The sequence below is a fragment of the Rhodococcus sp. K11/5 genome, from assembly GCF_055193735.1.
This window is the reverse complement of sequence record NZ_CM143721.1, coordinates 2,179,202-2,236,872: the sequence shown is the minus strand read 5'-3', so window position 1 is coordinate 2,236,872 and position 57,671 is coordinate 2,179,202. Positions and strand designations below refer to the sequence as shown.

51 protein-coding genes, 1 tRNA gene and 1 riboswitch (2 of these 53 running past the window's edge) are annotated in these 57,671 nt (G+C 68.0%); of the genes, 24 read left to right on the top strand and 28 right to left on the bottom strand.

The window, feature by feature from the left end:
• On the top strand, positions 1 to 860 hold the 3' portion of the coding sequence (locus tag ACY466_RS10660; protein ID WP_463245383.1) for an ATP-binding cassette domain-containing protein. 1,513 nt of this gene lie to the left of the window's left edge; the window shows 860 of its 2,373 coding nt (coding positions 1,514-2,373); its start codon lies off the left edge, out of view; its stop codon occupies positions 858 to 860.
• Positions 861 to 873: 13 nt separating this feature from the next.
• Here the strand turns inward: ACY466_RS10660 and ACY466_RS10655 are convergent, their stop codons facing one another.
• A complete protein-coding gene (locus tag ACY466_RS10655) occupies positions 874 to 1,044 on the bottom strand; it encodes a hypothetical protein (protein ID WP_463245382.1) in 171 nt (56 codons plus the stop codon).
• A gap of 11 nt (positions 1,045 to 1,055) precedes the next feature.
• A complete protein-coding gene (locus ACY466_RS10650; protein ID WP_463245381.1) occupies positions 1,056 to 1,751 on the bottom strand; it encodes a GAP family protein in 696 nt (231 codons plus the stop codon).
• Between the two features lie 111 nt (positions 1,752 to 1,862).
• Here ACY466_RS10650 and ACY466_RS10645 point away from each other — a divergent pair, with 111 nt between their 5' ends.
• Positions 1,863 to 3,092, top strand: a complete 1,230-nt coding sequence (locus ACY466_RS10645; RefSeq protein ID WP_463245380.1) for a sensor histidine kinase — start codon at positions 1,863 to 1,865, stop codon at positions 3,090 to 3,092.
• Positions 3,089 to 3,739, top strand: a complete 651-nt coding sequence (locus tag ACY466_RS10640) for a response regulator (RefSeq protein ID WP_463245379.1) — start codon at positions 3,089 to 3,091, stop codon at positions 3,737 to 3,739. Before ACY466_RS10645 ends, ACY466_RS10640 begins: the two co-directional genes overlap by 4 nt.
• A gap of 10 nt (positions 3,740 to 3,749) precedes the next feature.
• On the opposite strand, the gene ACY466_RS10635 is transcribed toward ACY466_RS10640, so the two are convergent.
• Positions 3,750 to 4,742 carry an ABC transporter substrate-binding protein gene (locus tag ACY466_RS10635; protein ID WP_463245378.1) on the bottom strand — a complete coding sequence of 331 codons (993 nt, stop codon included), beginning with the start codon at positions 4,740 to 4,742 and terminating at the stop codon, positions 3,750 to 3,752.
• 99 nt (positions 4,743 to 4,841) lie between these two features.
• Positions 4,842 to 5,312, bottom strand: a complete 471-nt coding sequence (locus ACY466_RS10630; protein WP_463245377.1) for an SRPBCC family protein — start codon at positions 5,310 to 5,312, stop codon at positions 4,842 to 4,844.
• 164 nt (positions 5,313 to 5,476) lie between these two features.
• Here ACY466_RS10630 and ACY466_RS10625 point away from each other — a divergent pair, with 164 nt between their 5' ends.
• Positions 5,477 to 6,301: an SDR family NAD(P)-dependent oxidoreductase gene (locus ACY466_RS10625; RefSeq protein WP_463245376.1), complete on the top strand. Its 825-nt coding sequence runs from the start codon at positions 5,477 to 5,479 to the stop codon at positions 6,299 to 6,301.
• Between the two features lie 16 nt (positions 6,302 to 6,317).
• Here ACY466_RS10625 and ACY466_RS10620 read toward each other — a convergent pair whose 3' ends face one another.
• Positions 6,318 to 7,835 (bottom strand): flavin-containing monooxygenase, encoded by a 1,518-nt coding sequence (locus ACY466_RS10620; RefSeq protein ID WP_463245375.1) that lies wholly within the window; start codon positions 7,833 to 7,835, stop codon positions 6,318 to 6,320.
• Between the two features lie 70 nt (positions 7,836 to 7,905).
• Here ACY466_RS10620 and ACY466_RS10615 point away from each other — a divergent pair, with 70 nt between their 5' ends.
• A complete protein-coding gene (locus ACY466_RS10615) occupies positions 7,906 to 8,931 on the top strand; it encodes an AraC family transcriptional regulator (protein WP_463245374.1) in 1,026 nt (341 codons plus the stop codon).
• On the opposite strand, the gene ACY466_RS10610 is transcribed toward ACY466_RS10615, so the two are convergent.
• Positions 8,917 to 9,594, bottom strand: a complete 678-nt coding sequence (locus ACY466_RS10610; RefSeq protein ID WP_463245373.1) for an SDR family NAD(P)-dependent oxidoreductase — start codon at positions 9,592 to 9,594, stop codon at positions 8,917 to 8,919. The genes ACY466_RS10615 and ACY466_RS10610 overlap by 15 nt on opposite strands.
• Positions 9,594 to 10,463 (bottom strand): LLM class F420-dependent oxidoreductase, encoded by an 870-nt coding sequence (locus ACY466_RS10605; RefSeq protein ID WP_463245372.1) that lies wholly within the window; start codon positions 10,461 to 10,463, stop codon positions 9,594 to 9,596. The genes ACY466_RS10610 and ACY466_RS10605 overlap by 1 nt, the downstream gene beginning before the upstream one ends.
• Positions 10,464 to 10,679: 216 nt before the next feature.
• Here ACY466_RS10605 and ACY466_RS10600 point away from each other — a divergent pair, with 216 nt between their 5' ends.
• Complete coding sequence (locus ACY466_RS10600; RefSeq protein ID WP_463245371.1) at positions 10,680 to 12,239, top strand: NAD(P)/FAD-dependent oxidoreductase; 1,560 nt, start codon at positions 10,680 to 10,682, stop codon at positions 12,237 to 12,239.
• Positions 12,240 to 12,340: 101 nt separating this feature from the next.
• Here ACY466_RS10600 and ACY466_RS10595 read toward each other — a convergent pair whose 3' ends face one another.
• Together ACY466_RS10595 and ACY466_RS10590 are read right to left on the bottom strand one after the other, a co-directional pair.
• A complete protein-coding gene (locus tag ACY466_RS10595; RefSeq protein ID WP_463252221.1) occupies positions 12,341 to 12,751 on the bottom strand; it encodes a PaaI family thioesterase in 411 nt (136 codons plus the stop codon).
• Between the two features lie 176 nt (positions 12,752 to 12,927).
• Entirely contained in the window at positions 12,928 to 13,680 is a 753-nt protein-coding gene (locus ACY466_RS10590; protein ID WP_463245370.1) for a hypothetical protein, read from the bottom strand.
• A 360-nt stretch (positions 13,681 to 14,040) separates the two neighbouring features.
• On the opposite strand from ACY466_RS10590, the gene ACY466_RS10585 reads away from it, so the two are divergent.
• Genes ACY466_RS10585 through ACY466_RS10575 form a run of 3 tightly spaced genes read left to right on the top strand, consistent with a single transcriptional unit; the run spans position 14,041 to position 17,461 of the window.
• Positions 14,041 to 15,474: a FecCD family ABC transporter permease gene (locus ACY466_RS10585; RefSeq protein ID WP_463252220.1), complete on the top strand. Its 1,434-nt coding sequence runs from the start codon at positions 14,041 to 14,043 to the stop codon at positions 15,472 to 15,474.
• Positions 15,474 to 16,583: a FecCD family ABC transporter permease gene (locus tag ACY466_RS10580; protein ID WP_463245369.1), complete on the top strand. Its 1,110-nt coding sequence runs from the start codon at positions 15,474 to 15,476 to the stop codon at positions 16,581 to 16,583. The genes ACY466_RS10585 and ACY466_RS10580 overlap by 1 nt, the downstream gene beginning before the upstream one ends.
• Positions 16,580 to 17,461 carry an ABC transporter ATP-binding protein gene (locus ACY466_RS10575; RefSeq protein WP_463245368.1) on the top strand — a complete coding sequence of 294 codons (882 nt, stop codon included), beginning with the start codon at positions 16,580 to 16,582 and terminating at the stop codon, positions 17,459 to 17,461. Before ACY466_RS10580 ends, ACY466_RS10575 begins: the two co-directional genes overlap by 4 nt.
• Here the strand turns inward: ACY466_RS10575 and ACY466_RS10570 are convergent.
• Both ACY466_RS10570 and ACY466_RS10565 read right to left on the bottom strand, forming a co-directional pair.
• Entirely contained in the window at positions 17,439 to 20,078 is a 2,640-nt protein-coding gene (locus ACY466_RS10570) for a phosphatidylglycerol lysyltransferase domain-containing protein (RefSeq protein WP_463245367.1), read from the bottom strand. The genes ACY466_RS10575 and ACY466_RS10570 overlap by 23 nt on opposite strands.
• Entirely contained in the window at positions 20,075 to 21,373 is a 1,299-nt protein-coding gene (locus ACY466_RS10565; RefSeq protein WP_463245366.1) for an alpha/beta hydrolase, read from the bottom strand. Before ACY466_RS10565 ends, ACY466_RS10570 begins: the two co-directional genes overlap by 4 nt.
• A gap of 108 nt (positions 21,374 to 21,481) precedes the next feature.
• Between ACY466_RS10565 and ACY466_RS10560 the strand changes: the two genes are divergently transcribed.
• The 9 genes from ACY466_RS10560 (at position 21,482) to ACY466_RS10520 (ending at position 34,097) form a co-directional block, all read left to right on the top strand.
• Positions 21,482 to 21,883 carry a BlaI/MecI/CopY family transcriptional regulator gene (locus tag ACY466_RS10560; RefSeq protein ID WP_463245365.1) on the top strand — a complete coding sequence of 134 codons (402 nt, stop codon included), beginning with the start codon at positions 21,482 to 21,484 and terminating at the stop codon, positions 21,881 to 21,883.
• Between the two features lie 24 nt (positions 21,884 to 21,907).
• On the top strand, positions 21,908 to 22,861 hold the full coding sequence (locus ACY466_RS10555) for a M56 family metallopeptidase (protein WP_463245364.1): 954 nt from the start codon (positions 21,908 to 21,910) through the stop codon (positions 22,859 to 22,861).
• Between the two features lie 314 nt (positions 22,862 to 23,175).
• Positions 23,176 to 24,750, top strand: coding sequence for a DEAD/DEAH box helicase (locus tag ACY466_RS10550; RefSeq protein WP_463245363.1), 1,575 nt, complete (start codon positions 23,176 to 23,178; stop codon positions 24,748 to 24,750).
• A gap of 134 nt (positions 24,751 to 24,884) precedes the next feature.
• On the top strand, positions 24,885 to 26,333 hold the full coding sequence (gene gndA / locus ACY466_RS10545) for an NADP-dependent phosphogluconate dehydrogenase (RefSeq protein WP_463245362.1): 1,449 nt from the start codon (positions 24,885 to 24,887) through the stop codon (positions 26,331 to 26,333).
• A 95-nt stretch (positions 26,334 to 26,428) separates the two neighbouring features.
• Positions 26,429 to 27,877 (top strand): GuaB1 family IMP dehydrogenase-related protein, encoded by a 1,449-nt coding sequence (locus tag ACY466_RS10540; protein ID WP_463245361.1) that lies wholly within the window; start codon positions 26,429 to 26,431, stop codon positions 27,875 to 27,877.
• Positions 27,874 to 28,776: a 3-methyladenine DNA glycosylase gene (locus tag ACY466_RS10535; RefSeq protein ID WP_463245360.1), complete on the top strand. Its 903-nt coding sequence runs from the start codon at positions 27,874 to 27,876 to the stop codon at positions 28,774 to 28,776. Before ACY466_RS10540 ends, ACY466_RS10535 begins: the two co-directional genes overlap by 4 nt.
• Positions 28,777 to 28,887: 111 nt before the next feature.
• The gene (locus ACY466_RS10530) at positions 28,888 to 31,062 is read left to right on the top strand and encodes a malate synthase G (RefSeq protein ID WP_463245359.1); all 2,175 of its coding nucleotides are present in this window, start codon (positions 28,888 to 28,890) and stop codon (positions 31,060 to 31,062) included.
• Positions 31,063 to 31,254: 192 nt separating this feature from the next.
• The gene (locus ACY466_RS10525; protein WP_463245358.1) at positions 31,255 to 32,961 is read left to right on the top strand and encodes a VWA domain-containing protein; all 1,707 of its coding nucleotides are present in this window, start codon (positions 31,255 to 31,257) and stop codon (positions 32,959 to 32,961) included.
• Positions 32,958 to 34,097: a metallophosphoesterase gene (locus ACY466_RS10520; RefSeq protein WP_463245357.1), complete on the top strand. Its 1,140-nt coding sequence runs from the start codon at positions 32,958 to 32,960 to the stop codon at positions 34,095 to 34,097. The genes ACY466_RS10525 and ACY466_RS10520 overlap by 4 nt, the downstream gene beginning before the upstream one ends.
• A gap of 42 nt (positions 34,098 to 34,139) precedes the next feature.
• Here ACY466_RS10520 and gcvP read toward each other — a convergent pair whose 3' ends face one another.
• The 8 genes from gcvP to ACY466_RS10480 form a co-directional block, all read right to left on the bottom strand.
• Positions 34,140 to 36,986: an aminomethyl-transferring glycine dehydrogenase gene (gene gcvP, locus ACY466_RS10515; protein ID WP_463245356.1), complete on the bottom strand. Its 2,847-nt coding sequence runs from the start codon at positions 36,984 to 36,986 to the stop codon at positions 34,140 to 34,142.
• A 165-nt stretch (positions 36,987 to 37,151) separates the two neighbouring features.
• Positions 37,152 to 37,260, bottom strand: a riboswitch (glycine riboswitch).
• Positions 37,261 to 37,289: 29 nt separating this feature from the next.
• Positions 37,290 to 37,862, bottom strand: coding sequence for a MerR family transcriptional regulator (locus tag ACY466_RS10510; protein WP_463252219.1), 573 nt, complete (start codon positions 37,860 to 37,862; stop codon positions 37,290 to 37,292).
• A 256-nt stretch (positions 37,863 to 38,118) separates the two neighbouring features.
• Positions 38,119 to 38,592, bottom strand: coding sequence for a bifunctional nuclease family protein (locus ACY466_RS10505; protein WP_463245355.1), 474 nt, complete (start codon positions 38,590 to 38,592; stop codon positions 38,119 to 38,121).
• A gap of 129 nt (positions 38,593 to 38,721) precedes the next feature.
• Entirely contained in the window at positions 38,722 to 39,462 is a 741-nt protein-coding gene (ftsR, locus tag ACY466_RS10500) for a transcriptional regulator FtsR (RefSeq protein ID WP_463245354.1), read from the bottom strand.
• Positions 39,459 to 39,956, bottom strand: coding sequence for an oxoglutarate dehydrogenase inhibitor Odhl (gene odhI / locus ACY466_RS10495; protein ID WP_463245353.1), 498 nt, complete (start codon positions 39,954 to 39,956; stop codon positions 39,459 to 39,461). Before odhI ends, ftsR begins: the two co-directional genes overlap by 4 nt.
• 242 nt (positions 39,957 to 40,198) lie before the next feature.
• Positions 40,199 to 40,603, bottom strand: coding sequence for a glycine cleavage system protein GcvH (gcvH, locus tag ACY466_RS10490; protein ID WP_463245352.1), 405 nt, complete (start codon positions 40,601 to 40,603; stop codon positions 40,199 to 40,201).
• A gap of 115 nt (positions 40,604 to 40,718) precedes the next feature.
• A complete protein-coding gene (locus ACY466_RS10485; protein ID WP_463245351.1) occupies positions 40,719 to 41,351 on the bottom strand; it encodes a CDP-alcohol phosphatidyltransferase family protein in 633 nt (210 codons plus the stop codon).
• 25 nt (positions 41,352 to 41,376) lie between these two features.
• Positions 41,377 to 41,982 (bottom strand): NUDIX hydrolase, encoded by a 606-nt coding sequence (locus ACY466_RS10480; protein ID WP_463245350.1) that lies wholly within the window; start codon positions 41,980 to 41,982, stop codon positions 41,377 to 41,379.
• A gap of 93 nt (positions 41,983 to 42,075) precedes the next feature.
• Here ACY466_RS10480 and ACY466_RS10475 point away from each other — a divergent pair, with 93 nt between their 5' ends.
• Together ACY466_RS10475 and ACY466_RS10470 are read left to right on the top strand one after the other, a co-directional pair.
• Entirely contained in the window at positions 42,076 to 43,737 is a 1,662-nt protein-coding gene (locus ACY466_RS10475; RefSeq protein ID WP_463245349.1) for a sigma-54-dependent Fis family transcriptional regulator, read from the top strand.
• Positions 43,738 to 43,925: 188 nt separating this feature from the next.
• Positions 43,926 to 45,038: an NDMA-dependent alcohol dehydrogenase gene (locus tag ACY466_RS10470; protein ID WP_463245348.1), complete on the top strand. Its 1,113-nt coding sequence runs from the start codon at positions 43,926 to 43,928 to the stop codon at positions 45,036 to 45,038.
• 45 nt (positions 45,039 to 45,083) lie between these two features.
• Here ACY466_RS10470 and ACY466_RS10465 read toward each other — a convergent pair whose 3' ends face one another.
• Together ACY466_RS10465 and ACY466_RS10460 are read right to left on the bottom strand one after the other, a co-directional pair.
• Complete coding sequence (locus ACY466_RS10465; RefSeq protein ID WP_463245347.1) at positions 45,084 to 46,397, bottom strand: GAF domain-containing protein; 1,314 nt, start codon at positions 46,395 to 46,397, stop codon at positions 45,084 to 45,086.
• Positions 46,398 to 46,434: 37 nt separating this feature from the next.
• Entirely contained in the window at positions 46,435 to 47,481 is a 1,047-nt protein-coding gene (locus ACY466_RS10460) for a 2,3-butanediol dehydrogenase (RefSeq protein ID WP_463245346.1), read from the bottom strand.
• 185 nt (positions 47,482 to 47,666) lie between these two features.
• On the opposite strand from ACY466_RS10460, the gene ACY466_RS10455 reads away from it, so the two are divergent.
• Positions 47,667 to 49,517 carry an NAD(P)-binding domain-containing protein gene (locus tag ACY466_RS10455; RefSeq protein ID WP_463245345.1) on the top strand — a complete coding sequence of 617 codons (1,851 nt, stop codon included), beginning with the start codon at positions 47,667 to 47,669 and terminating at the stop codon, positions 49,515 to 49,517.
• A gap of 10 nt (positions 49,518 to 49,527) precedes the next feature.
• Here ACY466_RS10455 and ACY466_RS10450 read toward each other — a convergent pair whose 3' ends face one another.
• Positions 49,528 to 50,901 (bottom strand): NAD(P)/FAD-dependent oxidoreductase, encoded by a 1,374-nt coding sequence (locus tag ACY466_RS10450; RefSeq protein ID WP_463245344.1) that lies wholly within the window; start codon positions 50,899 to 50,901, stop codon positions 49,528 to 49,530.
• Between the two features lie 43 nt (positions 50,902 to 50,944).
• On the bottom strand, positions 50,945 to 51,241 hold the full coding sequence (locus ACY466_RS10445; protein WP_463245343.1) for a DUF3263 domain-containing protein: 297 nt from the start codon (positions 51,239 to 51,241) through the stop codon (positions 50,945 to 50,947).
• A gap of 273 nt (positions 51,242 to 51,514) precedes the next feature.
• Between ACY466_RS10445 and ACY466_RS10440 the strand changes: the two genes are divergently transcribed.
• Positions 51,515 to 52,111, top strand: coding sequence for a serine hydrolase (locus tag ACY466_RS10440; RefSeq protein WP_463245342.1), 597 nt, complete (start codon positions 51,515 to 51,517; stop codon positions 52,109 to 52,111).
• Between the two features lie 254 nt (positions 52,112 to 52,365).
• Positions 52,366 to 53,718, top strand: a complete 1,353-nt coding sequence (locus ACY466_RS10435) for an APC family permease (RefSeq protein WP_463245341.1) — start codon at positions 52,366 to 52,368, stop codon at positions 53,716 to 53,718.
• 7 nt (positions 53,719 to 53,725) lie between these two features.
• Here ACY466_RS10435 and thiD read toward each other — a convergent pair whose 3' ends face one another.
• On the bottom strand, positions 53,726 to 54,517 hold the full coding sequence (gene thiD, locus ACY466_RS10430) for a bifunctional hydroxymethylpyrimidine kinase/phosphomethylpyrimidine kinase (protein WP_463245340.1): 792 nt from the start codon (positions 54,515 to 54,517) through the stop codon (positions 53,726 to 53,728).
• 193 nt (positions 54,518 to 54,710) lie between these two features.
• Between thiD and ACY466_RS10425 the strand changes: the two genes are divergently transcribed.
• Positions 54,711 to 55,256: an Rv2253 family sensor-like surface protein gene (locus tag ACY466_RS10425; RefSeq protein WP_463245339.1), complete on the top strand. Its 546-nt coding sequence runs from the start codon at positions 54,711 to 54,713 to the stop codon at positions 55,254 to 55,256.
• Between the two features lie 69 nt (positions 55,257 to 55,325).
• Here the strand turns inward: ACY466_RS10425 and ACY466_RS10420 are convergent.
• From ACY466_RS10420 to ACY466_RS10405, 4 genes are all read right to left on the bottom strand, one after another.
• Positions 55,326 to 55,399 (bottom strand) — tRNA-Pro (locus ACY466_RS10420).
• An 88-nt stretch (positions 55,400 to 55,487) separates the two neighbouring features.
• Positions 55,488 to 56,942 carry a ribosome biogenesis GTPase Der gene (der, locus tag ACY466_RS10415; protein ID WP_463245338.1) on the bottom strand — a complete coding sequence of 485 codons (1,455 nt, stop codon included), beginning with the start codon at positions 56,940 to 56,942 and terminating at the stop codon, positions 55,488 to 55,490.
• Positions 56,939 to 57,601: a (d)CMP kinase gene (cmk, locus tag ACY466_RS10410; protein WP_463252218.1), complete on the bottom strand. Its 663-nt coding sequence runs from the start codon at positions 57,599 to 57,601 to the stop codon at positions 56,939 to 56,941. Before cmk ends, der begins: the two co-directional genes overlap by 4 nt.
• Before the next feature lie 53 nt (positions 57,602 to 57,654).
• Positions 57,655 to 57,671, bottom strand: the 3' portion of a protein-coding gene (locus ACY466_RS10405) for a pseudouridine synthase (RefSeq protein ID WP_463245337.1). It continues 1,102 nt past the right edge of the window; only the last 17 of its 1,119 coding nucleotides appear in the window; its start codon lies beyond the right edge, outside the window; it ends in the stop codon at positions 57,655 to 57,657.

The window sequence follows — 57,671 nt, the reverse complement described above, 5'->3', positions numbered from 1 at the left end:
ATGTCGACGTGCCGCTGGGAGTACTCGTGGTGGTCACCGGCGTCGCCGGATCGGGCAAGAGTTCCCTGATCCACGGATCGCTGTCCGGCCAGGACGGCGTGATCACCGTCGACCAGAGTGCGATCCGTGGGTCTCGCCGGAGCAACCCGGCCACGTACACCGGACTGTTGGAGCCGATCCGCAAAGCGTTCGCCAAGGCCAACGGAGTCAAGCCGGCCTTGTTCAGCGCGAACTCCGAGGGCGCATGCCCCGTGTGCAACGGAAACGGTGTCATCTACTCCGACCTCGCGATCATGGCCGGAGTGGCGACGGTGTGCGAGGAGTGCGGTGGTAAGCGGTTCCAGGCATCCGTGCTGGAGTACCGACTGGGCGGACGAAACATCGCCGAGGTTCTCTCGATGTCGGTCGCGGAGGCCGAATCGTTCTTCCGTGAGGGAGACGCGAAGATCGCAGCAGCGCACACCATTCTGGTTCGTCTGGTCGATGTCGGCCTGGGCTATCTCACACTCGGGCAGCCCTTGACCACGCTGTCCGGCGGGGAACGGCAGCGCGTCAAGCTGGCCACGCAGATGGCCGGAAAGGGTGGGATCTACGTTCTCGACGAACCCACTTCCGGACTGCACCTCGCCGACGTCGACCAGTTGCTCGGCCTACTCGACCGTCTCGTCGAATCGGGCAAGTCCGTCGTGGTGATCGAGCACCATCAGGCGGTGATGGCGCATGCGGACTGGATCATCGATCTCGGTCCGGGAGCCGGGCACGACGGCGGCAGCGTGGTCTTCGAGGGCACCCCGTCGGACCTGATCGCCGACGGCTCCACGCTCACCGGCCGCCATCTCGCCGCGTACGTCGGAGGTTGACCGAACCCCGTCGCTACCGGTCCCGGCCGCCGCGAGACTTCACGACGAGGCCCAGCACGCCGACCACGACGCCCGCGATCAACAGCGGCGTTCCCGACGCGTCGGTGAGAATACGGATCAGGAATCCGGCCAGCATCAGTACGACGGCAGTGATGAACAGGAGTCGGTCGCGGGTCGTCGTCACAGTGGGTGAGACTAGCCGAACAGCTGGTGCGCGGCGCCTGCCCCGATGAAGAAGCCCGCGATGCCCAGCGCCCAGCCCACGGCGCTGTCGGCCCAGCGACCGATGACCGAATCCACCCGTCGCAGGACCGAGTCCATCCCGTTCCCCACCACCAGTCGCGCACCCAGCAAGAGCAGGGCCGGCAGGACCATGATCAGGCAGTACCCGACGAGCAACCCGCCGGAGACCGGCACGGGCAGATCCGCACGGACCAGCAGGGCGATCGCGGCCAGGTACGGAACCATCGTCACCATTTCGGCCACTCCCGCGCCGACGGCGACCGTGACCACCGACCCGGAGTCGTCGCCCTCGAGGAGCTTCCCGCGCCACGCGGTCACCCGGCTCGGCCGACCGCGCTCCCGCTGCTTCGACGAGTCGAAGCGGAAGCTCAGGACGAGCAACCCCGCACCGAAGAACAGTTGCACCCACAGCGCTGCGGGCGAACGCAGCACCTCGGACCCGAGCTCGAATCCCACCAGCGCGAGGGCCAGCAACCCCGCCCCGACCGCGGCGTAGAAACCCGCCAGCACCATGAGGTAACGCAGCACGCGAGCAACCGGTGGTCGGCCGGGGGCCAACAGCATCCACACCGGAACGATCAACGTACCGATGCTGGTGCTGTCCACGAGAGCGAGTGCGATCAACGATCCGATCAGCGCGAGGTCCATGACATCGAACTGTGGTCGACCGCGAGCGTGGTGTCGTCGGAAGAACCGATGATTCGAGCGTCATCATTACTGATGACGCGCTCCGCAGCACGGGTGTGTTGTGATGAGCCGGTGAGTCCGTCCGCCGTGATGCGCCGCCACACCGATGTACTGCTGGCACTGGGATTCTTCGCGATCGGAGTCGTCCTGTACTGGGCCGGACTGTTCCAGCTCGGTTCCGGACCGTCCGACACACCGATGGGTGTCCGCGTCGGGCTGCTCGCCGTCATCTGCTGCGCGGACGCCTTCCGCAGGCGCGCTCCCGTCGCCGCATCCGTCGTGGGGTTGGCGGCGTTCGGCGTCGACCTCGCCCTCGCTCCCACGGTTCCCGTCTGGATCGTCCTGTCCGACGTGGTCTACGCCGCAGTGCTGTACGGCGGGCGGCGACTCGGACGCGCCACGATCGGTTTCGTCGCCGTGGCCGCACTGGCCTCCATCGTGGTGGTGTGGACGGCCACGAATGCGGTCGGTCTCGCCGCCGCGGCCGGCATCGTGGTGGCCCTGTTCTTCGGGACTCCGGTCTGGGGGGCGGTGGTGGTCCGCCGCTGGGCACAGACCGCCGCTGCCGAGAAGGAACGAGCCGAGAACCACCGCGTCACAGCCGAACTGGATCGCGCTGCCGCGGTCGCACACGAGCGCGCGACGATGGCGCGCGATCTGCACGACATCGTCGCCGGTCACCTGTCCGCCATCGCGATTCAATCGGAAGCCGCACGGTCGAATCCCACCGCGCGCGGCGACGAACAGCTGGGGGCAGTGCTCGCTGCGATCCGATCGAGCAGTGTGGCCGCCCTGACCGAGATGCGCACGATGATCGATCTGCTGCACGGAACCGACGACCCCGAGTCCGATGGTGTGGAAACCGTTCGTACCGAGGCCCGGTCGCACCGCACCGCTCCGCGTCTCGACGAACTCGACACCGTGCTCGACGCTGCCCGCGCCGCCGGAAACAGCGTCGAGGCTCGGGTCGATGCGCTCACCGACGACGCAGCCGTACCGAACGTCGTCCAGCACACGGCGTACCGCATCGTGCACGAATCCATCACCAATGCGGTGAAACATGCTCCGGGAGAAAATGTTTCGCTCCGCGTCGAGAAGCGGTGCGATGTCCTGCACCTCGAGGTGTGCAATCGAACGGTAATCGACCGCCGACGGGACACCGTCACGGGATCCGGGCACGGCCTGCGCAACATGACGGAACGCGCGCGCGTTCTCGGTGGAGACCTGACCGTCGTGACGGACGAGGATCGGTGGACCGTGACCGCCACCCTTCCGTTGCACTCCGCGAGCACTGCTCGATGAGCGACGGTCGGGTCTCCGTCGTCATCGCCGACGATCACGCTGCGATCAGGTCCGGCATCGCGATGATGGCCACCGGCGCCGGAATCGATGTCGTCGCCGAAGCCGAGAACGGCGAGTCCGCGGTCGTATCGACCCGCACCCATCGACCCGACGTGGTGGTCATGGACATTCGCATGCCGCAGTTGGACGGTATCGCGGCCACGCGCCGGATCACGACCACCACGTCGTCGCGGGTCCTGATCCTCACGACGTTCGGGCTGGACGAGTACGTGTTCGGCGCGCTGCGCGCCGGCGCATCCGGGTTCCTGATCAAGACGGCATCGGCGGACGAGGTGGTCGGCGCGATCCGCACCGTTGCCGACGGCGGCTCGGTGTTGGCTCCCGGCGCCACGCGCGCTCTGATCGATCGGTTCGTGCGCTCGCCCACCCCCGCGGAACCCCCCGAAGCACTCGAGAATCTGACGGACCGAGAGCGGCAGGTCTTCGCGCTGCTCGGTCGCGGCCTGTCGAACGACGAACTGGCCATGGAGCTTCGAGTGGCGCCGCCCACCGTGAAGACGCATGTGTCCCGAGTACTGACCAAGTTGCACCTCACGTCACGGGTGCAGGCCGCGATCCTCGCTCGCGAACTCGGATTTCACACCTGACGGACTCGGGTCAGCCGTCGATCGTGCCGACGACGGTGGCCGGATCGTCGTCGGTCGCCCGAGCGAGGGCCGGCGTCACCGCGTCGATGGCGAACGGCATGCTCAACGGACTGGCGAATCCGACCGCGGACGGCACGTCGGTACCGAACTCTCCGAGGTAGACCGTCCGGTCCTCGGTGACCACGTCCAGGTTCTGGAACAACGCGTCGTTCGCGAGATCCTCCGGCGTGGCGCCCAGGACGATCAGATTGTCCTGATCGAGGAGGTCGTAGCGCTCGGGGCTGACGGTGCCGGTGGTGGCGGGTGTCTCGAAGCCGAGGTCGGTGAAGAATCGGTTGCGCGGGTCACCCGCGTCGAGGATGTAGAAGCTTCCGTCGAGCAGAAGGACGACGGCAGCCGTGCGGCCCTCGATCTGCGGATTCTCCGTGCGGGCCTCGTCGAATCGAGCGTCCACGTCGTCGCGAACCTGCTCGGCCTCGGCCATTCGGCCCAGCGCGGTGCCGTAGGCCGCGAGCTGTTCGCGCCACGACGCGGCTTCGGCGCCGTCGGCGGGTTCGAGATCACCGACGGTCGGCGCGAGCGCACTGAGCTGCTCGTACTGCTCGGGCTCGAGGTACGCGTAGGTCGCCATGACCAGATCGGGGTCGGCGGCCGCGATGGCCTCGAGATCGAGCTGTTCGGCGCCGATCTCCTCGATCGTGTTGCCCGCCAGCTGATCCTGCGCCCAGGGCCGGGCCTGGTAGTCGAATCCCGTGAACGCGCGCGTGGCTACCGGCGTCACACCCAGGGCCAGAGCGAAGTCCTGGTCGTTGAATCCGGCGGTCACCACCCGCTGAGGGGCCGAGTCGATGGTGACCGTGCCGAAGGAGTCGGTCACCTCGACCGGAAACGCGCCGCTCGCGTCGGTGGGGGCATCGGCGCCGTCGGTCGCGGCGGAACTGCACGCCACCGATCCGAGGACGACGAGAGCAGCAGCGACCGAGATACCCGCGGTGGAGCGCATGGAGGTACGAACCTTTCGACGATGGGTCGTGATCCGACCCGGAATGAAGGAGAGCCTAACCTTCACCGCCTGGCCGATCCACTCGACCCACCGCCGCCGTCAGCGCTCCGCGTGCGCCTTCAATCGCCGCAGAGTCGCGTCGATGTGCTCGGCGTTGACCCGTTCGCGATCGGACACACCGGTCGCCACACCCGCGATGCGGCGAAACCACGCCGGCCGGCGATCCCACATCGACTCCGTGACGGTGCACCCGGTCTCGGTCTCCGCGATGTCGTAGCGCCAGTGGGCGATCGGCGTGTTCAGGGGGCCGTACGTGACCTCGAAACCGAACCGCTCCCCCGGGGCAGCGTCGACGACCGTGCACGTGGTGGTCCATCGCCGGATTCCGTTGCGGTTGTGGCCGGCGAACGTGGCGCCGACCCGAGCTCGCGAGCCCTCGATCCACCGCATCGACACGGCTTCGTCCGCGAGCTGTGCGAGTACGTCGAGTGAGGTGACGGCGTCGTACACCGTTGCCGTGGGTGCGGCGACGGTGATCCGGCCGGTGGCCATGGGTGTCGGGTCGGTCATGATTGCCACCGTAGATCCCGAGCCGGGTCGGGCGGGGTCGAACACGATCTCGATCACCCGACGGTGTCGCGCAGGGACAAGACCGTCGGGGTCCGATGCGGCAGGGTTCATCCGGGCCGTTCGATCGGTCCACCGCTCGCCCGATTCCGTCAGTAGGAGAAGTCATGCCCCGCGCATCCGCATTCCGTTTCACCGGAGCCACCGCCGTCGTCACCGGCGCGGCCAGTGGGATGGGTGAGCAGATGGCTCACCAATTGGCCCGTCGCGGAACGAACGTCGTGCTGCTCGATCGCGACGCCGACCGCCTCGAGGCCGTGGCCACCGCCGTCGGCACCTCGTCGCCGACCGTGAAGGTGGACACCACCGTGGTCGATCTGTCCGCCGTCGACTCCCTCGGTGGCGTCGTGGACGATCTGCTCACTCGAAACCCGTCGGTGGATCTTCTGATCAACAACGCGGGTATCGCGTTCGGAGGCTCGTTCGAGCAGTTGAGCTCCGCGGACTTCGACTCGGTCATGGACATCAACTTCCGTGCACCCGTGGAGCTGACGCGGCGACTGCTGCCCACACTGCGACAGTCGCGCGGCGCGCACGTCGTCAACATTTCCAGTCTGTTCGGAATCATCGCGCCCCCGGGCCAATCCGCCTACGCGGCAAGCAAGTTCGCCATCCGGGGCTTCAGCGAGTGCCTGCGCCACGAGCTCGCTCCGGCAATCGGCGTGACCGTGGTGCATCCCGGCGGCATCAAGACGCGAATCGCCGAGACCGCCGGCTCGGCCAGCGGCGCCTCCGCGGACGAGATCGCCGCGGGCAAGGCCACGTTCGCGAAGTTGCTCAAGTACCCCGCGGACAAGGCTGCGACCCGCATTCTCGACGGCGTCGAGAAGCGGCGGGGCCGGGTGCTCATCGCCCCCGAGGCCCACGCCGCCGATGTCGTCGCTCGCCTGTTCCCCGCTCGCTACCAGGCCATCATCGGCCGCAGCATGTGACCACCGCCGGTCCGGATCACCGCGCGCCCGCGGTGATCTCGGATCGCGGGGTGCCCTTCAGTGTCTTGGTGATGTCGCCGCGCAGGGTGGTCACGGAGTCGACGAGATAGTTCTGACGCACGCGCCAGGGTCCGTGGTCGCCCTGCCGCGGAAAGGCATCGATCGACCGCTGAACGTAGCCGGCCTGCAGGTCCAGTAGCGGGCGCTCCTCGAGCGGACCGCGAGGTGACGGCACCACGTAGGCCAGGTCCTGCGTGTCGAGATGGCGCAACACCTTGCAGACCAGCCGCGAGGTCAGGTCGGCTCGAAGCGTCCACGAGGCGTTCGTGTACCCGATGCAGATCGCGAAGTTCGGAACTCCCGTCATCATGGCGCCCTGCCAGACGAACTGCTCCGACAACTCGACCTTGCGGCCGTCGACGTGCGGCTCGATACCACCGAAAGCCAACAGCTCCAGTCCCGTTGCGGTGACGATGATGTCGGCGTCGAGCACCTCCCCCGTGTTCAGGGCGATGCCACCGGGAACGATCCGGTCGATCGTCGCCGTGACGACGGACGCCTTGCCCTTCTTCATCGCTCGGAAGAGATCGGCGTCGGGAACGGCGCACAGTCGCTGATCCCACGGGTCGTAGGTGGGCGTGAAGTGCTCGGCCACCAACTTCTCGTCACCCAGGATGCGGGTGGAGAGGTTGGTCAGCAGTCGGCGCGCGGCCTGTGGGCGTCGTCGACAGAACTGATAGAAGGCCGTCGAGAACAGGATGTTCTTGGTCCGGATCAGGCGATGCGCCAACGCGGGCGGAAGGAACTTGCGGATCGTGTCGGCCCGCTTGTCCCGGCCCGGCACCGCACTGATCCACGTGGGGGTGCGCTGCAGCATCGTCACGTGGTCGGCCGTTCGCGACATCGTCGGTACCAAGGTCACCGCCGTCGCGCCGCTGCCGATCACCACCACCTTCTTGCCCGTGTAATCGAGGTCCTGCGGCCAGAACTGCGGGTGTACGACCTCGCCGTCGAAGTCCTCCATGCCGGGGAACGTCGGGCTGTATCCGTGGTCGTAGTTGTAGTACCCGGTGCAGCAGTACAGGAAGGTGCACGTCATCTGCCGGGTCTCGGGTTCGGCGTCGGAGCTGCCGACGGACAGGGTCAACGTCCACAGCCCGGTGGCGGTGGAGAAGTCGGCGTCGATCAGACGGGTGTCGTAGCGAATCTTCTCCTCGATGCCGAAGGTCTTCGCGGTGTCGCCGATGTAGTCGAGGATCGACGCCCCGTCGGCGATGGATTTCGCGTCCCGCCACGGCGCGAAGGGGTACCCGAGTGTGAACATGTCCGAGTCGGACCGCACGCCGGGATAGCGGAAGAGGTCCCAGGTGCCGCCGAGCGCGGAGCGCGCTTCGAGGACGGCCCACGATTTGTCCGGAAACTCGGTCGAGATCCGGTACGCCGCACCGATTCCGGACAGACCGGCACCGACGACGACGACGTCGAGGTGCTCGAGATCGGTGGGCGCGTCGGTACGGGGTGTTGTGGTCGTCATGATCTCCATTGTCCCGATGCTGCGGACCAGTGGCTTGACTCTGCACGACAACTAGTTGACTCTGAGCGACATGCCGGCCATTCGTTCCGCAGGACTGCGCGGGTTTCGCGCCACCGTGGCCGAACTCGGTGGCGATGCCGAACGTTTCGCGGCCGTCGCCGGCCTCCCACTCGAAGCCCTGGACGCCGACGATCTCCTCGTCGAGGACCACGCCATGGCCGCCGTCCTGGAGATCGCGTCGACCGAACTCGGGTGTCCCGATCTCGGACTGCGCGTGGCGCGTCGTCAGGATCTCGGCATGCTCGGGCCGTTGGCGCTCGCCATCCAGAATTCGTCGACTATCGGCGACGCACTCGAGTGCACGGAGCGCTATCTGTTCATCCACGCGCAGTCGCTGACCCTCCGAGCCGAACCCGATCCCTACGGCACTCCCGGCATGATCGCGCTGCGCTACGGGACACGGCCCGGTGTCGCCGCACCGGTCCAGGGCACCGACCTCGGACTCGGGTTCCTGCACCGCGCCACCCTGGCGCTGACGGGGGGCCCGTACGGACTGCGGTCGGTGGAACTGCCGTACGTACCCCCCGCGCCGATCTCGGTGTACGAGAACTTCTTCGGCGTGGCGGTGAAAACGGGCGCACCGTCGGCCCTGTTGCGCGTTCCGAGCAGCCTGGCCGCGCGGCCGTTGCACGGCGGGGACACGAATCTGGGACAACTCGCGCTGGCGTTCCTGTCCCGGCAGGGTTCGTGCGCGTCCGGTGACGTCGCGCCGCGCGTCCGCACCATCGTGCGACAGTCGCTCGGCACCACTGCACCGCACATCGCCGGCGCCGCGCACCTGCTGGCGCTGCACCCCCGCACTCTGCAACGACGGTTGGCCGCCGAGGACACCGGTTTCGCCGCGATCGTCGATTCGGTGCGACGCGAGGAAGCGCATCGCTATCTCACCACCACCGACATGCCGATGACGCAGATCGCGGCCGCCGTGGGACTCGCCGAGCAGTCGACGTTCACGCGGGCGTGTCGGCGGTGGTGGGATGCGACCCCCAGCGCCGTGCGACGGGGCGAGGCCGCGTTCCTTCTACCCGAAGTCTGAGCTCGACACGTCCGTCTCGTCGCCCGTGATCGCGGCGACGATGCGCTCGGCCACCGCGTCCGGATCGAGCCCGGTGGGCATCTTCGGAGCCGTTCCGGCCACGGCCCGGTCTGCGAGCCCCGTCTCGGTGTGCGGCGGCCGCACGTCGAGAATCCTGATCTTGGCCCGACGCGCCTCCGGTCGAACCGCAGCCGAGAACGCGCTCACTCCCGCTTTCGCCGCACTGTAGGCCGCCATCCCACCGACCGGTTTCTCGGCGACCACCGCACTGATGTTGACCAGGACGCCCCCGGAACCCACCGTGGACAGGCCCCGGCGGAACAGCCGCAGCGGCGCCAACAGGTTCACGAGGATCAGATCGTCGACGGTGTCGTCGTCGACCTCGGCCGCCGGGCCGAACGCGACGATGCCCGATGCGGCGACGATTCCGTCCAGTCGGCCGTGATGCTTCGCGGCCGCATCGACCAGCGCTCGCGGCGCGTCGGGCTCGGTGAGCTCGGCTTCGACGAGGTGAGCGGACTCGATCTCCAGCGATTCGAGGGCAGACCGAGACCGCGCGGACAGTGTCACGGACGCACCCCCGTCGACGAGCCGGCGTGCGATACGTGATCCGAGTGCACCCGTGGCGCCCGTGATCAGGAAGGCGTGGCCTTGCAACTCCATCAGTTCATCTCCTTCAGTGGTGCGACGATGCGACTCGCGACTCGTCCGATGAATCCGGCGGGATCGTCCCCGTGCGGCGAAATACACACGGTGTCCACCCCGAGATCGGCGTAGCCCTGCATCTCGCGGAGGAATTCGGCCTCGTCGGCCTCCGGATCGAGTCCGGTGATGATCGTCTTCTCGATCTGTCGGTGGTCTCGCTCCACACGGTCGCAATGACCGCGGAGCACATCGAGCTTGTGGGCCACGGTGGCCTGGTCGGGGGCGAACAGATTGCACATGTCCGCGTACTTCGCGACGAAGGCCAGGGTCTTCTTCTCCCCCGATCCCCCGATCATGATCGGCAACGACGACTGCACGGGCTTGGGTTCGCAGATGGTTTCGGCGAGGGTGTAGTGGCGTCCGTGGAAGGGACCGTCGTCCTCGCTCCACATCTGCTTCGTGATCTGCACCGCCTCCTCGAGTCGTTCGAAGCGTTCTGCGGTGGAGGGGAACGGAACCCCGAGGCCCAGGTGCTCGCGCTCGTACCACGCGGCTCCGATACCCAGCACAGCCCGACCACCGGAGAGCACGTCCACCGTGGTGACGGTCTTCGCCAACAGACCGGGATGCCGGTACGTCACCCCGGTCACGAGCAGGCCCAGTCGAATGGACGACGTGCGTCCCGCGAGAAAGCCGAGGCCGGTGTAGCCCTCGAGCATGGGATCGTGCGCCGTGGCCAGGTTCTCCATCTGGAACCAGTGGTCCATCAGCGTGAACATCGAACACCCGCCCTCTTCGGCGGCGACGGCCGTGTCGGACAACAGACCGGCCATGGCCGCGTTGCCGCCGGGCAGGGTGAAATAGGGATAGTGCACGGCCAGGCGCATCGGGGTCGATCCTCTCGTCGGCGGTCACACACGATTCGGCGCCGCGGCGGCTTCGGTGCATTGTGTGCACGCGCGAGTCGGCTCGGTCCGGGAACAGGAAGACCGATCGAGCCGTTTCAATGAATGGACGGGACCGGCGAGCGAACCTCGCGAAGACGCCCACCCGTGGTGCGACTACCGTTGGGGCGTAGACAAGACAATCTGAGGAGCGAGTTCATGAGCGTACAGACGAACGAGAAGAAGCGTCATCGCGTCGTCGTCATCGGTTCTGGCTTCGGCGGACTTTTCGGCACGCAGGGTCTCAAGGGGTCCGACGTCGACGTCACGCTCATCGCACGCACCACGCATCACCTGTTCCAGCCGCTGCTGTACCAGGTCGCGACCGGCATTCTCTCCGTCGGTGAGATCGCCCCGGCCACCCGCGTCATCCTGCGCAAGCAGAAGAACGCCGAGGTGCTGATGGGTGACGTCGAGTCCATCGACCTCGCCAACAAGACGGTCACCTCCCGCCTGCTCGAACGCGAGACCGTCACCGAGTTCGACAGCCTGATCGTCGCGGCCGGTGCCCAGCAGTCCTACTTCGGCAACGACCACTTCGCCGAGTTCGCTCCGGGAATGAAGACCATCGACGACGCCCTCGAGCTGCGCGGTCGGATCCTGGGTGCCTTCGAGCAGGCAGAACTGTCGACCGACGAGGCCGAGCGGAAGCGGTTGATGACCTTCGTCGTGGTGGGAGCCGGACCCACGGGTGTCGAACTCGCCGGCCAGATCGCGGAACTCGCGGACCGCACCCTCGACGGCGCGTTCCGCAACATCGACCCGCGCGACGCGACGGTCATCCTGCTGGACGCGGCCCCCGCCGTACTTCCCCCCATGGGCAAGAAGCTGGGACTCAAGGCCCAGCGTCGGCTGGAGAAGCTCGGCGTCGACATCCAGCTCAACGCGATGGTCACGGGCGTGGACAACGACGGTCTCACCGTGAAGGACAAGGACGGTTCCGAGCGCCGGATCGAAGCTCAGTGCAAGGTGTGGTCGGCCGGTGTGCAGGCCAGTCCGCTGGGAAAGCAACTCGCGGACCAGTCCGACGGTACCGAGGTCGATCGCGCCGGCCGCGTGATCGTCGAGCCGGACCTCACGGTCAAGGGACATCCCCACGTGTTCGTCGTGGGCGACATGATGTCGGTGAAGGACGTGCCGGGTATGGCTCAGGGAGCCATCCAGGGCGCCAAGTACGCGGTGAAGCAGATCAAGGCGTCGCTCGACGGTGCCGACCCGACGCAGCGCAAGCCGTTCTCCTACTTCGACAAGGGCTCGATGGCCACCGTCTCGCGGTTCAGTGCCGTGGCCAAGGTGGGCAAGCTCGAGTTCGGTGGATTCATCGCCTGGGTCGCCTGGCTCGGGCTGCACCTCTTCTACCAGGTGGGCTACCGCAACCGGTTGACCACGGTCATCTCCTGGTTCGTCACATTCCTCGGGCGAGGTCGCGCCCAGATGGCGTCCACGGAGCAGCAGGTGTTCGCGCGGCTGGCGATCGAACAGCTGAACACGCTGGAAAAAGAGAACCGAGTCGACTCGGTCTCGCTGCCGACCCGGACCATCGAGGCCACGGACAAATCCGCCGATGCCGAGTCCAGCACCGCCATGGACGACAGCGGGAGAGACGCACAGCAGGGCGGCGCGGAGAAACGGGCCGCCACCGGCGCGGTACCGGATGTGGACGACACCGCGAAGGGTGCGAAGTCCGCGACTGCGGAGTCGACAACCCGCGCAAGCTGACTTCCACGACTCACGACGGCCCCCCGACTCCTCGGGGGGCCGTCGTCGTGTCTGGGGGCCGTCGTCGTGTCTGGGGGCCGTCGTCGTGTCGCGGAGGAAAGTCAGGCGGTCGGTGCGCCGAGCCCGTCGCCGTCCGTGATGTTCTGCAGGCGCACCTGGCCGCGCGCGATCGTGCGGTCGGTCTCGTCGGTGATGACGACCGACCAGAGCTGCTGACGTCGCCCGCGGTGAATCGGTAGCGCCTCGGCGGTGAGCACTCCGCTGCTGGCCGCACGGAGGAAATCGGTGTTGTTGTTGACTCCGACCACGTGCCCGCGATCCCCCAACCACACGGCCCCGCCCGTGCTCGCGAGACTTTCCACGACGGCGCAGTGCACGCCACCGTGCACGATGCCGAACGGCTGCAGCAGCTCCGGTGTCACGGTGTACGAGGCGGTGACTCGATCCGCCGTCACCTCGTCGAACCGAAGGCCGATCACCTTCGAGAAACCGGTGTCGAGCAGTGCCTTCATCTCCTGGTCGGATGCGGAGTTCGTCACGTGGATCCCGTCGTCTGCAGTGGTCGGTGCGGTCGTCCGCACCGTGCCCGCAAGTAGACCAAACTGCGACACCACAAAAAAGCGGCGGGTCCCGCGGTACGGATACCGCGAGACCCGCCGTGGCACGGATCGGCCTGTCGCTGCAGCCCTCAGGACATCTGCACGATCCGACGACGTGACCGAGGACGACTGTATAGGACAGGCTGCCCTAAGTCACGTGGATCCTGCCGGCCGCGTATCGGGTACCCGACATTGCCGAACGCGTCGATCAAGTGCTGACCGCGCCGCCAGCCGACGTCGGAATCCAGGCCTGCCAGCGCAGGCACTCGCGAGGCCGTCCCGAGCACGCTGTCACCGACGGTGCGACGGAAGCGGCGACCGTCGACCGGGCCGAACTCCGACAGGGCTTCCTCCACCAGGCGTAGCGACGTCACGCAGCGATGTGCGATCCACACCACGAGGGCGTCCTCGCACGGCATGTCCACGACACCGTCGGTCCGTGTGCCCGATGCGCCCGCAACGGCTCGCAGTCGTGGATCGGCCACTCCCGCCCAGTCGATGCCGACATCGCTGTCCAGGTGTAGCCACAAGTTCTCGACCCCCGGATCCCACGCGTATCCGAACCCCACGTACGCCGATGCGACGCGCCCGACCACGGCATGCACGAGCGCCGTCGCCACCAGGTCGATCACCACGTCGGATCGGTCGTGATCCGTCCGGACGCGGTCGCACAGGGCCTCGAACCGGCCGGACGTGGCTCCGTCGATCAGCGGCCACCAGCGTCGCTTCGACTGCAGCGCGAGGTCGGCGACGGCGTACATCCGCGGCGCGTCCGGATCCAGATCGCGCAGCCCCGCCGCAAGCCCGGCGAACCGGGCGCCGGCGGCACGGCGACGCCGCATCGTGTCGGAGTCGATCGTCGGCCACGTGGCCGCGCCGGCCCGTTCACTCCCGATCGAGCAGCTCGGCCCTGTGTCGCCCATCGCCTGCATCGCCCTCGCTCCCCACCTCGTCGACGTGGATCTCGTCTTCCGGAATGAATAAGGTAAGCCTTACCAAGATGTGTGATACCGCTTTGTGGGGTGGATCACAGCGAGCCGAACAGGGCGCCCACACTCTCGTCGTTGCATCCGCCGCGGGGTTAGGCTTGCGTAACCTGACCCGTGCAGTGCTGGATCGACAACGACGAAGAGCGAGGTGGACCGACGGTGACCGATACGGCATCCGACCACCCGCAGCCGGCGGCACTTCCGGAACCGAACGTGGGCGCTCGCCTGCGGCCCGATCGGGACTACTCCGTCGCCGACCGTGCGAGCAGCGTTCCCGGTCGCGGGACGCGCGCCGCCGCGGCCGCGATCGACGTCGCTGTCGGAGTCCTGCCCCTGCTGATCGGCGCGATCGTGGTGCTCTCGCTCCGCGACGCGAGCGGCGGCGGCCAGATCGACAGGTTCGTCTTCGGCGGGCTCGCGGTCGTCGTCACCGTCGGCGTCGTCGTGTGGAACCGTGGTCTTCGCGACGGTCGCAGCGGTCAGAGCGTCGGCAAACAATTACTCGCTCTGGTTCTCCGCGACGCCGATTCCGGCGACGCCGTCGGTCTCCGCCGAGCACTGTGGCACCGCGACCGATGCGAGGTGGTCCGGGTGTCGATCGCCGCCGCCGACGGATTCGAACCGATCCACCCGGACACCTCCATGGCCGCGACGAGACGCCGACGCATCGTCGGGCTTCTGGTTCTCGGCGTCGCCGTGGTCGTGGTCGTCCTCATGAGCATCGCCGTCGGTGCGCGTCCCCTCACCTTCGCCGACATCTACCACGCCCTCGTGACCCCGACGGGCCTGGACACGGACGTCATCGTGCAGTCCCTGCGACTCCCCCGGACCGCGCTCGGATTGATCGTGGGCATCGCCCTCGGTATCGCCGGTGCCCTGATCCAGGGTCACACCCGCAACCCTCTCGCCGACGCCGGCCTGCTCGGCCTCAATGCCGGTGCGGCCTTCTTCGTCGTGATGGCCATCTTCCTGCTCGGAATCACCTCTCCGGGCGACTACCTGTGGTTCGCCTTCGCCGGGTCCGCACTGGCGTCGGTGGTGGTCTTCGGTTCCGCGTCCCTGGGGAACGGCCGGGCGAATCCGCTCAGCCTCGCTCTCGCAGGCGCCGCCGTGGCGTTCTTCCTGCAGGCCATGACGAACGCCGTGGTCCTCCTCGATCAGACGACCCTCGACGGGTACCGCTTCTGGGTGGTGGGGTCCGTCGCCGGGCGGGGCACCGACATCCTGTGGACGGTCCTGCCGTTCATCGTCGTCGGTGTCCTCCTCGCGGTGGCCGGCACGCCGAGCCTGAACACCCTCAGCCTCGGCGACGACGTCGCGAGGTCCCTCGGCACCAACATCGCCCTCACCCGGGTCGTGGGCATCGTGGCGATCACGCTGCTGACGGGTGCGGCCACGGCGGCGTGCGGACCCATCGCGTTCGTGGGCCTCGTCGTCCCCCACGTCGCTCGTGCGATCACCGGGCCCGATTATCGCTGGCTGCTCCCGTTCGCCGGTGTCCTCGGCGGTGTACTCCTGGTGTTGGCGGACGTCATCGGACGCATCGTGGTGCGTCCCGGCGAACTCCAGGTCGGCATCGTGCTCGCGCTCATCGGTGGACCGTTCTTCGTCGCCGTCGTGCGCCGACGCAAGCTGGTGTCCATCTGATGACCGTCGACCTCCCCGCCGGAACCTCCCCGGCCCCCGATCGCAACTCCGGTCACGTCCCCGGCCGACCGGCGTTCCGCCTCGGCGGCTTCTCCACTGTTCGGCGCCCGGTGCGCATCGTGATCACGACGGCGCTCGCCGCCGCCCTGTTCGTGATCTTCTGCCTGAACATCGGACGCGGAGACTTCCCGATCTCCGTGCCCGACGTCATCCGGGTGCTGGTCGGCGGCGGCGAACGGATCGAACGGTTCGTGGTGACCGAACTGCGGCTTCCCCGCGCACTCACCGGACTGCTCGTCGGTGCGGCGCTGGCCGTGTCCGGCGCGATCATGCAGTCGATCACGCGGAACTCCCTCGCCAGCCCGGACATCCTCGGCATCACGTCCGGCGCGAGCGTTGCCGCGGTCACGTTGATCGTGATCAGCGGGGGTGGCACGTTCGTCGGCATCCTCGCCACCCTGGGTCTTCCCGTCGCGGCCCTGATCGGCGGGCTCCTGACCGCATTCGTGATCTACGGTCTGGCCTGGCGCGGGGGGACGCAGGGAATGCGCTTGATTCTCATCGGAATCGCCGTCAACGCCATGCTCATCGCCATGGTCAGCTGGATGTTGGTGAACGCCGACATCAACGACGTCTCCCGAGCCCAGCTCTGGCTCACCGGGACACTCTCCGGTGCCACGTGGTCGCAGGTCTGGCCGGTCCTGTTCGCCGTGGCGGCGCTGGGGCTGCTGTCGGTGGTGCTGTCCTTCCGCCTCGGGGCACTGCGCCTCGGACCCGACACCGCCCGCTCCCTCGGCGTGAACGTGCAGGCTTCCGAAGCCGTGCTCCTGTTCGTCTCGGTTGCACTCGCGGCCGTGGCAACCGCCGTCGCCGGACCCATCGGGTTCGTCGGGCTCGCTGCGCCCCAGGTCGCGCTGCGTCTCCTCCGCGCCCCCGAGCCGCCGCTGATCGCGTCCGCCCTGTGCGGCGCGATCCTGGTGGTCGGCGGCGACCTCGTCGCCCGTACCGTGCTCCCGGTCGAACTGCCGGTGGGCATCGTGACCTCGGCCCTGGGTGGGCCGTTCCTGCTCTACCTCTTGATTCGCGTCAACAGAAAGGCGTCGATATGAGCGCACAGCCCGAGACTCCCGTGTCGCCGACGACCCCCGCTCATCGACTCGCGGCCGAGAACATCTCTGTCGGTTACGGCGATCGCATCATCATCGACGGACTCGACCTCGAGATCCACACCGGTGTGATCACCACCGTCATCGGACCCAACGGCTGCGGCAAGTCCACCCTTCTGCGGACGCTGGGCCGGCTGCTCTCCCCGCGCGAAGGTCGAGTGACGTTGGACGGCAAGGCGATTGCCGGAATGAAGACCCGCGAGGTGGCGCGAACCCTCGGAATGCTGCCGCAGTCCCCCATCGCTCCCGAGGGGCTCACGGTCGCCGATCTGGTCGCCCGCGGACGGCACCCTCACCAGTCCTGGATCAGGCAGTGGTCACGCGACGACGAGTCCGAGGTGGCGCGCGCGCTCGCCCTCACCGGCATCGAGGATCTGGCGGAACGCCCGGTCGACCAACTCTCCGGAGGCCAGCGGCAGCGGGCATGGATCTCGATGGCGCTGGCGCAGGGCACGGACGTGCTGCTGCTGGACGAGCCGACGACCTACCTCGACCTCGCGCATTCCATCGAGGTGCTCGACCTCGTCGATCGCATGCACGAGGACATGGGGCGCACCGTCGTCATGGTGCTGCACGACCTCAATCTCGCGATTCGCTACAGCGATCGCCTCGTCGTCATGCACGAGGGCGCCGTCGTCGCGAGTGGGACTCCCTCGGAGATCATCTCCGAGAAATTGTTGCTCGACGTGTTCGGGCTGTCCGCCGCCGTGATCGACGACCCCGTGTCGGATCGACCGCTGGTGGTCCCGATCGGCACCCGGCACGTCTACGACCGGGTGGGTCCGGTCGCGGCTCCGGTCATCGCGCCATCATCGTTCTGACCAGCCGGACTCCCTGACCCAGCGAGACGTCCGGGAGGTAGGCCCGGCCGATCGCGTTGCCGATGCTCGGCAGGGCGGCGGGGTCGGGGAAAACCATGTACATCGGCTCGTACACCGGCTGGAACTTGGACTTGAACGCCAGGAGCGAGCGGAATCCGTAGACCGGTTCCAGCGTGCGACCCACGACGTCGAGCAGCCGTTCGAGGACCGCGGACAGCGTGGACGCCTCGATCGATTCCTCGGTCGGGTCACCCACCTTCGCCAGCGGCGCGCCGGACAGGCTGAGGAACTCGTACCCCTCTTCCTGCAGGGACAGCGCGGCCGACGCGATCAGGAACTCCATGGCCGGGCGGAACCCCTCCGTTCGACGACGCATGAAATCGAGTGTCCATCCCACGATCTCGCCGTCGCGGTACACCGGCATCCAGGACGTGACCCCGTGTACGGTCCGACTCTCGTCGACGGCGACGAGGACACGCACCTGCGGGTCGTCGACCTCCTCGAGTCCGCCGAGCGTGAATCCCATCTCCGGCATTCCCTTGTCCGCCACCCACTCCTCCGAGATGGCGGTGATCTGATCGGTGATCGCCAGCGGCGCACTGGGAAAGCGCACCCACTCGGCGGCCACACCCGCCTTCTTCGCTCGATTCACCGCGGTGCGCACGTCCTGGAACTTCTTGCCGGTGAACGCGAGATTCGTCAGCGGCAGGACCGTCTCCTCCCCCACCTGCAGGGTCGACCAGCCGAGCTCCGCCGTGATCGCGGCCACCGCCGGGGTGACCGAGTAGAAGCACGGGCTCCACCCGTTGGCCGCCGCGTACTCGGAGAATCCGACAACGGTGTCCCGTCGACGGTCTGCCGGTCCCACCGGATCGCCGGTGGTGAGTGCGATGCCGGACACGACGCGAAAAGCGACGTAACTGCGACCGTCGGGGGCGAACCAGTACCGATTCCCGCGCCAGGTGGTCATCCACGACAACGCACTGCCGCCGCTCGCGCTCAGCAGAGCTCGTGCCCGTTCGGTGCCCTCGGTGTCGGCCCCGTAGGCGGGCTTCACGAACGATCCGACGGTGAGCAGGATCGCCGCCGACCAGAACGCGATTCCCGTCCACTCGTACAAGAACGTCGTGACGGCGCTGTTCGGCAGAAAGGGCGGGTCGAACCACTGCAGCAGAACGGGGGGAACGAGCCGCTGCGGGAAGTCCAGGATCAGTCCGAGCACGGTCGGGGTGCCGTCGTACTGCTCGCGCACCGCGGAACTGACCGCGACGTAGACGGCGCCGAGTACCAGAACCCCCACGCCGAGCACCGTGGCCATACGACGGTAGGTGCCGCGCGGCGCTCGCACGTCGAACGAGCGGCGTGTGACGGTCAACACGATCAGCACCAGAAGCGGAACCAGGAAGGGCACGGCGGTCCGGTAGAGATTGGCCTCTCCCCCTCCGTAGAACACCGTCGCCCGGTCGGTGTCGGGCACGAACCGGATCAGGTAGTTGCCGGCAGCCAGGGCGATCGACACCACCTGCGCCACGACCGCGGCGATCCACGCGAACCGACGACCGCGACGGAGCCCGTCACCGATCACCAGCAGGTAGACCGAGGGCAGCACGCTGGCGACCACCGGTCCGATGCCACCGAGCCGCAGATCCAACAGCCCCCGCCGGCAGTCGGCCGATCCGGGGAAGGTGTCGCAGACCAAGGACACCTCGTCGACGGTCCACGGTTGGCTGCGGAAGAGTTCCCGGAGAACGGCGAACGGCCCCACGGCGTGGGGTGAGAACGCCGCGATCATCGGTCCGATCGCGCTCGCCGCCACGACGAGTGCCACGAGAACTCGACTTTCGCGGCGAGTCCCCGCGAGCCGCTGTGCCCGCGGGGACCGACCGATCAGAGCCGGCCCCACCAGCAGACCCACCACCACACCGGCGAACGCCGTGACGTCACCGAGATGCCCACCGAACAACGCCATCGCCACGGTGAGCGCGGTCAGCCCGACGCGGACGCGTCGGCGCCACAACGTGGTCATGGTCGCGCTCGCCGCGGCGAGTACACCGAGCATCCAGACCGTGGGCCCCGACGTCACTCCCAGGTGGAGTTGGAAACCCCAGCTCTCGTCGAACAGCCGGCCCACACCGGCCAGCACGATTCCCAGCAGGGTCCCGCCGATCTGGGTGACGACGACGGCCAGGGCGAACTTCCTCGATCCGGTACGGCGTTCCACCGGCGCCGCGACCACCAGGAACAGACCGGTGGCCACGATCGCCGCCAGGACACCGACCGGAAGCAGACCCGAGGTCAGGGGTGTCCACAACCGGAGGTCCTCGATCGGAACCAGACCGGTCGCGAGATGGTGGTGGACGAAACTGCGGTAACTGCGGGTGGTCGCGGCGATCACCGCGATCGCCCCCCACATCAGCGCCAACAGCGTGATGCTCACCGGCGCGCGTCGGGCGCCGGTGAGTACCAACGAGCCCAGCCGCACCGACTGACGACGCACGGCGAGCCACCACGTGGCGAGCGCTGTACGCAGACGGTCGACCGCACCGTCGTCCGGTGTGCGGTCCGTGGACGTGGGTGTGGAGGCGCTCGCCGCCGAATCCGTGGTGCCGCCGGTCATGAGACGATCCCCATTCTCTCGCTCAGCCACCCGATCTCCTTCTGCAATCCGGCCGACCACACCTCGAAGCTGTGACCCCCCGGTACCTCGACGTACTGCACGTCCATGCCCGCGGCCTGTGCTGCCGCGAACAGCCGCTGCGCGGCGTCGCGGTACTCCGGATCGCTCTCACCCACCACGAACACCCCGGCGGAATCCGGATACCGTCGCGACGCCATCAGATCCAGCGGATCGACCGCGGCGAACGCCTCCGCGCTCCCGCCGAACGCAGCGTCGAGAGTGCGTTCGCGGTCTCCGAGCGTCGGCTCCGCCTGGCCGGAGAGCACCAGAAAGGTGGGGTAGGTCTCCGGATGATTCGTGGCCATCTGCATGGCGCACGTTCCCCCGTAGGACAGCCCGCCGATCGCCCAATGCGCACGGTTCTCGTCGACCTGCAGGGTCGAGGTCACCCAGTCGGGAACGTCCGTCGAGAGATACGTGGCCACGTTGCCGAGCGGCGAGTCCACGCACAGCGGATTCGCGGTGAGGGAACCGGTGCCGTCGGCCACCACGACGATCGGCGAGAGGCCGCCGTGGTCGGCCGCGAAGCCGTCCATCGTCTTCACCAGAGTTCCGCCGTTCAGCCAGTCCTCGGGCGACCCCGGCTGGCCCGCGAGGAGAACCAGCACGGGCAGCAGAGGACGCTGCGGTGCGAAGTACGCCGGGGGGAGATAGACGATCGCGTCGCGCGCGACGAAATTCGACGCCGTCGCCGGTACCGCAGCCTCGAAGAACCGTCCCCCGGTCGGCAGATTCTCCGGCGGCGTCCACACCGACTGGAGGGGGTCCGCAGTGATCGGATCGGACGAGCGACCGGACACGTCCTGCAGGCTCACCTCGCCGGCCGGAGCGACGCCCAACGCCGTACGCACGGTGGGGTACGCGTCGAACACCGAATTGACCTGCAGACTCACCGCGAGGACCACGGCGACCGCTGCGGCGACGCTCAGGATCCTGGTCCACCACCGACGGGCGACGATCGACCGGGGGACCACCGTGGCCAGCGCGAACACCGCGACGCCGATCCACACGTACACGGCGGTCTCGATCGGATCGGGGAACGGTCGCCAGACCCGCTCGATCACGAACCAGGCGAGCACCGTGATCGACGCCGCCGAAGCCGAGGCCACCGGCACCACGACGGTGAGGTGTCTGCGGCGCCTCGCCGCGACCAGCCACAGAATCCCGAGAACTCCCGCCGCGGCCACGCCGAACGGTAGGGGTCCACTGATCAACGACGCATCGAGAATCGCCACGGACGCAACGATAACCGCGTTGCGGGTCGGCCACTCTCGGACGCGGGCGACACACAGCGCCACGCTCCTACCATGCGTAGTACGCAATTGTGTCGGAGTGCCCGTAAGATGTGCCGAATGGCAGGCCTGGGCGAACTCGAACGAGCAGTGATGGAACACCTCTGGTCGAGTTCGGACCCGCAGACCGTGCGCCAGGTCCACGAGGCCCTCGCCCGGCAACGCGAGCTCGCCTACACCACCGTGATGACGGTCCTCCAACGTCTGGCGAAGAAGAAGCTGGTGACCCAGCAGCGCAACGATCGAGCGCACCGCTACGCCCCCGTACACGGCCGTGAGGAACTGGTGGCGTCCCTCATGGTCGACGCGCTGCAGCAAGCCGACCGATCCGGTGGTCGCGCGGCCGCGCTGGTGCACTTCGTGGGGCAGGTCGGCGCCGACGAGGCAGCCGCTCTGCGGAGCGCTCTGGCAGCATTGGAGTCGAAGGACGATCCCGGGTCCGTTCCCGGGTGACCGCCGACGACCGACGATGAGGACATGAACGCACCGACCGCGCTGACGTTCGCCGTACTGGCGTTGCTGCTCGCGGGTCCCGTACCCGCGCTCCTCGCCCGTGCCACCTGGCCGCATCGCACACCGCGAGCGGCTCTGGTGTTGTGGCAGGCCATCGCGCTCGCCGCCGTTCTCTCCGCCTTCAGCTCCGGTCTCGCCATCGCCAGTCGACTGCTGGTTCCGGGCAGCGACGGACGCCCCACGACCGCGCCGACGGCCGAGATCGACGCACTCGGACTGCCTCTGTGGATCCTGTACGTCTCGGTGTTCGCGTTGACCCTGGTCATCGGAGCTCGCCTCATCTGGGCGACGTCCATGGTCGCGGTCAAGACGCGCCGTCGTCGTTCCCGCCACCGGACGCTCGTGGACCTCCTCGACCGCGGCGGCGCCGCCACCGGCACTCACGGCGCGGATGTGCGGGTTCTGGAAACCCTTGCTCCCCTGGCGTACTGCCTTCCCGGTCTGCGACACCGGGTCGTGCTCAGCGAGGGCACTCTCGCCAACCTCGACGGCGAGGAACTGGACGCCATCCTCGCGCACGAACGGTCGCACCTGCGCGCCCGGCACGATCTGGTGCTGGAGGCGTTCGTCGCGGTCAATCAGGCGTTCCCCCGTGTCGTCCGCAGCACCTCGGCCCTCGGCTCGGTCGAACTGCTCGTCGAGCTGTTGGCGGACGACTCCGCCGTTCGAGTCACCGGACCCAAGCCTCTGGCTCGTGCGTTGGTGGCCTGCTCCGGATCGTCCGCGCCGCGCGGCGCGCTCGCAGCCGGCGGACCGGACACCCTGGTCCGTGTCCAACGCCTCGCCGCGCCCGAGACCGACCGCACGACGGCGGCGTTCGCCTACCTCGCCTCCGCCGCGATTCTCGTGGTGCCCACCGTCTACGTCGCCGTTCCCTGGCTGACCGAACTGTCGCGGCTGTTCGGTCATCACGGTTGAGCCCTCCGACGACGACTGCCGCGACGTCGTACCGTCCGAATAGAGGTCGGACGTCGACTGCCTCACACTCGTTCGGCCGATCGGCACCCGGTGGCGTAGTGTTCAGAGCGGTTCGACTGAACCGTCCAGTTTTTCGATATGGCACAAATTTCGCCGCATTCTTTCTGCGGACGACAAGACACCTCACATTGCGCCCGAGCTCCGCTTGCGCATCGATGACCAGGTGATGTGTGCCCTGGCTCGTCCTATCCGCGCGGCAGCGTTCAGCTCGCTGCGCCGCGACGCGCCTGCAACCCACGAGAGGTACCACCGCGTTGACCAGCGTTACACCCATTTCCACCCCCTCCACCAGCACCGATGCTGCGCCGCTCGACAGCAGTCCTGTCGACGCGAATGTCGCTGCCGAGGTCACGTTCGCCGACCTGGGCCTGCCCGAGGCCATCGTGAGCGCTCTGGCTCGTAACTCCATCACGGTGCCGTCGCCCATCCAGAAGATGGCCATCACCGACGCTCTGGCCGGCCGCAACGTCCTCGGACGCGCGCAGACCGGTTCCGGCAAGACCCTGGCCTTCGGCCTGCCGATGCTCACCCGTCTCGCCGAGGCCGGTGTTCGTCCCGCCCCGAAGCGCCCGCGCGCTCTCATCCTCGTTCCCACGCGTGAGCTCGCCTTCCAGGTCGTGGACTCGTTGCACGCCTACGCGTCGGCGCTGGGACTGTCCGTGCGTCCCGCCGTCGGCGGCACCCCGTTCGGACGCCAGGCCGATCAGTTGCGCCGCGGCGTCGACGTGCTCGTCGCCACCCCCGGTCGCCTCGGTGACCACCTCCGCCAGGGCACCTGCGTGCTCGAGGCCGTGGAGATCACCGCCCTCGACGAGGCCGATCAGATGGCCGACATGGGATTCCTGCCCGAGGTGCGCGAAGTCCTGGGTCAGACCGCGCCGACCGGTCAGCGCATGCTGTTCTCGGCCACCCTGGACCGTGAGGTCCAATCGTTGGTGCGACAGTTCCTGCCCGACCACGTCCAGCACTCGACCGGCGACAGCAAGGCCGCCGTCGAGTCCATGGACCACTACATCCTCAACGTCGGTCGCGGTCAGAAGGACATCGTGTTGTCCGAGATCGCCTCGCGTGAGGGTGGCCGGACCATCATGTTCGCGCGCACCAAGCTCGGCTGCGACGGCATCACCGATCGCCTTCGCGCGGCCGGAGTGCACGCCGAGTCCCTGCACGGCGGCAAGGCGCAGAACCAGCGCACCCGCGTTCTCGATCGCTTCAAGTCGGGGCGCACCCCCGTGCTCGTCGCCACCGACGTGGCCGCTCGCGGCATCCACGTCGACGGCATCGATCTCGTGGTCCACGTCGACCCCCCGGCCGACCACAAGGACTACATGCACCGCGCGGGCCGTACCGCTCGCGCCGGCGCAGCCGGAACCGTGGTCGCGATCGCTCTGCCGAACCAGCGCCGCATCATCGGCAAGCTGACCGGGATGGCCGGCGTCAAGGTCACCTCCGTCGACGTCTCCCCCGGGTCGACCGAGCTCAACTCGATCACCGGAGCCAAGGCGCCGTCCGGCGAACCCGTGCACGAGGCACCGCGTCGCGAGCGCTCCGGCGCTCCCTCGCGTTACGCCGGGGCCGCGCGCACCGGTGGCTACCAGGGAAGCTCACCCCGTACGGGTGGCTACCGCGGTGGCGATTCCGGCGGCTACCGCAGCGGCGAATCCAGCGGCGGCGGCTACCGCGGCCGTGAGGAGAACCGCACCGGTGGCTACCGCGGCGGCGAATCCGGCGGCGGCGGCTACCGCGGCCGTGAGGAGAACCGTCGGGGTACCGACGAGTCGCGTTCCGGGGGCTTCCGCAGCCGCGCGGGCCGAGGCTCCGCAAGCTGATCCGGCTCCGACCGGTACGACGAGACCCGACCAGGCGTTTTCACTCCGTCCGGTCGGGTCTCGTCGTCGGTGGTGACGAGATCGGTCTCGCCCCCCGAGTTTCGGTGGACGCCGCCGCAGGGAAAACTAGGGGCATGACTTCTTCCGATTCCCCCGAACTCGCACAGATCGGCGTCACCGGCCTCGCCGTGATGGGCTCCAACCTGGCGCGCAACTTCGCCCGGCACGGACACACCGTCGCCGTGCACAATCGCAGCGATTCCAAGACCAGAACCCTCCTCGAGGAGCACGGTCAGGACGGCACCTTCGTCGCGTCGTACAGCACCGAGGACTTCGTCGCCAGCCTCGCCGTTCCCCGCAAGGTCGTCATCATGGTCAAGGCCGGCGACCCCACCGACGCCGTGATCGAGGAGTTGGCCGCTCTCATGGACGAGGGCGACATCATCATCGACGGCGGAAACGCGTTGTACACCGACACCATTCGCCGCGAAGCCTCCCTCAAGGAGCGGGGACTGCTGTTCGTCGGAGCCGGCATCTCCGGCGGCGAGGAAGGTGCCCTCAACGGACCGTCGATCATGCCGGGCGGTCCGGCGAAGTCCTACGAATCGGTCGGTCCGCTGCTCGAGTCCATCTCCGCGCACGTCGACGGAACCCCGTGCTGCACCCACATCGGTCCCGACGGTTCCGGGCACTTCGTCAAGATGGTGCACAACGGCATCGAGTACGCGGACATGCAGCTCATCGGCGAGGCGTACAACCTGTTGCGCGATGCCCTCGGGATGGACTCCGACGCGATCGCCGGAGTGTTCCGTCAGTGGAACGGCGGCGACCTCGAGAGCTACCTCGTGGAGATCACCGCCGAGGTGCTCGCGCACACGGACGCCAAGACCGGCAAGCCCCTGGTCGACGTCATCGTCGACGCCGCCGAACAGAAGGGCACCGGCCGGTGGACCGTCAAGTCCGCGCTCGATCTGGGCGTCCCGGTCACCGGTATCGCGGAAGCGGTGTTCGCTCGCGCCCTCTCCGGTGCTCGCGGTCAACGCACCGCCGCACAGGGTCTCGCGTCCGGAACCCTGTCGGCCAAGCCCGAGGACATCGAGACGTTCACCGAGGACATCCGTTCCGCGCTCTACGCGTCCAAGGTCGTCGCGTACGCCCAGGGCTTCGATCAGATCGCTGCGGGTTCCGTCGAGCACGGGTGGGACCTGCACCCCGGCGACCTCGCCACCATCTGGCGCGGCGGCTGCATCATTCGCGCCCGCTTCCTCGATCGCATCAAGGAGGCTTACGAGGCGGATCCCGCGCTTCCCAGCCTGGTTCTCGCGCCGTACTTCCGCGACGCCGTCGAGAATGCCGTGGACAGCTGGCGCCGCGTGGTGTCCACCGCCACGCTCCTCGGCATCCCGGTGCCGGGCTTCGCCTCCGCCCTGTCCTACTACGACGGCCTGCGGGCCGAACGGCTTCCCGCCGCTCTGACCCAGGGACTGCGCGACTACTTCGGCGCCCACACCTACGAGCGCATCGACGCCGAGGGATCGTTCCACACGCTCTGGAGCGGTGACCGGTCCGAGATCCAGGCCTGATCCACCCCGATCACCGGCCCGTCACCGTTCCTCGGTGGCGGGCCGGTGACGTCGATCGCCGCCCGTCCGAGGACCGTCGCGTACGCTCGATCCCCGTGCGATTCCTTCGAGACCAGCGCCCGCCCTACGACCTGACGTACGACGACGTGTTCCTCGTGCCGAATCACACCACCGTCACCTCCCGTTTCGACGTGGATCTGGCCACCGTCGACGGTTCGGGAACCACGGTTCCCATCGTCGTGGCCAACATGACCGCGGTCGCGGGCCGACGGATGGCCGAAACCGTCGCCCGACGCGGCGGGATGGTCGTTCTCCCCCAGGACCTTCCGATCGAAGCGGTCGCCGCCACCGTGGAGTTCGTCAAGAGCCGGGACCTCGTGGCCGACACCCCGGTGGTGCTCACGCCGGACGCGTCCGTGTCCGACGCCCTCGCCCTGATGCCCAAGCGCGCGCACGGGGCGGTCGTCGTCGTCGAGACGACGGACGCCGGGCCCGTCCCGGTCGGCGTGGTCACCGAGGCAGCGTGCGTCGAGGTCGATCGGTTCGCCCGGCTGTCCACGGTGGCCACCGCCGACTTCGTGTCCGCACCCGTGGCCACGAGTCCGCGTGAGATCTTCGAACTGCTCGAATCCCGGCACGAGAACCTCGCCGTGCTCACGGCGGAGAACGGCACTCTCGCAGGCGTTCTCACCCGCACCGGCGCGCTGCGTGCCGGTATCTACGCACCCGCCGTCGACGCCTCGGGCCGACTGCGGGTCGCCGCCGCGGTCGGCATCAACGGAGACGTCGCGGCCAAGGCGACCGCCCTGGTCGAGACCGGTGCGGACGTGCTCGTGCTCGACACCGCCCACGGTCATCAGCAGAAGATGCTCGATGCATTGACCACCGTCGCGGCCCTCGGCCTCGACGTACCGCTGGTCGCCGGGAACGTGGTGTCCGCATCGGGCACCCGTGATCTGATCGCCGCCGGTGCCGACATCGTCAAGGTCGGTGTCGGCCCCGGCGCCATGTGCACCACGCGCATGATGACGGGGGTCGGCCGACCCCAGTTCTCGGCCGTCGAGGAATGCGCGGCCGCCGCCCGCGCGCTGGGCAAGCACGTCTGGGCGGACGGCGGCGTCCGCCATCCCCGCGACGTGGCTCTCGCCGTCGCCGCCGGGGCGTCGAACGTGATGATCGGATCGTGGTTCGCCGGTACACACGAGTCCCCCGGCGATCTGCGGGTCGACTCCTCCGGGGTCGCGTACAAGGAGAGCTTCGGCATGGCGTCCAAGCGTGCCGTCGCGGCCCGAACGGCAACGGACAGCGCGTTCGATCAGGCTCGCAAGGGACTGTTCGAGGAGGGGATCTCGAGCTCTCGGATGCGGCTCGATCCCGAGCGTCCCGGCGTGGAGGACCTGATGGACCACATCTGCGCCGGGGTACGCAGTACCTGCACCTATGCGGGTGCGCGATCGCTGGACGATCTGCATCGCGACGCGGTGCTCGGCATCCAGTCGGCCGCCGGTTTCGCCGAGGGTCGCCCGCTGCCCTCCGGTTGGTGACGGTGCCGGCGCCCGCCGTCCTCGCCGAGAGCGAGTGGGTCCCGCGACGCGACGCCCACCGGCGGCGCGTCGACGGCTCGATCGGCGTCTACCTCGATGCGCGGTCGGCCGGAGCGACGCACCCGGTGCTGGACTTCCTGTTCACCTACTACAGCCTCAAGCCCGGCCACCTCAAGCGCTGGCACCCCGGGTTCGGTGCGACGCTGACCGGAGCCGCGGCGACGGAGTACCTCGGTGGTGCCGGATATCGGGACGCGAACGTCGGCGTCGCGGACACCGCGGTGACCGTGTCCGACGAGTTCGTCGGACGACGTCGGTCGGCACTCGAGTTCGTGATCGCTCTGCTCGACCGCACCGCCGTCCGCCCCCCTCAGTTGGGGTGCTTCGGCCTGCACGAGTGGGCGATGGTTTACCGCGGCGGGGCCGACGCCCTGCGACACCGGGTCCCGCTGCGGCTGGGGCACGACGGCACGGACGAGGTGGTGCGCTCGATGCCACTGCGCTGCACCCACTACGACGCGTTCCGTTTCTTCACCCCGGACGCGGTGCCGCTCAACGTCGAGCCGCTCACCCCGGACCATCGGTTGCTGTCCGAGCAACCCGGATGCCTGCACGCGTCGATGGATCTCTACAAGTGGTGCGCCAAGCTCGGGCCGCTGATCCCGTCGGAGTTGCTGATGGACTGCTTCGAGCTCTCGGTCGCTGCGCGCGAACTCGACATGCGGGCGAGTCCCTACGACCTGAGCGAGTACGGATACGAGCCCGTGAAGATCGAGACACCGAGTGGGCGCGCGGAGTACGTTCGCGCTCAGATGGGCGTCATGGATCGTGCCGTGGAACTGCGCACGCGTGTCGCCGATCACTGTCGAGACGTGGTCGCCGCGGTCGACGCCCGGTGAGACACGCGAGTGCAACTCTGGTCGGGCGCGTGGCTACCAGTGGGTAACATCTAGCTCGACCGGCCGCGGCAACGACGCCGCGGCAGGCGAAAGTCGAACAAAGGGGCTGTGATGACGGAACGCGTCCAGGTTGGTGGTCTGCAGGTGGCAGCGGTGCTCCACGACTTCGTGGAGTCGAAGGCGCTGCCCGGAACCGGGGTCGAGCCGGCCGACTTCTGGTCCGGTGTCGCGTGGATCGTCGCGGACCTGGCTCCGAAGAATCGCGCTCTGCTGGCCACCCGAGACGAGATCCAGGGCAAGCTCGACGCGTGGCACGCGGAGCACCCCGGCACCGGCTACGACCGCGCCGAGTACAAGGCGTTCCTGAAGGAGATCGGCTACCTCGAGGACGAGCCGGCCGATTTCTCGATCACCACCGCGGGGGTGGACCGCGAGATCACCAGCACCGCCGGTCCCCAGTTGGTGGTGCCGGTGCTCAACGCCCGCTTCGCACTGAACGCGTCCAACGCTCGGTGGGGCTCGCTCTACGACGCGCTCTACGGAACCGACGCCATCCCCGAGGACGGCGGCGCGGAGAAGGGCACCTCGTACAACCGAGTGCGCGGCGACAAGGTCATCGCCTACGCCCGGGGATTCCTCGACGAGTCCGCTCCGCTCGCGTCGGGTTCGCACGTCGGAACGACCCGGTACGCGATCGACGGCGGCGCCCTCGCTGTCACCCTCGAGAGCGGCGAGACGGTCGGACTCGCCGATCCGGCGCAGCTGCTCGGGTACACCGGCGATGCCGCCGCGCCGACCGCACTTCTGTTCGCCCACAACGGCCTTCACTTCGAAATTCAGATCGACCCCGAGAACCCCATCGGCAAGACCGATGCCGCGGGCGTCAAGGACGTCGTCCTGGAGTCGGCCGTGACCACCATCATGGACTTCGAGGATTCCGTGGCCGCGGTGGACGCCGACGACAAGGTCCTCGGCTACACCAACTGGCTCGGGCTCATGCGCGGCGACCTCGCCGAGGAGGTCACCAAGGGCGGAAAGACCTTCACCCGCACCATGAACCCGGACCGCACGTACACGGCGCTGGACGGGTCCGAGCTGACACTGCACGGACGCTCCCTCCTGTTCGTCCGGAACGTCGGACACCTCATGACCAGCGACGCGATCCTCGACGCCGAGGGGAACGAGATCCCCGAGGGCATCCTCGACGCCGTCATGACGTCGCTGTGCGGGAAGCACAGCCTGGCCGACGACGTCGCGCTCACCAACAGCCGTACCGGCTCTCTCTACATCGTGAAGCCGAAGATGCACGGCCCCGAGGAAGTGGCCTTCACGAACGAGCTGTTCGGGCGGGTCGAGGACCTGCTCGGGTTGTCCCGCAACACCCTCAAGGTCGGCATCATGGACGAGGAGCGGCGCACCACCGTCAATCTCAAGGCCGCGATCCTGGCCGCGTCGGAGCGGGTGGTGTTCATCAACACCGGCTTCCTCGACCGCACCGGCGACGAGATCCACACCTCGATGGAGGCCGGTCCCGTCGTCCGCAAGGCGGCGATGAAGAAGCAGAAGTGGATCGCCGCGTACGAGGACTGGAACGTCGACACCGGTCTCGCCGCCGGTCTCGAGGGCAAGGCTCAGATCGGCAAGGGCATGTGGGCCATGCCCGATCTGATGCACGACATGCTCGAGCAGAAGATCGGCCACCCCACGGCCGGCGCCAACACCGCGTGGGTTCCCTCGCCCACGGCCGCGACCCTGCATGCGATGCACTACCACCGGGTGGACGTGTTCGCCCGCCAGGAGGAGATCGCGAAGGCGCGTCGGGCGAGCGTCGACGACATCCTCGAGATCCCTCTCGCACCCGACACCTCCTGGTCGGACGAGGAGAAGCAGAACGAGCTCGACAACAACTGCCAGTCCATCCTCGGTTACGTCGTGCGCTGGATCGATCACGGCGTGGGTTGCTCGAAGGTGCCGGACATCGAGGACGTCGCGCTGATGGAAGACCGTGCGACGCTGCGCATCTCGAGTCAATTGCTCGCCAATTGGCTTCGTCACGGCGTGGTCTCCGAGGACGACGTCGTGGCGTCGTTGAAGCGGATGGCCCCGGTGGTGGATCGGCAGAATGCCGACGACCCGACGTATCGAGCCCTGGCCGACGACTTCGAGGGAAACATCGCCTTCAACGCGGCCAAGGATCTGATCCTGCTCGGCACCTCGCAGCCCAACGGTTACACCGAGCCGATCCTGCATCGGCGTCGGCGGGAGTACAAGGCCGCCAACGCCTGACCCGACCCCGCCGCGCAGCCTGGAATACTGGGACCGTGACGTCGATGATCGAACGCGGACCGGTTCCGGCCCGCGCAGCGGATCGGAACATCCCCCGCGCAGCGGATCGGAACATCCCCCGCGCAGCGGATCGGAACATCGATGGGTGAGCACCGACGCCCCGCCTCCGCCGGAGGCGGGGTTCGTCGTGGAGTGAGTCGCGGGCCGATCGTGCTCGTCGTGGTGCTCGCCGTGGCCGCGGCGACGATCTTCGGGTGGCTCGCTCTTCGTGACCGCATCACCGCCCAGGGCGAGGAGGCGGCCCGAGCGTGTGTGGAGGGCCCGTCCACCCTGTCGGTGGTGGCGAGCCCCGACATCGCCGAAGCCGTCCGCGAGATCGCCGCCGACTGGGACGCGACCGAACCGGTGGTCCGCGATCGATGCGTCACCACCGATGTCGTCGCGGGCACCGAACCGCTCGACGGCACCGCCCTGTGGATTCCGGCGTCGTCGGCCGTCGCCTCCCGGGTGACGGCCGACGCGGGTCGCACCCAGGGACCGCCGCGCGGCTTCGCGTCGAGTCCGGTGGTGCTCGCGGTGGCACCGGCTCTCGCCGACGTCCTCGGCCGGGCCGGCGTGGAGTGGGGCGACCTTCCCGCACTGACCTCTCGGCCGGGAGCCCTGGACGAACTCGGCGCTCCGGGCTGGGGCGCGTTGCGTCCGGCGTTGCCCACCGTCGACACCGAGACGACGACGGCCGCGCTGGGCGCCGTCGCCGCCGCGGTCGGATCACCGGCCCAGGACCCGACCGGTGCTGTGGCCCCGGCGGTGACCGCGGAGCAGGCCGCGTCCGCCCCGGTCCGGGACGCCGTCTCTCGTCTGTCCATCGCGGCCTCGGCCGTCGCCGACGCACCGGCCGATACCGCGGCGGCACTGGCGATCATCGCGAACGCTCCCGATCCTGCCGCCGCCGCGATTCATGCGGTCCCGGTCAGCGAGCAGCAGGCCGTCGCCGCCGAGTCCGACGGAATGTCCATCGCGGTGTTCCGTCCCGCCGGGCCGACTCCCGTCGTCGACCGTCCCGCCGTTCTCCTGACCGGCGTCGACGATTCGCAGAGCCTGGCCGCCGCGGAGTTGCTCGAGTTCGCCCGAGCGCCCGAGCGGGCGGGGATCGTCACCGCCGCCGGGTTCCGAGTTCTCGACGCGGACGGGACACCCCGTGCCGCACCCTCGACGCCCGACGGAACCTCGCTTCCCGACATCGAGGCACCCCTGCCACCTCTCCCGGACGACGCCGCGTCCGTACTGCAGGACACTCTGGCCGCGCCGGTGCGACCGAGCGCTTCCACCGTGCTCCTGGACGTGTCGGGATCGATGGCGTCCGTCGACGCCGGAGACACCCGTCTCGCCAACGTCACCGATGCCCTGCAGGAGGCCATCGGCCGGGTGCCCGCGACCTCCAGCGTGGGGCTCTGGGTGTACAGCCGTGCGCTGGTCGGTGACACGCCCTACCGAGTGGTGTCCGAACTGGCGCCGCTGAGCGACGATCGCAGGGCCGGCATCGCCGCCGAACTCGGCACCCTGACACCCGCCACCGCCACCTCGACGTACGCTTCCGTCGTCCAGGCCTACCAATCCGCCGTGGCATCGTGGAACCCCGACGGGCCCAACTCCTTGGTGCTCGTCACCGACGGCCCGGACGACGACACCTCGCTGACCTCGGCGACGTTCCTCGACACCATCGCCGCGGCCTCCGACCCGGCGCGCCCCGTCCGCATCGACGTCGTGTCGTTGGCGGAGAACTCGGATATCGACACGTTGCGGTCTCTCGCAGCGCAGACAGGTGGACAGATGATCGAGACGACCTCCGCGGACCCGGGCCTTCCCGGTCTGCTCGAACGATCCATGGCGCCCGCGTGATCCGAATGCTCGTCTTCGGCGTGATTCTCGGACTCGTCACGTTCTATCTGCACCGGCGCCTGGTGGTCGCGACCCGACTCCCCCGCGGAGCCCGCTGGGCCGCGGACGCCGTCCTCGTCCTCTTCTGGGCCGCGGCCGTCGTCGGTTCCGGGAACGCGGAGGTGCTCGATCCGTCGTGGGCCATGCCGATCGCGTTCCCCGGTCTCGTCTGGCTGGCCGCGCTGTTCTATCTGACCGTCGGCGCGATGATCATCGGGGTGATCGCCCTCCTGGTGCGGGCCGGATCGGCCTTGACGCGACGCGACGGCACGTCGGCGCGGACCTCGTTCGTGCGTGCGAGCTCCGCCGTCCTGGTGGTGGGCACGGTCGGCGCCGTCGGATACGGCGTCGTGGAAGCTGCGAACCCACAGGTCACCCGAACCGCGGTGGCGTTGGACGACCTTCCCTCCACGTTCGAGGGCACGTCGGTCGCGTTGGTGTCCGATCTGCACATCGGCCCGTCACGCGGTCGAGATTTCGTCAGCGACCTCGTGGAGACCATCAACGCCGAGGACCCGGACCTGATCCTCGTCGCGGGTGATCTGGTGGACGGTCGCGTGGATCTGGTCGGCGACGAGCTGGCCCCGTTGGCCGAACTCGATGCGCCGCTGGGTGTGTACGTGACCAGCGGCAACCACGAGTTCTACGCCGGCGACGGCGGCCGGTGGCTCGATCTGTACGACTCGCTGGGGCTGACGGTGCTGCGCAACGAGAGCGTCACGCTGACTCGGGGAGACGACCGGATCGATCTGGTGGGCATCGAGGACGCGACGGCACCGGACCCCTTCGCACCCGATCTGGTCGATGCGCTCGCGGGTACGACCCCGGAGGGGTTCTCCCTGCTGGTCGCACACCAGCCGTTGCAGGCGCTGGAGGCGTCGGATCTGGGAGTCGATTTCCAGGTGTCCGGCCACACCCACGCCGGTCAGATCTGGCCGATCCGGTACCTGGTGCCGTTGCAGCAACCCACGGTCGAAGGGCTCGACATCATCGGTGACACCACCGTGTTCACCACGCGCGGCGCCGGCACGTGGGGGCCACCAGTGCGCGTGGCGGCGCCCCCGGAGGTGTCCATGCTGGAGTTGCAGCGCCCATGAGCACCGGGTGAGGCGGGGAAGACCCGCCTCACCCGATCGAACTCAGTCGAACGCCTCGATCGGGGGGCACGAGCACACCAGGTTGCGGTCGCCGTGCGCTCCGTCGATGCGTCGCACCGACGGCCAGACCTTGGGCCGGGACGTCCCGCCGGGGTAGGCGGCGATCTCCCGTGAGTACGGGTGCGTCCAGTCCGTGGCCAGACAGTGCGCCGTGTGCGGTGCGCCGCGGAGCGGATTGTCCTCCACCGACCACTCTCCCGACGCCACCTTCTCGATCTCCTGCCGGATGGAGATCATCGCGTCGACGAACGCGTCGATCTCCTCGAGGTTCTCGCTCTCGGTGGGTTCGACCATCAACGTGCCGGCTACCGGGAAACTCATGGTCGGTGCGTGGAAACCGTAGTCCGCCAACCTCTTCGCGACATCGTCGACGGTCACCCCCGTGCGCTTGCTGATCGGTCGCAGATCCAGGATGCACTCGTGCGCCACCATGGAGCGGTCTCCGGTGTACAGCACCGGGAAGTACTCGTCGAGACGACGGGCGATGTAGTTGGCCGATGCGATCGCGGTGAGCGTGGCGCGTCGCAGCCCGGTGGCACCCATCATCCGGATGTAGGCCCAGGTGATGGGCAGGATGGACGCGCTCCCGTACGGCGCTGCCGAGATGGCGCCCGTCTCCCCCAGCTCCGGTTCGAACGGGTGGCCCGGAAGGAACCGCGTCAGGTGCGACCGAACGCCGATGGGACCGACACCGGGGCCACCACCTCCGTGCGGGATACAGAAGGTCTTGTGCAGGTTGAGATGGCTGACGTCGCCACCGAAGCGACCGGGCCGAGCCACCCCGACGAGTGCGTTGAGGTTCGCCCCGTCCACGTAGACCTGACCGCCTGCGTCGTGAACGGCCGCGCAGATGTCGCCGATCTCGTGTTCGTAGACCCCGTGCGTGGACGGGTAGGTGATCATGATGGCGGCCAGGGTCGCCGCATGCTGGTCCACCTTGGCGCGGAGGTCGTCGAGATCGACGTCCCCGTTGTCGCGGCACGCCACCACCACGACCTTCATCCCCGCCATGACCGCCGACGCGGCGTTGGTGCCGTGCGCACTCGACGGGATGAGGCACACCGTGCGCTGATCGTCACCGCGACTGCGGTGATAGTTGCGGATCGCCAGCAACCCGGCGTACTCACCCTGACTGCCCGCGTTCGGCTGCAAGGAGACGGCGTCGTACCCGGTGACCGCGACGAGCCACTGCTCGAGGTCCGCCACGATGCGGAGCAGACCGGGGGCGTCCTCCTTCGGGGCGAACGGGTGCAGGCCGCCGAATTCGGGCCAGGTGATGGGTTCCATCTCGGCGGTGGCGTTGAGCTTCATCGTGCAGGAGCCGAGGGGGATCATGCTGCGGTCCAGAGCGATGTCCTTGTCCGACAACGCGCGTAGGTAGCGCAGCATGGCCGTCTCCGTGCGGTAGCGCAGGAACGCCGGATGCGTCAGGAACTCCGAGGTACGCACCAGGGCATCGGGAATGCGCGACTCCCCCGGCTCGTCGACTCGGGTCACGGCGAACGCCGTCAGCACGGCGTCGACGTGCGCCTCGGTCGTGGCTTCGTCGCAGGTGATGCCCACGTGGTCGTCGTCGACGAAGCGCAGGTTGATGTTCGCGTCCGCCTTGGCCGCGGAGACCACGGCGGCGGCGCGACCGGGCACGTTCGCGAGCACGGTGTCGAAGAACGCGGAGTGCACGACGGTGACCCCACCCGCCTCGAGGGACGCCGCGAGTGCTCGCGCTCGACCGGCGACCCGATTCGCGATCGCGGTCAGACCGTCCGCGCCGTGGTAACTCGCGTACATGGCGGCGACGACGGCGAGGAGCACCTGCGCAGTGCAGATGTTGGACGTGGCCTTCTCGCGTCGAATGTGCTGTTCCCGCGTCTGCAGGGCCAGCCGGTACGCGGGGGCGCCGTCCGCGTCCACGGACACGCCCACCAGGCGGCCGGGCAACTGCCGAGCGAGCTTGGTGCGCACGGCCAGGAAGCCCGCATGCGGTCCGCCGTACCCCATCGGTACGCCGAAGCGCTGAGTGGTCCCGAAGCTCGCGTCGGCGCCCTGCTCCCCCGGCGACGTCAGCAGTGTGGCGGCGAGGAGGTCGGTGCCGACGGCCACCAGGGCGCCGCGCTCGTGTGCCGCGGAGATCACGTCGGTCGCGTCGACGACGCGTCCGGAGGCTCCCGGGGTCTGCAGGACGACGCCGAAGAAGTCGCCGTCCGGGAGTCCCCGAGTCAGATCGGCGTCGACGAGTTCGATGCCCAGTGGCTCCGCCCGCGTCGCGATGACCGCGCGCGTCTGCGGAAAGAGATCCTGATCGAGGACACACCGGGGTGAGGTGGCGCGATTCGCGCGCCGCAACAGGGTCATCGCCTCGGCCGCCGCCGTGCCCTCGTCGAGCATGGACGAATTGGCGATGTCCATTCCGGTGAGATCGGAGACCATCGTCTGGAAGTTGAGAAGCGCCTCGAGGCGGCCCTGGCTGATCTCCGGCTGATACGGCGTGTAGGCGGTGTACCAGGCCGGGTTCTCCAGGATGTTGCGAATCAGTACGGGAGGCGTGAGCGTCGCGTGATAACCGAGACCGATCATGGACGTGGCCACGGTGTTCTGCGCCGCGAGAGCGGCGAGTTCGGCCAGGGCCTCCTGCTCGGATACCGGCGGCGGCAGCGCTTCGAGACCCTCGGCGACACCGTCGTGCACGGAATCGAGAATGTCCGACGGCACGGCCGCGGCGGCGAGTTCGTCGAGATCACGCACGCCGATGACCTCGAGAAGACGCGCGGTCTGCTCGGCGTCGGGGCCGATGTGCCGGTCGACGAAGGTGCGGCTGAATTCGGTGGACACATGAACTCCCGTGCGAGTCGAGGCCGAGGTGCACGCCCTACACGCAGGGAAGGGCGCCCCTCTCCCTCTGTCTCGATGCCCCGCGCGGGGCGCCTGAGAGATTCGGCGTCGTCGACGCCTTTCCCCGTGGGCGGGTGGTCGATTCCACCGCTTTCCAGAGGCGTCGGAGCCCGCACGGTCCCGGGTGCCTGAGAGATTGACGGAGAGGTGCTGCTCCTTCGGCGCTCGACACGACTCGTGACGAGTCGTCTCGAAGCTCTCCCGCGCGGCGTCGACGCGTACGCCAGTGTAGGCGAACCCGGGTCAACCGGTCTTGCGGCTCGCGCGGCTCTTGCGGCGGGAGGCCAGTTCGTCCTCCGGAGTCGGTTCGCTGTCGCCGCCGTCGGCACGCTCGGCCGGGAAGTCGGCGATGGCACCCGTGAGTTCGCGCATCGCGCCGCTCACCGCGATACCGAACACGCCTTGACCGCCCTGGAGGAGGTCCACGACCTCTTCCGCCGAGGTGCACTCGTAGACGGTGGTGCCGTCGGAGAACAGCGTGATCCGCGCGAGGTCCGCGACACCGCGTCGACGCAGGTGGTCGACGGCGACTCGGATGTTCTGCAGCGAGATGCCCGTGTCGAGCAATCGTTTGACGATCTTCAGGACGAGGATGTCCTTGAACGAGTACAGCCGCTGGCTGCCGGATCCGGCCGCGCCGCGGATGGACGGCACCACCAGACCGGTGCGTGCCCAGTAGTCGAGCTGGCGGTAGGTGATGCCGGCGATCTGGCAGGCGCTCGGGACCCGGTATCCGACCAGTTCGTCCGGGATGGAGTCGTCCGGAAACAGGCCCGGTTGAACCTCGTCCGTGACGTTCGAGTCCAGCAGAGTCATCTGCTCCGGCTCGTGCGGCTCATCTGCCACGTGTTCTCTCCCTCTCGGATACTTCATCGCTCGCGTCGCTCCGAATGTGGAGACGCCGCCGACCCAGCGAAGAATTCCGTGACGATCGTTCCGTCCGAGGATACGCCCCCGACCGCGTGTGCGGCACGTCCTTCTGTCGACCCGAACGCTATGGTCCGAAGACCGGCGAGGCAACGCGCCACGCCCAGACTCTCAACCTAATGTCGAGGGTGAGACTTGATCGTTATCAACCGTCCGTGGCCTTGAAGTCGTCCGGCGAGATGTTGTCGAGAAACTCCTTGAACTTCTCCACCTCGTCCTCCCGTTCGTCGGGCATGACCAGACCCGCCTCGGCCAGGACCGGTTCCTCGGCGAAGATGGGCACGCCGGCACGCAGCGCGATGGCCACCGAGTCGGACGGACGCGCCGAGACCCGAATGCCCTGATCGAAGACCAGGTCGGCGTAGAAGGTCCCCTCCTGCAGGTCCACGATGCGGACCTCCTTGAGGGTTCGACCCAGCGCGGTCACGATGTCGCCGATGAGATCGTGGGTCAGCGGACGCGGTGGTTGCACGCCCTGCTGTTCGAGCGCGATGGCGCTCGCTTCGGTCTGCCCGATCCAGATCGGTAGGTAGCGTTCGCCTTCCGATTCCCGGAGCAGCAGAACCGGCTGGTTCTGCGGTTGTTCGACTCGGATTCCGATCACGCGCATCTCGCTCATCGCGCCGCCTCCCAGTGACAGTCGTCGATCGACGTCCTTTCGGCCGATCGACGTAGAACCCAGTGTATGGGCCGTCCGGTGCGGCTCACCGCAGGGACGTGCCCCGACCGTCGTTGTCCGACGGGCACGCTACCGATCGAGCATGCCGCGAACCGCCGATTTCACCAGCGATGTGTGCAGGGTGAGAGACAACGCGGCGAGCTCGCGAACCAACTCCTCGGCGCGGTCCCGAGCGCCCGCGTCACGGCTCATCGCGACGGGCCCGGCGATCTGCGCCACCAGACCCGCTTCTCGGTCCGCCGCGAGCTTGAAGGCGCGCAGATGCCGGACCTCGAGACCGAACTGCGCCATCGCCGACGCCGTTCGCGCCAACATGACGGATTCGTCGTCGTAGAACCCGCCCGGCCCCGGTGTGATGAGGCCGCTCTTGTGCAGGTCGTTCAGGAAGGACTCGGCGCACCCCGCGCGCTCCAACAGATCGGACCGCGTGATGCGGACCTCGCGGTCGACGAGAAACTCGTCGGGCGAGACACTCCCGGGCGCGAGCGCCAGGGCGCGCGGACCTCGCTGCGCCACGGCCTCGTCGCGAACCGACACGGTGGAGCCGTTGTCGAGGGCGTCGAGCTGCTCCTTGATGACCTTGAGGGGCAGGTAGTGATCGCGCTGCGCCGTGAGAACGTAGCGAAGACGCTCGCAGTCCTCGATCGAGAAACGCCGGTATCCCGAAGCCGTTCGTTCCGGGGAGATCAACCCCTCGGCTTCGAGAAAACGGATCTTCGAGATGGTGACGTCGGGGAAGTCGGGGCGGAGTCGATCGAGAACGGACCCGATCGACATTCCGCCGTGGGACTGTTGCCCGACTGCTGTCATTGGCTGCCCGCACCAGCAGACGACTCGCCGACCTGGCCGGTGGCGTTGGACTTGGGTCCCGTGAGGAACACGAGTCGGAACTTACCGATCTGCACCTCGTCGCCGTTGGCGAGAACAGCGGCGTCGACCGGCTCACGGTTGACGTAGGTGCCGTTGAGGCTGCCGACGTCGACCACCTGGAAGTCGTCGTCTTCCTGACGGAACTCCGCGTGCCGACGGCTCACGGTGACGTCGTCGAGGAAGATGTCACTGTCCGGGTGGCGGCCCGCCGAGGTGGTGGGCTGATCGAGCAGGAACCGGGATCCGGCGTTGGGACCGCGCTTGACCACCAGCAGGGCCGAACCCACCGGCAGACCCTCGACGCCGGACACCGGCGTCTCGGTCGCCTGCGGGGCCGCAGCGGAATCCACCTCGTTCAGGAAGTCCGTTCGGAACACCGAAGTGGTCTCCGCAGGTGACTCTCCGTACACGCCGTCGTTACCGTTATCGCTCACGTTTCTCCTCCTCGATCTGACCGTCGAGCCACCTGACGGTTCAGCACATTCTCGATCACGCTTATGACTGTCGGCGGCGTCCGACGACTACGGGCCGATCCGGTTGCCCGGACCGAACTCGACAGACACGAGACACCGTGCGACCACGTGAGGACCTTACCGACCGTACCTTGCACCCCGGTACGCCCGGGCACGCTTGCGCGGTACTCGCCGCCGCCCCACACATCACGCCGTCGCCGACGTCATTCCGTGGTGATGGCCGCGTATCCCTCGGCGTCGAGCATCGCGTCCAACAGGTCGTCCAGTTCGGACTCCGACTCGATGGTCAGGTCCACCAACCACCCCTCACCGTAGGGGTCGGAGTTCACCAGCTCCGGATCACCGTCGAGTTCTCCGTTGACGGCGAGCACCGTGGCCGACACGGGCGAATAGATGTCCGAGACGCTCTTCGTCGATTCGACCTCGCCGAGCGACTCCCCCGCCGACACGGCGTCGTCCACGGCCGGGAGCTGCACGAAGACCACGTCGCCGAGTTGCGATTGCGCGAAGTCCGTCACCCCCACGCGGACCGTCGTGGGCCCGGTGCGGTGAACCCACTCGTGCTCCGCGGTGTAGCGCAACTCGGTCGGGATATCGGTCTGACTCACAGGGGTGAATCCTTTCGTCTGAAATCGGACGTCACGGGGACGAGATCGAGCAGCGGCGCTTTCGTGCGCCCAGGGTATTCACGCGCTTCTCCGACCCGCAATACGAGAGCCTGCGTCACACTCGGGGCAGTCGACGTACCGGGCCCAGCGCGAGCCACAGATAGAGGGCGCCGGTCCACAGGTAGAGACCGACACCCCAGATCAACAGGGCGGTCGCCGGTGCGTACACGGCGTCGGCCACGGACCAGTCCGTCTCCGCGACGAGCAGGAACGGCATGGCGGCCATGAGCACGAACGTCCCCGCCTTGCCGAGGTAGATCACCTCGGGCGGCCCGAGGCCGCGAGGCCGGTACAGCAGCAGCGCGAGCGCGAGGATCGCGTCTCGCCCGATCAACAGAACCGCTACCCACCACGGAATGATGTCGGCGACCGCGAAGGCGATCAGAGTGGTCACCATGTAGAGCCGGTCGACGAACGGGTCGAGAAGTTCCCCGAGAGCCGACGATTGATCCAGGAGCCGGGCGAGTTTCCCGTCCAACCAGTCGGTCCCACCGCTGAGAAGAAGCAGGATCAGCGACCAGCCGTAGGACTGCTCGACGAGCAGCAGGTAGAGGAACACCGGAATGCCGATGAGCCGCAGCAGACTCAAGGCATTCGGCACGGTGACGATGCGCCCGCTGCGAGCCCGCTCCGCCCGGGGCCAGTCCCTCCCGGACAGATCTTCGGTCACCGGGCCAGACTGCCACATCCGAGAGGCTCGACGAGCCTCCGCGTCACTTCCACGCGAAGACGGGCTGCTCGTAGTCCGATACCCGTGTCGAGCGGCCCTGCAGCACGACTTCGCGGAACTGGTGCACGATCGCGCCGGTGGGCGCGTGCACCAGCGACGTCCGAAACGGCCACTGCACGACGGGCTTGTCCGACTCGGCGATCTCGACGAACCGGGGATCGACGTCGAGCTCGTCCACCCCGACCCGATACAGCGTCTCCACCTCGTCCGGCTGAAGCACCTCGGTCCCGGAATGATCCGCGACCCACACCACGAAGGGTCGGATGACGTAACCCGAGCGGGTCTCGTAGTCGTCCAACCGACCGAGAACCCGCTCCGGACCCACCTCGATCCCCACTTCCTCCGCGAGTTCGCGGAGGGCAGCGTCCACCCGCGACTCCCCCGGATCGACCCGCCCGCCCGGCAGGGCGAACTGGCCGGGGTGCGCCCGCATGCGCGACGGCCTCTTCGTCAGCAGCACGTGTCGGGAGCCGGGGTCTCCGCCGACGGCGATCACCACCGACGCGTGCCGCGCGCCGGACTCCAGGCTCACGGCGTCGAATCGGTCGAGAGCAGCGGTGATCGCGTCGACTTCGAGACGGATGTCCATCGCTCGACTCTAGATCGACGTCTCGGCTCGTCGCGGCCGGACCATCCGGGCGAAACCGGCGCAGCTTCCCGCCCGCGGTTCTAATCTCGGATCATGGCTCGACCGGTACCTCGAGACGCAGGATCGACCACGCCGACACGTGCGCCCGACGCCGGGGCCACCCGGGACGAGATCGCCCTGTCCTGGAAGCGTTCCGCGTCCGCAGGATTGCTGCCCTCCGCCACGCTCGAGAACGCGAGCCTCGGCGACGTGGATCGGCGCAGCCGGCTGCTCTCGGCGGCGAACCCGATCCTCGACCGGATGGAGAGCCTGCTGGACGGCGCCGGGTACTGCGTGGTCCTGGCCGACCGAAACGCGCAACTGGTCGACATGCGTTTCGGCACCCGCGGGCTTCGCGACGCCGTGTACGGACTCGGGGTGGTTCCGGGTCGATCGTTCACCGAGCAGTCCGCGGGGACCAATTCCATCTCGACGACCTTCGAGCTCCGGGCTCCTCTCGCGGTCCGCGAAGGTGAGCACTACGTCGAGTCCATGCGGCGGTTCAGCTGTTACGGGTATCCACTCATCCATCCCGTGACCAGGCGGACCGAGGGCGTCCTGGACATCACGTTCCTGGCGGCCGAGGACAACCCCCTCCTGCGTCCGATCCTGGTGCACTCCGCCCACGACATCGTGGGCCGACTTCTCGACGAGACCCGCAGCGGCGAGCAACGACTCTTCCACGCGTTCCAGGATGCGTCCGCGCGCCGCCACGGCGCTCCGGTCGTGGCCCTCGCGGACGAGATCCTGCTGGAGAACACCGCGGCCGCCCGCATGGTCGGGCCCGTCGACCACGCGGTGCTGCGATCGATGGCCGACGACGCCTCGAACCGTCGCGGTGCCATCGCACGTCTGACCCTCGACAGCGGCGCGGTGGTGTCGGTGTGTTGGACCAGGCCGGCCACGGCATCGGGGTCGGTGTTCGAGATCGATCCGGTCGACACCCCATCCCGGCCGATGCAGACGTCTCCGGTGTCGACCGTCCGCCCGGGGCGGGAGCATCCCGTGACCACGGCCGTGATCGGTGAGCCGGGAACCGGAAAAACCCGGTGGTTGCACCGTTCGACGGCGGTGACGCAATCCGAATGGTTCGACGCGGCCGACGTGCTCGAGAACGACCGCTCCGCGTGGATCACCTCCGTCCGCGACGCCGTCGACGCCGGTCGAGATCTCGTCGTCGAGAACGTCCATCTCTTCGATGCCCCGCTCGCCCATCGGGTGCACGAGGTTCTCGGGGCGGCCACGGGCCGAGTCGCACTGTCCGCCGATGCCGAGGCCAACATCTCGGAGGTGCGAGCGCTGCTCTCGCTCTGTGCTCGTTCCGTCGAGCTGCTGCCGCTGCGGCTACGTCGACACGAGATTCCCGACATCGCCCGAGACCTGCTCGTACGGTACGGATCCGCCGCGCGTTTCACCGACGCCGCGATGACCGCCCTGATCGAGTACCACTGGCCGGGAAACGTGGCGGAGCTCGCCACCGAGGTGAGAGAGGCGGCGGCGCGGCGGTCGGTCGGCGACATCACCGAACGCGAACTGCGACGCCCCCGAAGGGCGACCGCTCCGGCGGCGAGGACGGTCCTCGATACCGCGGTACGCGAGGTCATCGTGGCCGAACTCGAACGGCACAACGGGAACAAGCGGATGACGGCGGAACGACTCGGTATCAGCCGCACCACGCTGTACAAGCGAATGAAGGAATTCTCGATCGCCGGATAATCGTCCAGAAATTGGACACTCGATCGATGTGACGGCAGTCACTATCAGATGCATGGATGCGGATATCGTCATCGATCGGCCCACTCACGTGGACACGCTGTTCCCGGGCGTCGAATCGGTGCCACGTCGTATCCACCGCTGAGCGACACGGCGTTCGACCGTCACCACCGAGAGGAACGACAACCACCATGAAGACGAAGGCCGCAGTTCTGTTCGAAGCTCACAAGCCGTTCGAGATCCTCGAACTCGATCTCGACGGACCCGGTCCCGGCGAGGTTCTCATCAAGTACACCGCCGCCGGCCTGTGTCACTCCGACCTCCACCTGATCGACGGGGATCTGCCGCCCCGCTTCCCCATGGTCGGCGGACACGAGGGATCCGGCGTGATCGAGGAGATCGGAGTCGGGGTCACGAAGGTGAGAGTCGGCGACCACGTCGTCTGCTCCTTCATCCCCAATTGCGGTACGTGCCGCTACTGCTCCACCGGCCGGCAGAGCATCTGCGACATGGGCGCCACCATCCTGGAAGGCTGCATGCCGGACGGCACCTTCCGATTCCACGACGGCAAGGGGAACGATTTCGGCGGCATGTGCATGCTCGGAACGTTCTCCGAGCGAGCCGTCATCTCTCAGCACTCGGTGGTGAAGGTCGACGACTGGTTGCCGCTCGAGACCGCGGTGTTGGTGGGCTGCGGTGTCCCGTCCGGTTGGGGTACCGCGGTGTACGCGGGCGGGGTCCGCGCGGGTGACTCGGTGATCATCTACGGCATCGGCGGCCTCGGGATCAACGCGGTGCAAGGCGCGGTCCAGGCGGGCGCGCGTCACGTGTTGGTCGTCGATCCCGTGGAGATGAAGCGCAACCAGGCTCTCAAGTTCGGTGCGACGCACGCGTTCGCGGACGCGGAATCGGCACAGGAGAAATTGACCGAACTGACCTGGGGACAGGGCGCCGATCAGGCACTGATCCTGGTCGGTACCGTCGACGAGGAGGTGGTCACGGCCGCGGCCACCGCCATCGGCAAGGGCGGGACCGTCGTCATCACCGGGCTCGCCGACCCCACCAAGATGACGGTTCACCTCTCCGGACTCGATCTGGTGCTGAATCAGAAGACGATCAAGGGCGCACTCTTCGGTTCGGCCAACCCCCAGTACGACATCGTCAAATTGCTGCGGATGTACGACCAGGGTCAGTTGAAGCTCGACGAGTTGATCACCACGACCTACTCGCTCGAGCAGGTCAACGAGGGCTACCAGGATCTGCGGGACGGCAAGAACATCCGCGGAGTGATCCACTACTCCTGACTCGCGAGAACGAGAGATCGGGTGCCGACGGGTCGCGAACGCGGCTCACGACACCCGATCTTCCCGTGCCCGAAATCGCCGCACCGCGGGCGCCGACGAATACGGCAGGACGTGCTGCCGGTCGGCAGGGAGGACCAGCTCCACCGCGACCGCATCGTCGAGCCGGTACGGCTGGGTGGAGACCAGTCCCGCGAACACCTTTCGTAATCGCGACAGCTCGGCGCGCACGGTGATGGACCGGCCGTGATCGCCGAACAGGTCGGACGCCATCTGCGCCGCCGTGCGACCCGGGCGGTTCAGCGCGAGGACGAGCAAGATTTCCGCATGCCGCGGACTCGGCTGGTGCGTCCAGCGCCCGTGCCGGCTCTGCACCTCGACGACCGTGCGTCGGGAATCGGACAGGTCGATGCGCAGTGTCGTGGCGGCCGTGTCCGGCGACATCAGTCCGTCCCCGCCGGGTTCCGTCGGACGGACCATCCACCCACCGGGGAGCGGCTCGAGGTCGCAGAAACCGAGAGACGGAACCCACAACTGGCCCGGCGCCACCTCGTCGGGAAGCGCGAGTCGGTGACACAGCGGCACCGACGCCACCGCGGCGACCCAGCCGTGACCGTCGACGGCGAGGGCGGGCCGACTCGATCCCGCCATCATCGGGGCAGCCACGGAGCGCAGGCTGTCCAGCGTTCGCCGATGCTGTTCGCGCAGTTGGGCTTCCGCCAGCCGCGACACCGTGTCGATGAGGGCGAGGGTCGTGGGGTGCACCGACGCGGCGGGACCGCTGACGTCGACCAATCCGATCACGCGACCCGTCCGCGGGTCCCTGATCGGTGAACTGGCACAGGTCCACGCATGATGGCTGCGCACGAAGTGCTCGGCGGAGAAGATCTGCACGGCGCTGCGCGAGACGAGCGCGGTGCCGATGGCGTTGGTTCCGACGCTCTCCTCCGCCCAGCTCGCGCCCTCGACGAAACCCAGTCGGTCGGCACGACCCAGAACGGCCGGGGTTCCGCTGCGCCACAACACCCGACCGAGTCCGTCCGCGAGCACCAGCAGGTTGTCCGAATCCTGCAACATCGACTGCAGGCTCGCAGTGAGCTCGGGCAGGATGTCGACGAGTCCGGATTCGCGGCGCATCCGGTCCAGTTCGGCTCCCTCGACCGCGTCGGACGGGCCGTCGTTCTCGGGATCGACGCCGAGACTCATCACTCGTTGCCACGAGTCCCCGATGACGTCCCGAGGCCGCGCGGGTGACCGCTCACCCGCCATCGTGGCGTCGTAGACGGCCGTCAACAGCTGCGCGTAGCGACGGGGGTCCTCCCCGGCGGCCACGGCGGGTTCGGGAACCGCGGATTCGACCATCGTCACCGATTGTGCTCCCCATCACATCGCTGAGCAATCATCGGGTCGGGTCCACCAGGACCTTCATCTTGGTACCGGCGTGCAGGGCCTCGAATCCTTCCTCCACCACATCGGCGATTCCGATCCGGGACACCCATCCCGTGGTGTCGTAGGAACCGGCAGCCATGAGGTCGATGACCGCCCGGTAGTCCGCCGCCGTGTAGCACAGCGAGCCCTGGATGCGAGATTCGTTCATCACGAGGTCGATCAGCGGCGTCGTCAGGGGCTTTTCGTAGATGGCGACGCTGACCACCGGCTTCCGCGCGCCGACGCAGGCGAGCGCGGTTCGAACTGCGGGTTCGACTCCGGCCGCGTCGTACACGGCGTCCGCGCCACTACCGTCGGTCTCGTCGGCGATCAGCGCGGCGACATCCGCGGTAGTCGGATCGAGCGTGCGTGCACCGAGCGCTTCGATCGCCGCTCGGCGGGTGGGGGACGGCTCGACGACATAGACGTCCTCGAGGCCTTTACCTCGCAGAGCGAACCACAGGCCGATCCCGATCGGTCCGGCGCCGAAGACCATGGCCGTGTCCCCAGCACCGACGTCACCGAGCGTCGCGGCGTGGAAAGCCACGGCCATGGGCTCGACGAGTGCACCGAGTTCGAGAGACACGCCATCCGGCAACGAGTGCAGCATGTCGACGGGCACCACCGTGAACTCGGCCATTCCGCCGTCGGACATTAGTCCGTGGAAACCGATGGACTGGCAGATGTTGTAGTTGCCCGCACTGCACGGCCCACAGTGCCCGCACCGATACAGCGGTTCGACGGCCACCCGATCCCCCACGGACCACCCGGTCACGCCGGCACCGAGATCGCAGATCGTGCCGGAGAACTCGTGACCGAGAACCAGGGGCATCTGCTGTCCCGTCAGCACGTGGGGAGAGGTGGGCACGAAGATGGGCCCCGCGTAGTACTCGTGAAGATCGGTGCCGCAGATGCCGTTGAATCCCACCGCGATCTTGACCTGCCCCGGACCCGGTTCGGGCTCGCGGACATCGGCGATCTCGACCTCGTTCGGTCCGTGGTACACAGCTGCGCGCATCGGGTCCGCTCCGTCCCGGTCGGCCCGGCGCCGACCCATGCACACCGTTCTATGTGACGTGCGGCACTCACGAACAGAGTTGCACCGGGTTGCACACCCCCGCGTCTCGCAACGGAGTGCAACCCTTGCGGGCACCCCTCGGACCGCGTGTGCTGTGGATCACAACGAACACAGAGGGAGTACCGATGACACAGACCATCGATTCGCCGGCGGCCACCGACCACGGCGGCTCACCCGACGCACGAGCTCGGGTGGACGCCTGGCTGTCGAGCTTCGAATCCGCCCTCGCACGGCGCGACGTCGACGGCGCAGCCGCGCTGTTCGCGGTGGAGAGCTACTGGCGCGACCTGGTCACCTTCACCTGGAACATCAAGACGGTCGAAGGCCGCGCCGGCGTCGCCGACATGCTCGGCGAGCGCCTGGACGACACCGATCCCCGCGGTTTCCACACCACCGAGCCCCCGGACGAGGCCGACGGAGTCACGTCCGCGTGGATCGCGTTCGAGACCGCCACCGCACGCGGAACCGGGCACCTGCGGCTTCAAGAGGACCCCGACACCGGTGAGCACCGAGCGTGGACCCTGCTCACCACGATGCAGGAGCTGAAGGGCTTCGAGGAACCCCGAGGTCATCGGCGGCCGATGGGAGCGGTACACGGGTCGAATCAGGAGACGAAGACCTGGGCCGAACGGCGCGAACTCGAGGAGAAGGACCTCGGATACGGCGTACAGCCGTACGTCCTGATCGTCGGCGGCGGCCAGGGCGGCATCGCGCTCGGCGCCCGAATGAGGCAGATGGGTGTGCCCGCGATCGTCGTCGACCGCGGTGAACGCCCCGGCGATCAGTGGCGCGGCCGGTACAAGTCACTGTGCCTGCACGATCCCGTCTGGTACGACCATCTGCCGTACCTCCCGTTCCCGGACAACTGGCCGGTCTTCGCACCCAAGGACAAGATCGGCGACTGGCTCGAGATGTACACCAAGGTCATGGAGGTCCCCTACTGGACGAAGACCACCGCGAAGTCGGCGTCCTTCGACGAGACCACCGAAGAATGGACGGTCGTCGTCGATCGTGACGGCGAGGAGGTCACACTGCGTCCGAGACACCTGGTGATGGCGACCGGGATGTCGGGCAAGGCCAACGTTCCGAACTTTCCCGGCATGGACCGGTTCCGGGGGGAACAGCACCATTCGAGCGAACACCCCGGTCCCGACGCGTACGTCGGCAAGAAGGTCGTGGTCGTCGGTTCGAACAACTCGGCTCACGACATCTGCAAGGCGCTCTACGAGACCGGCGCCGAGGTGACCATGCTGCAACGCTCCTCGACGCACATCGTCAAATCGGACTCGCTGTGCGAGATCGCCCTCGGAGACCTGTATTCCGAGCGCGCGGTGGAGTCCGGAACGACCACCCAGAAGGCCGATCTCACCTTCGCCTCACTCCCGTACCGCATCATGCACGAGTTCCAGATCCCCGTGTATCAACAGATCGCGGAGAAGGACAAGGACTTCTACGAGCGGCTCGAGAAGGCCGGCTTCCAGCACGACTTCGGCGACGACGGCAGTGGGCTGTTCATGAAGTACCTCCGGCGCGGATCCGGCTACTACATCGACGTCGGTGCGTCGGAATTGGTGGCCGACGGCAGCATCGCACTCGTCGCGGGCCAGGTCGAACGCCTCACCGAGCACGCGGTGGTGCTCTCCGACGGAACCGAACTACCCGCCGATCTCGTCGTCTACGCCACGGGCTACGGATCGATGAACGGGTGGGTCGCGGACCTCGTCGACCAGGAGACCGCGGACAAGGTGGGCAAATGCTGGGGACTCGGTTCCGACACCACCAAGGACCCCGGCCCCTGGGAGGGCGAGCAGCGCAACATGTGGAAACCGACTCAGCAGCAGAACCTGTGGTTCCACGGGGGCAACCTGCACCAGTCCCGGCACTATTCGCTCTACCTCGGCCTGCAACTCAAGGCGCGGTACGAAGGAATCGACACCCCGGTCTACGGATTGCAGGAGGTGCACCACCTCCGATGACTCGCGGGCCTCAGGGCGCCGTGTCGTACAGGTCGATCGCTTGCGCCCGGCGGATCAGCGCATCCTCCGGGCGCACCTGACCGGGGTTCACCACTCGAGTGGAGAGCACGGAGGAGTACAGCCAGTCCGTCGCGACCCGCACGCGAGCCGACAGGGTGGGCAGCGCGTAGAGGTGGTAGCCACGCGCCACGAACTTCGCCACCGGGCCGGTCAGCGGAATTCCGAGAGGCTTCGCGACGCCGTCGAAGCCGCCGAGGTCGGCGACGAGGCCCAGATCGCGGTGCTTGTAGTCCTTCGCCTCGCCGACGCCCAACGACGCGGCCACGTTGCGTGCGACCGCGATGCCCTGTCGCTGCGCGTGCTGCGCCGTGGGCGGTGTCGGATTCGACGGATCGGCGGCGAGGTCGGGGACCGCGGCGGCGTCGCCGATGGCCCAGACGTCGGGCACGCCGGGAACCGTCATGTCGGCCTCGACAACGAGACGGCCGTCTGCGGTGGGCAGCCCGAGCCGCGCGATGAGCGGGCTCGGTGCGACACCGGCGCCCCAGACCAACGTGCGCGTCGGAACGACCTCGTCGTCCGTCAGCGTCACCGACGTCGCGGTCGCCGAGGCCACCGAGACACCGAGACGTACGTCGACCCCGCGCGTGGCGAGAACGTCCAGTGCCTCCTTCCCCAGACGCTCTCCCAGCTCCGGAAGCACTGCCTCGGCCAGATCGACGAGCACCCATCGCACCTCGTCGGGATCCACCGTCGCCCACCGCGTGGCGATGCTCCGAACCCAGTTCTGCATCTGCGCGACGAATTCGGTGCCGGTGTAACCCGCGCCGACGGCGACGACGGTCAACCGCTCCCGTCGTTCGGCCCGACCCGCCGGGGTGTCCGGCAAGGCGTCCGCCGCATCGAGCTGAGCCAGAACGTGATTACGAATGAACACCGCCTCGCTCAACGTCTTGAGTCCGTACGCGTGTTCGTCCACACCCGGAATGTCGAACTGTTTGGTCACCGAGCCGGGCGCGAGGATCAGCCTGTCCCAGTCGAGGGTGGACTCACCTTCCGGGCCGGTCACCGTCAGGCGATGCCCGCCGAGGTCGACCGCCGTGACGTGACCGAGCACGAGCGTGGTGCGCGGAAGCGTCTGTCTCGTCGAGACCGCGATGTCGCGCGGATCGAGCACGCCGGTCGCGACCTCGGGCAGCAGCGGGCTGTAGAGCAGGTAATCCTGCGGCGCGACCAGGGTCAGTTCCACGCGGTCGGGTCCGAGCAACCTTTCGAGTCGCTGCAATGCGTTGAATCCGCCGAAGCCGCCACCGACGACCACGACCCGAGCACGAGCCGCGGGATCCGCGGTGCGAGACGAGAATCCAGGAAGAAATCTGAGCATGACTCAGAGTAACGCCTACTCGGACGGTGACCGCGGGACTGCGTCAGCGCCCCAACCAGATGCGTTTGCGGCACACAGCGAGCATGGCGGAACGGACCGCCGTGTCCTTCGTCGTTCCGGGCTCCGCGAGCAGGGTCGAGATTCGTTCGAAGAACGCGGTGGCCGGCAGTCCGAACTCCGCGAGGATGTCCTCGCCGGCCCCACCGCCGTGGGCATACCAACGTTCGAAGAAGACCATCATCGCGCGATCGTCGGGGGCGGTGGAGCGGTCCGCGCGGCGGACCGTTGCGGCCTCGGACGAGCTCGTGCGGGCAGGCGTCGGGAAGGGAGAACGTGTCACCGACGAAGTATCACCGATGTACCGGGCCGTGCGGTGAATCTCGGGTGAACTCGGTCGTTGTGACTGCTCATCGCGGGCTCCGGGCGATTCTCGGAACCCGACGAATCAGACACGCCCGGCACCGAGATGTCGTGTCGGGCACAGTCCCTCGCAGAACCGAGCGGTCGGACCTCCCGCTCCGAAGAACAGGTATAAGTTCACGATGACGGTCGGTGGTCGACGGTCACGGCCGAGGAGCGCGCAATTTTCCCCACACGGTGGATTCCCCGACGCGTGATCGTCGGCGTCGTTCTGCCGCTGATCGGCGCCGCCTACGTGGGACACTCCGCGCCCGCGGTGGCATCGGTGCCGTCGCCGGGAGACTTCGCAGACGTGTCCGAACGCACCGCACTTTCCTACGTGAACATCGAGACCGGTGTGCGCGTGGGAACCGCGAACGAGACCGAACCCCGTCCGGGTCTGTCCACGATCAAGCTGTACCTGGTGGACTACGTGATCCGCAACGGCGACGGAAACGCCGACGATCGAGATCGCGCCGAACGCATGATCCGGTTCAGCGACGACTGGGCCGCGTCGCAGATCGACGCGGAGTTCCCCGAGGCCATCGACGCCATCGCCGAGGAGTACGGCCTGACGGCCACCGCCCGCAACGGGTACTGGGGAGATTCGACGACCAGCACCGCCGATGTCGTGCGGTTCCTCGAGGCCAAGAAGCGATCCGACCCCGACAGCCCCGTCCTCGAGTGGATGGCCGGCGCCTCGACGGTCGCCACCGACGGCACCGTTCAGGACTGGGGAACCGGGCGGCTCGTCGGCGTCGTCGGATCGAAGTGGGGGTGGGCCGACGACCGATCGACGGTGGTGGCCTAGGCCTCGTTCGGTGAGGAGTTCATCGTCGCGGCCAACACGTACGGGTCCGACACGGACCAGACCGAGGACGTGCTCGGCGCTCTCGGCGATTTCGACCTCGAGCCCAGCCGACCCGCGTTGCCGGCCTACCCCACCGTGATGGACGTCATCCTGCAGCTCGCCCCACGCTGAAGACACAACCGACCGTTCCGTCTGGCACGTCGCGAGAGTGGGTATCGCTGCTCGATGACGATCAGCCGACTGCGTGCCCACGAGTGACCCCGGGACCGAACGTCGCCGTGGCCGAGAACCACGCCACCCCGCTCAAACGGGCGATCTCGGGAAAGATGCTGTTCGTCTTCATTCTGGGTGACGTCCTGGGAGCGGGAATCTACGCCCTGGTCGGCGAGATCGCCGGCGAGGTCGGCGGCGCACTGTGGGTACCGCTGCTCGTCGCGTCAGCGATGGCCATGTTCACCGCGGCGTCCTACGCGGAATTGGTGACGAAGTACCCGCGGGCGGGCGGCGCCGCCGTGTTCGCCCAGCAGGCGTTCCGCGTGCCGGTGATCTCGTTCCTCGTGGGCTTCTCCATGCTCGCCGCCGGAGTGACCAGCGCGGCCGGTCTCGCCCTGGCGTTCTCGGGTGACTATCTCGGCGTCTTCCTGGATGTCCCGGCCGTACCCGCCGCGGTGGTGTTCCTGCTCCTGGTCGGGTTGCTGAACGCACGGGGCATCACCGAATCCCTGCGCGCGAACCTCGTGATGACCGTGGTCGAGGTGTCCGGACTGGTGGTGATCGTGGCTTTGGCGGGCATCGTTCTCGGCCGCGGAGACGGGGACGCCGGACGCGTACTGGAATTCACCGACGGCACCACCCCCGCACTCGCAGTCCTGGCGGGCGCGCTGCTCGCCTTCTATTCGTTCGTCGGATTCGAGACCTCCGCCAACATCGCCGAAGAGGTTCGCGACGTGCGGCGGGTCTATCCCCGCGCGCTGTTCGGTGCACTCGCCGCCGCCGGCGCCGTCTACGTGGCGGTCGGCGTGGCGGTGTCGGTCGTGGTACCTCCGGACACCCTGGCCGCGTCCACCGGTCCGCTCCTGGAGGTGGTGGACGCGGCGAACGTCGGGATCCCGCCGACGGCATTCAGCGTGGTGGCGCTCGTGGCGGTGGCGAACGGTGCGCTCCTCACCATGATCATGGCTTCCCGCCTGACCTTCGGTATGGCGCGGGATCGGTTGCTGCCGTCGACGTTGTCCCGGGTTCTCCCCGGTCGACGGACTCCGTGGGTCGCGATCGTCGTGACCACCGCCGTGGCGATGATCCTCTGCAGCACGGGATCGGTGGCGGCGCTGGCGGAAACGGTGGTTCTGCTACTGCTCGTCGTGTTCGTCAGCACCAACATCGCCGTTCTGGTTCTGCGGCGCGACCGAACCGCTACCGATCACTTCCGTGCCCCCACCGTGCTCCCGGTGCTCGCGCTCGCCACGTGTGCGGTTCTGCTCACTCAGCAGAGCGGTGCCACCTGGCTACGCGCCGGTGCACTGATGGCCGTCGGAGTCGCGCTCTACGCGCTGGGTCGCGCGCGCGTCCGACGCGAGAACCGACAGGACCCGCAACCGGCCCGATGACTCGGGCTCAGCCGTGCCACCCGACGGCGGTGAACGGGGCGTGCGTGGTGATTCGTCCGACGATGCCCGCGTGCGCGAAGTCCTTCGCCGTCGCGACCGCGTCGAGCGGGGAGGCACCCTTGGCGAGTTCGGCCGTGATCGCCGCGGCGAAGATGCAGCCGGCGCCGGACACGCGCTCGTTGCCGATCTTCGGTGCGCGAAGCACGGTCACGTCGCTCCCGTCGAAGAAGACATCGATCGCGTCGTCACCGGGGAGCGACGCGCCGCCCTTCACCGCCACGTAGCGGGGACCGAGGTCGCCGATCCGGCGAGCCGCCTCGGCCAGATCCTCGACCGTCTCGATGCCGTCCATCCCGGAAAGGGTGCACGCTTCGAACAGGTTCGGGGTCACCACGGTGGCGAGCGGGAGGATCGATTGCCGCAGCGCGTTGTCGGTGTCGAGCGCGGCACCCGGTTCCTGGCCCTTGCAGATGAGGACCGGATCCACCACGACGTGCCGCCAGGACCGCTCGGACAGGGACTCCGCGACGACGGACACGGTGTCCGGGGTGCCCAACATGCCGATCTTGACGGTGTCGAGGTCGTGGGCCGAGGTGGCGGCCTCGATCTGGTCGGCGATGACCTGGCGCTCGATGGGGACGAACCGGTGTCCCCAGCCGGCCGTGGGATCGAAGGACACGATGCAGGTGATCGTGCCGACGCCGTAGACGTCGAGCCGTTCGAAGGTCTTGAGATCGGCCTGCAGGCCCGCTCCTCCGGTGGCCTCCGATCCGGCGATGACATAGGCACGTGTCGACACTGTTCGACTCCTCGATCGGTATGTCTCCGGACTTCCGAAGTTCGGCGGACGTTCGTCCTCCAGTATCGCAAGGGGGCATCGACCGCCGTGAATCGACCGCAGTGACCTGGCCCCTCGCACCGGATTTCGGCACAAATCGGACACTTTCGGCGAGACAGTACTGTGCAGTCGGCTTCGTGGTTAATCTCGAGAAATGCGCAAAGCCCTGTTCGCCGTCACTGCTCTCGCCGCCGGTCTGATCGCCGGCTCCGTGCCCGCTCAGGCGGCCCCCACGGACAACGCCACCTGGATGGGTCAGTACTCCCTCGAGAGATTCGCCGCGTCCAAGACCGGCACCAGCCTCGCGGCCCGCCAGACCGAACCCGACTTCTCGGACACCTACACCTTCGCATCCACGTGCCTCACGGGTCCGTGCGTCGCCACCGTGGTGGGCGGGCCTCCCGCGGACAATCCGACCCTCGCGGGGCGCCTCGTGCAGTACACGTGGGACGGTACGAGCTGGGTGCACGAATACGACTGGGAGTGGGACTGCTTCATGGGCAACGGCGTGCCCAATGTGTTCGCACCCGCGAAGTCCGTCGCGTACTACACCCCGCAGGAGGACGGCACGTTCCGTGGCGTGTGGACCACCGAGATCTTCGGCGAGTCGCTCGAGACGTCGCCGTGCAAGGGCACCGTCGTCATGGACGTGGCCGCGTATCCCGTTGCCCCCGTGCCGATGCCGTCGTTCGGCAGCTAGCCGACACGTCGCCCGCACGAAAAAAGCGGCTCCGGAGGAATTCCGGAGCCGCTTTTTTCTCGTTCTGTGTCGGGCTGACAGGATTCGAACCTGCGACCCCTTGACCCCCAGTCAAGTGCGCTACCAAGCTGCGCCACAGCCCGCCGCACCGTCGAGCAAAGAGCTCGCGAGTGCGTGATGACAGTACCTCAGCGGCGACGGGATACACCAATCGCCGCCGAGGCACGGGGTCTACTTCTTGCGCTCGCGCTTCTCGCGGATCCGCACCGAGATGCGCACCGGACTGCCGTCGAAATTGAACTCCTCACGCAGTCGACGCTCGAGGAAGCGTCGGTACCCGGCTTCGAGGAAGCCGGTGGTGAAGAAGACGAACGTCGGGGGCCGCGTTCCGGCCTGGGTCGCGAACATGATGCGAGGCAGTCGACCACCACGCATCGGCGGCGGCGTCGCGGCCACGACCTCCTTGAGCCACGAGTTCAGCTGCCCGGTCGACACGCGCTTGTCCCACGACGCCAACGACGTCTCCAACGCGGGCACGAGCTTCTGTACCGCGCGCCCGGTCTTGGCGGACACGTTCACCCGCTGCGCCCACGGCACTCGGAGCAGATCGCGGTCGATCTCGCGCTCGAGCTGTCCGCGCCGGTCCTCGTCGACCAGGTCCCACTTGTTGAACGCGATGACCAACGCGCGTCCGGCGTCGGCGACCATCGACAACACGCGCAGATCCTGATCCGAGATCGGCACGGACGAGTCGATCAGGAGTACGGCCACCTCGGCCGCATCGATCGCACCCTTGGTCCGCAGGGACGCGTAGAACTCCGCCCCGCTGGCGTGACTGACCCGCTTGCGCAGGCCGGCGGTGTCGACGAATCGCCACACCTTGCCGCCGAGCTCGACGAGAGAGTCGACCGGGTCGACGGTGGTGCCCGCGACGTCGTGCACCACCGAACGCTCGTCACCGGTGAGCTTGTTCAGCAGACTCGATTTGCCCACGTTGGGCTTGCCCACGAGGGCCACGCGCCGCGGCCCCGCGACACCGGTGCCCTCACGGGGAGTTTCGGGCAGAGCGGCGAGTACGTCGTCCAGCAGATCGCCGGTACCGCGGCCGTGGGTGGCGCTGACGGGCCGCGGCTCGCCCAGACCCAGCGACCACAGAGCGGCCGCCTCGGACTCGGTCCGCGAATCGTCGACCTTGTTGGCCACCAGGATGACCGGGGTCTTCGACCGGCGCAGCACCCGCGCGACGGCCTCGTCGGTGGCCGTCGCACCCACGACGGCGTCGACGACGAGCAGAATCGCGTCGGCGGTGTTCATCGCGAGGGTGGCCTGACGCGCCACGGACTGCTGCAGACCCTTGGCGTCGGGCTCCCAGCCACCGGTGTCCTGCACCATGAACCGTCGGCCGGCCCAGTTCGCCTCGTAGGACACGCGGTCGCGGGTGACTCCGGGGACGTCCTCGACCACGGCCTCGCGTCGGCCGATGATGCGGTTCACCAGGGTCGACTTGCCCACGTTGGGACGGCCGACCACGGCGAGCGTCGGGACCGCGACGAACTCCTCCTCGATACCGTCCGCATCGAAATCGAGCCCCTCCCAGTCGGACTCGGAGTTCCAGACGCCGTCGGTGTCGAACTGCGTGTCGTCGGCCGAGTAGACCTCGGTCGCGTCGTAGGTGTCGTCGCTCATCGTCGGGCTCCTTGCAGATCGCGCACCAGGTTCACGAGGGTGTCGATGACCTCGTCCTTGCCGGAGTCGCTGGTGTCCACGGTGACCGCATCGTCGGCGGGCCGCAGCGGGGACAGGGTGCGGGTGGAGTCGGCGTGGTCACGACGCTCCACATCCGCGAGGACGGCCGCGAAATCGTCGCCGCGGCCCTCCGAGACGTTCTGATCGTTACGTCGGGTCGCACGCGTCTCCGCGCTGGCCGTCAGATAGATCTTCAGGTCCGCGTCGGTGAGTACGACGGTGCCGATGTCGCGGCCCTCGACCACGATGCGTCCGGCCGCCTCCGCGAGTGCACGTTGCTGCGCGACGAGCTTCTCGCGCACCACCGGCACGGCGGACACCGCGGATACCGCGGCGGTGATCTCGGAGCCGCGGATGCGGCCGGTGACGTCCTCACCGCCCACCTCGACTCGCTCCCCCGACGGATCGGTGCCGATGTGGAGATCGAGTCTGGAGGTGATGTCCGCGACGGCCTCGGAATCGGCCGGATCGATGCCGTTGGTCAGTACCCAGGCGGTCGCCGCGCGGTACATGGCGCCCGTGTCCAGGTACGACGCGTCGAGCCGCGCCGCCAGCAATCGCGACACCGAGGACTTCCCGGTTCCCGACGGTCCATCCATCGCTATCACCAGACGGTCGGTGTTGTTCACGGTGCCGTCCGTACCGATGCCGCTCACAGTCCCACCGCCC

Coding starts and splice junctions, on each gene's coding strand:
- ACY466_RS10590 (WP_463245370.1), bottom strand. CDS start 13,680: ATGCGGCGTCGCCGTGCCGCCGGCGCCCGGTTCGCCGGGCTTGCGGCG.
- ACY466_RS10635 (WP_463245378.1), bottom strand. CDS start 4,742: ATGCGCTCCACCGCGGGTATCTCGGTCGCTGCTGCTCTCGTCGTCCTC.
- ACY466_RS10450 (WP_463245344.1), bottom strand. CDS start 50,901: ATGCTCAGATTTCTTCCTGGATTCTCGTCTCGCACCGCGGATCCCGCG.
- ACY466_RS10595 (WP_463252221.1), bottom strand. CDS start 12,751: ATGAAGGCACTGCTCGACACCGGTTTCTCGAAGGTGATCGGCCTTCGG.
- cmk (WP_463252218.1), bottom strand. CDS start 57,601: ATGGATGGACCGTCGGGAACCGGGAAGTCCTCGGTGTCGCGATTGCTG.
- ACY466_RS10615 (WP_463245374.1), top strand. CDS start 7,906: ATGCCGGCCATTCGTTCCGCAGGACTGCGCGGGTTTCGCGCCACCGTG.
- ACY466_RS10465 (WP_463245347.1), bottom strand. CDS start 46,397: ATGGTCGAATCCGCGGTTCCCGAACCCGCCGTGGCCGCCGGGGAGGAC.
- ftsR (WP_463245354.1), bottom strand. CDS start 39,462: ATGACAGCAGTCGGGCAACAGTCCCACGGCGGAATGTCGATCGGGTCC.
- ACY466_RS10485 (WP_463245351.1), bottom strand. CDS start 41,351: ATGTGGCAGTCTGGCCCGGTGACCGAAGATCTGTCCGGGAGGGACTGG.
- ACY466_RS10650 (WP_463245381.1), bottom strand. CDS start 1,751: ATGGACCTCGCGCTGATCGGATCGTTGATCGCACTCGCTCTCGTGGAC.
- ACY466_RS10610 (WP_463245373.1), bottom strand. CDS start 9,594: ATGGAGTTGCAAGGCCACGCCTTCCTGATCACGGGCGCCACGGGTGCA.
- ACY466_RS10600 (WP_463245371.1), top strand. CDS start 10,680: ATGAGCGTACAGACGAACGAGAAGAAGCGTCATCGCGTCGTCGTCATC.
- ACY466_RS10475 (WP_463245349.1), top strand. CDS start 42,076: ATGGCTCGACCGGTACCTCGAGACGCAGGATCGACCACGCCGACACGT.
- der (WP_463245338.1), bottom strand. CDS start 56,942: ATGAGCGACGACACCTACGACGCGACCGAGGTCTACTCGGCCGACGAC.
- ACY466_RS10605 (WP_463245372.1), bottom strand. CDS start 10,463: ATGCGCCTGGCCGTGCACTATCCCTATTTCACCCTGCCCGGCGGCAAC.
- ACY466_RS10570 (WP_463245367.1), bottom strand. CDS start 20,078: ATGACCGGCGGCACCACGGATTCGGCGGCGAGCGCCTCCACACCCACG.
- ACY466_RS10640 (WP_463245379.1), top strand. CDS start 3,089: ATGAGCGACGGTCGGGTCTCCGTCGTCATCGCCGACGATCACGCTGCG.
- ACY466_RS10460 (WP_463245346.1), bottom strand. CDS start 47,481: ATGCGCGCAGCTGTGTACCACGGACCGAACGAGGTCGAGATCGCCGAT.
- ACY466_RS10425 (WP_463245339.1), top strand. CDS start 54,711: ATGCGCAAAGCCCTGTTCGCCGTCACTGCTCTCGCCGCCGGTCTGATC.
- ACY466_RS10530 (WP_463245359.1), top strand. CDS start 28,888: ATGACGGAACGCGTCCAGGTTGGTGGTCTGCAGGTGGCAGCGGTGCTC.
- ACY466_RS10505 (WP_463245355.1), bottom strand. CDS start 38,592: ATGAGCGAGATGCGCGTGATCGGAATCCGAGTCGAACAACCGCAGAAC.
- ACY466_RS10625 (WP_463245376.1), top strand. CDS start 5,477: ATGCCCCGCGCATCCGCATTCCGTTTCACCGGAGCCACCGCCGTCGTC.
- gndA (WP_463245362.1), top strand. CDS start 24,885: ATGACTTCTTCCGATTCCCCCGAACTCGCACAGATCGGCGTCACCGGC.
- ACY466_RS10555 (WP_463245364.1), top strand. CDS start 21,908: ATGAACGCACCGACCGCGCTGACGTTCGCCGTACTGGCGTTGCTGCTC.
- ACY466_RS10480 (WP_463245350.1), bottom strand. CDS start 41,982: ATGGACATCCGTCTCGAAGTCGACGCGATCACCGCTGCTCTCGACCGA.
- ACY466_RS10575 (WP_463245368.1), top strand. CDS start 16,580: ATGAGCGCACAGCCCGAGACTCCCGTGTCGCCGACGACCCCCGCTCAT.
- ACY466_RS10510 (WP_463252219.1), bottom strand. CDS start 37,862: ATGACTCTGCTGGACTCGAACGTCACGGACGAGGTTCAACCGGGCCTG.
- ACY466_RS10580 (WP_463245369.1), top strand. CDS start 15,474: ATGACCGTCGACCTCCCCGCCGGAACCTCCCCGGCCCCCGATCGCAAC.
- ACY466_RS10455 (WP_463245345.1), top strand. CDS start 47,667: ATGACACAGACCATCGATTCGCCGGCGGCCACCGACCACGGCGGCTCA.
- ACY466_RS10630 (WP_463245377.1), bottom strand. CDS start 5,312: ATGACCGACCCGACACCCATGGCCACCGGCCGGATCACCGTCGCCGCA.
- ACY466_RS10470 (WP_463245348.1), top strand. CDS start 43,926: ATGAAGACGAAGGCCGCAGTTCTGTTCGAAGCTCACAAGCCGTTCGAG.
- ACY466_RS10620 (WP_463245375.1), bottom strand. CDS start 7,835: ATGACGACCACAACACCCCGTACCGACGCGCCCACCGATCTCGAGCAC.
- ACY466_RS10560 (WP_463245365.1), top strand. CDS start 21,482: ATGTGCCGAATGGCAGGCCTGGGCGAACTCGAACGAGCAGTGATGGAA.